The following is a 55,873-nucleotide window of genomic DNA, read 5'->3' as shown; positions in this document are numbered from 1 at the left end:
AGCCTCGCTGGAGGATAAGCCGCCGGCGTGGCTACGGGGTCAGGGACGCGGCTGGGTCACCGCCGAATACGCCATGCTGCCGCGCGCGACACATACGCGCACGCGCCGGGAATCGACCACCGGCAAGCAGTCGGGGCGGACGCAGGAGATCCAGCGCCTCATCGGCCGCAGCCTGCGCGCAGTGACCAATCTGCAGGCCCTCGGCGAACGCCAGATCACGCTCGACTGCGACGTGCTGCAGGCTGACGGCGGCACGCGGACGGCCTCGATCACGGGCGCCTGGGTCGCGCTGCATGATTGCCTGAAATGGATGCATGGACGCTCGATCATCAAGGAGTTTCCCTTGCGTGATCATGTCGCGGCGATTTCCTGCGGCGTCTCTAACGGCGAGGCTGTCCTGGACCTCGACTACGCCGAGGATTCCGCCGCCGAAACCGACGCCAATTTCGTCTTGACCGGCGCCGGCTCCCTTGTCGAGGTGCAGGCGACGGCCGAAGCAGCCGTATTCACCGAAACGCAGTTGAACTCCATGCTGACGCTGGCGCGCGGCGGCGTTTCGAAGCTCATCGAGCTGCAAAAGTGCGCAGTCGCCTGAATGCCGCGCAGCCTCAATGGAAGACTGGTCATCGCGACCCATAATGAAGGCAAGCTCGCGGAAATGCGCGAGTTGCTCGACCATTACGGCGTCAAGGCCGTCTCGGCCGGCGAACTTGGGTTGCCGGAGCCGGAAGAAACCGGATCGACATTCCTCGCCAATTCGCAGCTGAAGGCGATCGCCGCCGCCGCGGGCGCCGATTGCCCCTCTCTCGCCGACGATTCAGGGCTTTGCGTCGAGGCGCTGGGGGGCGAGCCGGGGATTTATTCCGCGCGCTGGGCGGGTCCGACGCGTGATTTCGGCGTCGCAAGGGCGAAGGTCGAGGAGGCGCTGCGATCGGCCGGCGCCGCGCCGCCGTTCAAGGCGCATTTCATCTGCGTGCTCACACTCGCCTTTCCAGACGGCGAAACCCGGAGTTTTGAGGGACGGGTCGACGGCGAACTGGTCTTTCCGGCGCGCGGCTCGCTGGTGTTTGGCTATGATCCGATCTTTCTGCCGGAAGATCTGACCAAGACCTTCGGCGAGATGACGCTGGAAGAAAAGCAGGCGATTCCGCCGGACGGGTCGCCGGCCTTGTCTCACCGGGCGCGCGCCTTCCAGGCTTTTGCACGGGGCTGCTTCGGCGCTTAGCGCTTAGCGCTTTCCGAGACCGGCTGGAAGATGCGTCAAAACGGCCAAATTCGCGAAAACCTCGGCCGGAGGACTTGATTTACCCCGCCTCGCGCAATATCATATTGCAGTGCAATATAATGGGTTGCATTTGCAGGGAAAGCGCGCGATGTCCGCCGTCTGGAATACCAAATATGGAACGCGCCGGGTCCGCCACGACCCGCCGACGCTGAAGGAGGCCATCCTCGCCGCGCAGGGATTGACCGACCAATTGCTGGAGCAGGTCGAGATCGCCGCCGCGCTGATGGACATGCCCGTCGCCGAGGTGCGCGCCGAATTGCTGAAGAGCGCGCCGCCGCGCAAAGCCGAACAGATCGTAACCTCGAGCGGCCGCACGCCGCGCACCGTGGTCGTCGAGCGCAAGCCCAGCCGGCGCATCCCCGCCGGAGCCGCGCCGCGCCTTTCCCGGTCCATTTAGAGAATCGCCGCCCGAAGAGCGCCACGCGCGAGATGATGCGGCGCACGCTCTGGCGGCGACGCAACGGCGCCAGAGCAGAATGCGTTCAGGCGGTCGCGCGGCTGACGTTTCTTCCGAGAAAACCAAGCGCTTCGCTCCAGACTCAAAAGCTTGAGCATATTCGTGTCGATCAGATCGAACCGATCTGATCGGAATATCCTCTAGCGAGCCAGTTCCGCGTAAGCGACAAAGCGCGCCGGTAGTATTTTCTGTGCGCCGCCAATAACCTTCGGCAAAGTCACGCGCGCCATCCCGTAAGCGTAAGTGATCTCCATCGCGCCCGCTCTTGACGGGGGCGGCGCGTCGCTCTCGACAGGCCGAGCCGCCGATCCGATCTCATCCGCGGCTTCGACGCCGGCTGCGTTTGGCGCGAGGCGCGCGCCAGCGGCCTCGCCTCTGTCCTCAGCTGGCGTGGCGATCCCGACAGGACGCGGCGGCGGTAGCGGCGCATCGGTTGAGAGCTGTTCAAAGGATGGCGGCTTGCCGGGCGTGACCCGCGCCATCTGGATGCGAGCCTGCTGCGGCTCGGACTTGCCGCCAAACGCGCCAAAGACAGATGCGACATTGCGCATCAGCCCGCCGAACATCGACGCCTGCGGGCCCGCTGGCGTCCGCGCATCGGCGACAAGCGCGGCAGGCGCGGCTTTGCGCTGCCCGTTCGAGGCGACCATGATCTGCGGCTCACCAGGGCGCGGCGCGTTACAATTGCGAACGCCGAGCGCGATCAGTTCGCTGCCGCGCAAAACCTTGTACTGCCGGGTCAGAGGGCCGAGCTTCTCGCGCACCGCCGGCGGATAGGAATTGAAGAGCTGCTGCGACACATCATAATTGCTCTCATGATTGCGCGGATCGTAAGCAAGATGAAATTTCAGCGTGCTATCAGGATAGACGCAGACGTTCGGAAGGCTGAGCGCCAGCGTGCAGGCCGAGCGGCACTCATGCAGCCGGACTTCGCGGTCCGTCGCCCGATAGAGTTCGGTCTGGCTCTGATATTGGTTTACGTAGCCGCCGACGTCTTTCATGACGACGACCGGCGCCGGCATAGGCGGGGGATCGAGATAACTCAATGTTCACCCATTTTCGCAAATTCGACGCTTACGCAAATCTCTTTGCATCCAAGGTAATTAAACGTAGTGAACGCACTCTTAATCGGCCGGCGGAAATCTGAAATGTGTAGCCAAACGCATGAAGTCTGCGCCAAAATGGACGGCTTCATGGCCCAAGACCTAGCGACGAGTGTGGCCGTAATTAAGGCGCGGCTTCGCGCACATCATGGCGCAACCAGCCGCCGAAAGAGCGTGACCCCGGATGAGCATGACTGATCTATCCCCGAAGGGCGAGGATCCCGGCTTCGGCGTCTATGTGCATTGGCCGTTCTGCCTGTCGAAATGCCCCTATTGCGATTTCAACAGCCATGTCCGGCAGCAGCCGATCGACGAGGCGCGCTTCGTCGCCGCCTTCGAGACCGAACTCGCCCACCGGGCCGCTCTGACGCCTGGCCGCGCGGTCTCCTCGATCTTCTTTGGTGGGGGCACGCCGTCGCTGATGAAGCCATCGACGGTCGCCGCGATTCTCGACGCCGTGGCCCGCCATTGGCTGATAGACACGAAGGCGGAAATCACCCTTGAGGCCAATCCGACAAGCGTCGAAGCCGAGCGCTTTCGCGGCTATCGCGCCGCCGGCGTCAATCGAGTCTCGCTAGGCGTTCAGGCGCTGAACGACGCGGATCTGAAAGCGCTCGGGCGCACGCACACCAGCGCGGACGCCATGACCGCGGTCGCGCTCGCCGCTTCGATCTTCGACCGCTTCTCCTTCGACCTGATTTACGCGAGGCCCGGCCAGAGCGTTGAGGACTGGCGCCGCGAACTTGAGGCCGCCCTGCCCTATGCGCGCGATCATCTTTCGCTCTACCAGTTGACGATCGAACCCGGCACCATGTTCGAGCGGCTGCGCGAGGCTGGCAAACTTGCGGTTCCCGACGCAGACCTTGGGCGCGATTTCTGGGACGCGACGCAGGACATCATGAACGAGGCCGGACTTCCCGCTTATGAGATTTCCAATCATGCGCGCCCTGGCGCGGAGAGCCGGCATAATCTCATCTACTGGCGCTACGGCGAATATGCCGGGGTTGGTCCGGGCGCTCATGGCCGCATCCTCGCCGCGACTGGGCGCCATGCGCAGGCCTGCGAGCGCGATCCCGAAAAATGGCTCGCCGCCGTCGAGGCCAATGGCAATGGGCTTTGCGAGGACGCGCCTCTATCGCCCGAGGAACAGGGCGATGAATTCCTGCTGATGGGCCTTCGCCTTGCGGAGGGGATCGAAATCCGGCGCTTCGAGGCGATGTCGGGCCACGGCCTCGACCCGCGACGGCTCGCTTCGCTGATCGCCGAGGGCATGGTGGAATATACGCATCAGGGTCGCGTAAGGGTCAGCGCGGAAGGTTTTCCAGTGCTCGACGCCGTCGTCGCAGACCTTGCCGCCTGAGTCTTTTATCTCCTTGAATTCACTGAGGAAAGGAAAGCGCCAAGACGATTCCCTGGGGGCGACACACGCTCGCCACATTCAAAGACTTAACCTACAGCCTTGGTTTGCCGCATAGATTCGTCAAGGTCGTTTTGCGGAGCGCCTGTCACAAGATGTTACGCAATGCTACGCGGCATTAACGGTTCAAGTTTAATGAATGCGAACATCATCTGAAGACGGGTTCGCCCCGTCCATCCGGCCATTGCGAGAGTCACAATTGCGTCTAGCCCGCCCCCGCATCACTCTCGGAAAACAGGCGCGCCGAGCCGCCGCGGTTTACGTCGCCACATTGCTGAGCAGCTTCTTCGTAAGCTCCTCGACCGAGACGGCGGTCGCCAACGGCGACACCCGCACGCTCAATCTTTATCATTCGCATACCGGCGAATCCATCCAGGCGACATTCCGAGTCAACGGATCTTATGATCCGGCCGTCCTCGCACAACTCAATCATTTCCTGCGCGACTGGCGCAACAATGACGAGACTCACATGGATCCGCGTCTGTTCGACGTGATCTGGGAGGTCTATCGGACCGCCGGCGCAACACAGCCGGTCGTCGTCTATTCCGCCTATCGCTCTCCCGAGACCAATGCGATGTTGCGCGCGAGGTCTCACGCAGTCGCCGAATATTCGCAGCATATCCTCGGCAAGGCGATGGACACCACCATGCCCGGCATGTCGATGGAGCAAATCCGCGAAATCGGCATGCGTCTGCAAAGGGGCGGCGTCGGCTATTATCCGAGAGAGAATTTCGTTCATCTCGACGTCGGCAATGTCCGCTACTGGCCGCGCATGAGCTATGAACAGCTCGCCCGCATCTTCCCGGACGGCAAGTCGGTCGATCTCGCGGCCGACGGCCGCGCGCTGCCGCGCTATGAAGAAGCCCGCGCCGAGATTACCGCGCGCGGCGGCGTCGCAAGCGATGTTCCACAGCCTCAAGGCGGCGGCGGCGGATTGTTCGCCTGGCTCTTCGGCAATCATGATCGCGAAGAAGAGGCCATCGCCCGCCGCGAGGCCGCGCCTGGCCGTGGCCCGACACAGGTCGCTTCGCTCGACGGAGCTGGCGCCGCCGCCAGTTCGCCACCCGCCCGGATGACCGCAGCCGAGCGCCGCGCCGCGCGCGCCGCCGCGAAGGATGCTCCCGCGTTGGCCGCGATCGCCGCTAGCAATCCGCCCGATGCGAAACCGGCGGCGCCCGCGAATGCAACGCAGGTCGCGGCTCTCGCACAGCCAGCCGCCCGCGCTCCGGAGCCTTCGCCAGCGCCGGTTCCGACGCCAGTCCCCCGGGAGAAGGACGCCGCCGCCGATCAGGACGCCGGCGCGCCGGCGAAGGATCTCAAGAAGGACAAGGCCGAAAAGACAATCGTCGCAGAGGCGCCGCTGCCGCCCTCTCGCCCGATGGACCTCGTCGCCTATGCCGACGTTCCGACGCCTCCGAGCCGGCCGGAGGCGCTGCTTCGCGTCGCTTCTCTCGCGCCTCAGACCAGCCAGGACGCGGGCGCGGCCGCGGCCGCCAAAACAGCCGCGAAGCCCGACGCGATCTCCCCGCTCGCGCGGGCGGCGAGCCTGCCCGTCGTCATCACACGCGGACCAAAAGACCAGCCGGGTCTTCCCTCGTCAGTGCTTGGCTACGCCGCCAGCCCCGACACCGCGCCAAGGCCGCGCAGGACGCTCTCGAGGGACGACAAAGCGCCTGAAATCATATCGGCGCGGCTCGACCGATCGAATTACAACGAGCTGACCAGCGAAGCGCCGACGGCGGAAACGCCGCCCCAGTCGGTGTTGGGCCAGGCCATAACGGGCCTGCGCCAGGCCGCCCGCATCATCCCGGACGCTCTCTCCGCGATGCCTTTGGCCGGCTACAAGATGGCGTTCAGCGCCGCGTCGAGCATGCTCGACTCCGCTCATTTCACCAAAGGACCCGCGACAAGCGAACAGGCGCAGGCTTTGAACCGCGTCAGCATTGTCGACGCGTCGAAGAACCCGCCGGCGCAATAGGACGTCGCGAAGAGCCGTGCGCCTCTGTCGAACGGCGCGCGGCGCCGGCGAGATTGAGACCCGGGCCTTGAACGGCGCGCCGGTCTGGCGCATGCTTCGGCCTCTATGCTATCGCGCGTCAAGGCGCCTCGTCAAAGCGCCCGACGCTTGACGCGGAGCCGACGTCCAAAATGCCACGGTTGATGCAGACTCTGACGCCACAAGATGGGCGGCAGTCCGAGACCGCGCTGTTCGTCGCGCGCGGAACGCGGCGTCTGTTGCGGCGCCTGAGATTCTCGACCGTCACCGAGCTTCCTTTATTGTCCGGAAGACGCGCCGACATCGTCGCGCTGGCGGCGGACGGCGGCGTCCATATCGTCGAGATCAAATCCTCGATCGCCGACTTTCGCGCGGACATGAAATGGCGCGAATATCGCGCCCATTGCGACCGGCTCTATTTCGCCATTCCTGAAAGCGTGCCTGTCGAGATCATGCCGCCCGACGCCGGGCTCATTGTCGCGGACGCGTATGGCGCGGAGATTTTGCGCGAGGCGCCGGAGCATCGCCTGGCGGCGGCGACGCGTCGCGCGGTGCTGATGCGCTTCGCTCACGCCGCCGCCCATCGGCTGCACGGATTAAGCGATCCCGAGGTGATGGCGATGGGCCCTATCGGCTAAAGCATATTCCGATCAGATCGGTTTGATCTGATCGACAAGAATGTGCTCAAGCTTTTGAATCTGGAGCGATTTCTGATCAATCGAATGATTCAATTCGATCGGAAAGCGCGAGATGCATGACGCCGAAAAGTTGCAGGCTTTCGGGCCAACCATCATGCATTAAAACAAAGGCTTAAAGAGCGGAATACGATTCCCCTTGAACGCATTCTGCTCTGGAGACGGAATGACTTCCAAAGGAATCACGCCGCACCGACAAGCGCGCTATTCGGCTCCTCGCGAAGTTCGATTCCGCGCGGATCCGCGGAAATGGGGCCTTCTGAATCAATATGCGCCTTGGCCTCGGCGACGCAGAAGGCCACGACCTCGGCGAGGCGCGTCGCGCAGAGGTCCGCCTTGGTCTGGCCACAGAGTTCACTCGCCTTCTCCGGATCGCATTGCCAAAAGGCGGCGATGATCCTGGCTTCCGGAAGGCGGCGGCGCAAGCGGCGGATGGCGTAGCGCACGCGCGCGGCGCTCACCTCCCCTCCGAGATACGAGAGACAGATGATCTGCGCGCCCGATCCTGTAAGATGCAGAATTCCGCCAATCGTCAGCATCTGATGCGGTTCGAGCTTGGCTTCCATTCCATGCTTTTCCAGCATTTGCGCCAGGAGAGCGGCCGCGGCCTCGTCGAGCGCATTGCGGCCCGCGATGCACAGCACCGCCTTGCGCGGTCCGGCCGGCCGGGGCGCATCCTCCGGCGGGATTTCGAGCGAAGGCGCCGCGGCGGGCCCATCCTCAAGATCGGCATAGGGTCTTTTTGCCGGCTCTGGAACCGCCGCGGGCGGCTCGTCGACGTGATCGGATAAATTCTCGATCACCTCCATGATGGTTTCCTTGATCTGCTCCTGCCGGCCCTCATGCAGAACGCCGCGCTTCAAATCGACCTCCGCCATCAAAAGGCCCTTCAGCGCCACATCGTCGTAATAGGCGATGAGCGAACTGGTCTTCAGAAATTGCTCGGCCTGATCGGCGACTTCCGACGCGTCGCCAACAAGCATGCGCTGGTAAAAGTGCTCTTCCGGGGTCAGAGCCGGGGCGTCGCCGAGGATGACGTCAAGGAAACTGAGCTGATCGACATGCCTGCCAAGGACGACGAGGCAGACGGTCAAAGGCGTCGAGAGGACAAGGCCGATCGGTCCCCACAGCCAGGTCCAGAACGTCGCCGAAACGACGACGGCGATCGGCGAGAGGCCGGTATTGCGGCCATACAGCAAAGGCTCGACAAAGTTGCCAACGAGGATTTCGAGAACCAGAAACAGGGCGAGCGTTTCCAGCGCCATGGCCCAGCCGGGATCAACAGCCGCGGCGAGCGCGAACGGAAAACTGGCGGAAATGATCGCGCCCACATAAGGCACGAAGCGCATCAGGAACGCGATGATTCCGAACAGAATAGGGCTCGGAACGCCGATCATATAGAGACCCGCGGTTACGACGACGCCGAACGCGGCGTTGACGAGCGTCTGGGTCAGGAAAAACCGGCTGAGCCGGCCGGCCGCATCATTCATGGCGACTGTCGTGCGCTGCAAGTCATCGCATCCGACGAGACGAATGAAGCGATTGCGCAGGTCTTCGCGCTGCAGCAGGATGAAAATCACGAAAATGACGACGATCGCCGCCGTCTCAAGAGGCGACAACGCCGTCCCGACAATGGTTTGCACCATAGCGAAGGGGCTCGGCGCCGGCTGGCGCACCTCGACCAGAACCGGAGCCTCGATGTTTTCCCCGCCACTTTGCAAGGGCGAAGGCGTGGCGTCCGGCGAGGGCCGCGCCGGATCAAGATGGCCGATGCTTTTCAGCGCGGTCGCGCCCTTCTCGAAAACGGCGTTCGTCGAGACGAGGTCGCGCAACCGGCTGATCTTGCCGTTGATCGTCGTCTGATATTTCGGCAGGTCGACGGCAAGCTCCGAAACCTGCCGGGTCAACGCGGCGCTGGCCGCGAAAGCGATGAAGAGGGCGCCGGCAACGACGATCATGACAGCCGGGACGCGGGGAAGGCCGAGGCGCCGCAGCACGAGGATCGGCTGCGACAGCACGAAGCTCAACAGTACGGCGATCGCAATGGGGACGAGAATATCGCGCGCGATGTACAGCACGCCGACCGAGAACACGAGGGCGACCAAGGTCGCCAGCATGTCGACCGTGCGTTGAAAATCACGCTTCCGGCGCGGACGAGCGGCGACAACATCGAACAATTCGCTCACCGGCATCCCCATGATCTACGCAGAGCTTTGCAACGTCTCCCTTTGTTCAAAGTTCCGGCCCTTCTATTTTTCTCGTTGCGCAGGAGATTGAAATATCGGATTTTTCTTAGTCCGGCATGCGCTCCGAACGTCCGCGACGCCGCTGGATTCTCTCCATTTGGATGTTGCGCGCAAGGTCAAGGCCGCCTTTAGTCTGTTTGCCGCGCGGGCTGGCTGGTCAAAGCTCTGGCCGGATCCCGCCAAATCTTGTTACAGTCCTCGTCAAAGGATCGGCCAATGAGTTTCGCGGACGCCTCGTTGCACGGTCTCTCTCGCGCTGCCGGTGATCGACATGGGCAGTAACGATCGCGGCCGCCTCTCGTTTCCCGTCATCTATCTCGTGCGGATGCTGGCGTTCCTCATCCTCGCGGGCTTTTGCGCGCTGATTTTGCATCGCCAGATCGCGACCGCCTTCATGGCCAATCCGGGCCTCAACGGCTTGATCATCGGCGTTTTGACATTCGGGATCATTCTCGGACTGCGACAGGTGATTCGCTTGTTCCGCGAAGTGAAATGGGCCAACGCTCTGCTGCGAGGCGAGGCCAGGCGGGTCAAGCCGCCGATTTTACTGGCGCCCGTGGCGCAGCTGTTCGGCGCCAAACCTTTCAATCCGTCAGCGCCTCTGCCGCTCCGCGTGGTCCTCGACACGATCGGCGCGCGGCTCGACGAATCGCGCGACACGGCGCGCTATCTGACCGGGCTCCTTGTGTTTCTCGGCCTGCTCGGCACGTTCTGGGGTCTGCTCGAAACGGTCGGCTCGATCAGCGGCGTGATCAAATCGATGCAGACCGGCTCGGACGCCGGCGTCATGTTCGACGACCTCAAGAACGGGCTTTCCGCGCCAATCGCGGGCATGAGCATATCCTTCACCTCATCCTTGTTCGGGCTCGCGGGCTCGCTCGTGCTCGGCTTCCTCGATCTTCAGGCGGGTCAGGCGCAAAACCGCTTCTTCGGCGAACTCGAAGACAGTCTGACGGCGCTTCCGATCGCAACTCCCGCTGAAATCGCCTCCGGCTACGAGGGGCTGCCGGCCGAACTGCGCATCGCGCTCGAAAAGCTCGCGGCCTCCGCGGATCAAAGCCAGGCCAAGGCGACGTCGATCGCAGTGGCCAATCTTGCCGACGGCGTTCAGGCGCTGGTTCAGCACATGCGCTCCGAGCAGCAGATCATTCGTGACTGGGTCGAAGCGCAGGCGGAGCAGGGACGCGAGGTCAAGGACGTTCTGCAGCGCCTCGCTGAAGAATTGAAGGAGCGCGGCTGATTGAAAAAGATCGCGTCGCAATTCGGTCCGAGGCCGTCCGGCTCTAACGAAACGGCGGCAAGCAAGGCCCCGATAAGTCAGGGGCGCCCTACCCTCAATCACCGCGCCCTCATGAGCGAGCAATTTTGATGGCTTCAACTCGTTCGCGGCAGCGGATGCGCCACATCGATTACTGGCCGGGTTTCGTCGACGCGCTTTCGACCATGCTTCTCGTCATCATCTTTCTTTTGTCGGTCTTTATGCTGGCGCAATTCTTTCTGGCGCGGGAGGTGACCGGCAAAGACACCGCCCTGACGAAGCTCAATCGCCAGATCGAGGAACTCAGCGCGCTTCTCGCGCTTGAGCGCAGCAACAAGGCGGAAGTGGAGAACACGGCCGCCACGCTGTCGGCCAATCTCGAAGCCGAGCAACACGACAAGGCCCGATTGCAGGGCATTATCGATTCAAAGGGCGCTGGGGCGCAAAGCGCCGAAGCGGCCGACGCGCGCGCCGCCAGCGCGCAGCAGCAGTTACAGTCACAGCAAGACGTATCGGCCAAGGCGCTGGCTCAGGTCGAGATCCTCAATCAGCAGATCGCGGCCCTGAGGCGCCAGCTCGCCGCTGTTGAAGAGGCTTTGGCCACCTCGGAAAAGGCCGGGGCCGAATCGCAGACGAAGATCGCCGACCTCGGATCGCGGCTCAATGTAGCTCTCGCCCAGAAGGTGCAGGAGCTCGCCCGCTACCGCTCCGATTTCTTCGGACGCCTGCGCCAGATTCTCGGCGACCGGCCGGGCGTCAGCGTCGTTGGCGACCGATTCATCTTCCAATCGGAACTTCTGTTTGAATCCAGTCAGGCGAGCCTCGACGCCGCAGGCCGCGCGGAACTCGACAAGCTGGCGAGCGCGCTGATCGAGCTTGAACATGAGATCCCGCCGGACATTCCCTGGATCGTTCGCGTCGATGGCCACACCGACAAAAAGCCGATTCAATCAGCGCAATATCCATCGAACTGGGCCCTGTCGGCCGCGCGGGCGATCGCGGTGGTGCAATATCTCGCCTCGAAGGGCGTATCGCCGCAGCGATTGGCCGCCGCCGGCTTCGGCGAGTTCCAACCGATCGACCCCGGCGACAGCGACGAGGCCAATCGGCGCAATCGCCGGATCGAACTGAAGATCACGGAAAAGTAGCGACGCTGTTCGATGCGGCCGGGCTCAAATATCATGGGATAATGGACAGAGCCTCTCGCCCCGCGTCCAGCCGAATGGCGTCGTTCTGCGGTGAATGGACCCGTCCGCACAGCACATCGCGATAATGGCGTTGCAGGGCATGATGGCGCGAAAGGCCGGGATTGCCCGAGACCTCCAGCGCCTTGGCGACGGCCTCGATGGCGTTCGTCGTGACGGCGAGCTTCATGAAGTGGCTCTCGCGCGCGGGAGGCGCCGCGCCGCTGTCGCAGCGGCTGGCAATGTCGGCGAGCAAAGCGCGGTTCGCGTAAAGTAAAGCGTCGATCGCGCCGACCGCCTCCTGCATTCGCGGCAAACTGGCAAGAGACGCGCCGAGGTTAGAGGGCCTCCGACTGTGCAAAAACGCTACGAGCCAGTCGCGCGCCGCGCGGGCGACCCCGTCATAAATCGTAGTGAAGAGGGTGGCGATCCACGCCGAGACAACATCGTCCGGCTTCTGCTGGGTCGCGGCGGGCCGCAGATCGACGACGCGGTCTTCCGCGACAAAAACATTGTCGAAGATCATGTCATGGCTGGCGCTGGCGCGCATGCCGAGATGGTCCCAGCTCTCCTCGATCCTGACGCCTTCTGAGCCGCCCGAAATAATCCAGGCGCCGACCAGCGGATCGGCGTCGTCGCTGCGCGCAAACACGCCAATCCAACTCAACGCCACGCTTCCGGTCGAATAGATTTTTCGCCCCGTGATGCGCCAGCCGCCCTCGACGCGGCGGGCGATCGTCGCCGGCAAGCCGCCACGGATCGGCGAGCCAAGCTCGGGCTCGACCAGCAGCATATTGCACAGCGCCCCCTCGGCGACGGCCGAGCGCGCGATCTCCTCGCTCAAGGCCTGCGGAAAATGGGGATTACGCAGCATCCGGAAGTGGAAAAGATATTGCTGCGCCAGCACCAGCGCGGTTGAAGGCTCGCCCGCCCCTATGCCGTTGACGACGCGATTGGCGGCGCGAAGGCCGCCGCCGAGGCCGCCGAGAGCAGGCGGGACTGTGAGCGCGAGAAGCCCGGCCTTGCGCAGGGCGTCAAAATTCTCGAACGGGAACGATCCAGCTTCGTCATGCTCCGCAGCGCGGCGCGCAAAATCATTAGCCAGCGCATCGACTTTGGACTCAAGGTCAGGCGTGGCCGGCATCAACATGGCTTCAATCCTCGTCGCCGGCGCGGCCGCAGGTAAGTTCATGGCGTCGCCAGATCAAGCGCGCCGGTGAGGTCCCCAAGCTGATGGCCGCCAGCCGCGATCGCGCCCGCGCGCCGCCGCAGGCCCGGCAGCGTCGGCAGACCGAATCGTTCGGTAATGAGCCGCAGCACTGAACTCGTATCGTAGAGCGTGTGATCGATGAAACCCTTCTTGGCGAAAGGCGACACGATAAAAGCCGGAATGCGCGTCCCCGGCCCCCAACGATCGCCCTTTGGCGGCGCGGCGTGGTCCCAGAAGCCGCCATTCTCGTCGTAGGTGATGACGACGACCATATGCGCCCACTGCGGGCTCTTTTCGAGATGGGCGACAAGATTGGCGAGATGCTCATCGCCCGCCATGACGTCGGAATAGCCGGGATGTTCGTTGAGATCGCCCTGCGGTTTGTAGAACGTCACCTGCGGCAGCGTTCCCGTATCGATCGCCGCGATGAATTTATCACCGCCAAGGCCGCCATCGCGCAAATGCTCCTCGCGCGCCGCCGTCCCGGGAGCGATCGAGGCAAAATAGTTGAACGGCTGGTGATGGAACTGGAACTTCGGATTGGGCTCGACTTTGGCGCCGTCGAGCGCCACTTGCCAGGCGCCGGCGTACCAGGCCCAACTGACTCCCTTGGCGCTCAAAAGATCGCCGATGGTCAATTCGGTCTGCGGCGGCAGCGTGCTTGGCTTATCGGGATCGGCATAGGCCGGATCGCCGCCAGGGGCGGGCTTGACGCCGCTCGGCTGATAGGGCGGCTGCATCGTGTTGACGGCGTAGAAATCCGGCGTCAGAGCGCCATCGCGGACAAATTTCGGAATACGTTCGAGCGCGGACTTTGGCGCGTTAGGGTCGAGCGTCAGCGAAACGCCGTCCGGATCGACAACCGAGATCAACCCCTTGGCTGGGCTCTTGTCCGCGCCCGGATAGCGCGGCGCGCAGGCGCAGGCGAGAAAGAAATGGTTGAGAAAAGAGCCGCCGAACGCGCCCATGAAGAAATTATCGGCCAGCACATAGCGCTGCGCGATCGGCCAGAGCGGCAGGTTCGGGCCTTCGTAATGGCCCATGACGAGAGCGCCGGAATCGCCATAGGCTACGAATTTGTCGTTCTTGCCGCCATTGATCTGCATCTGATTTTGATAGAAGCGATGGACGAGATCGGTCGTCGGAACGCTAAGCGGCGTGTTGAAACCCTTGGGATCGTCGATCGCAAAAGGCGCGTTGGGCAGATGGGCCGTTCGCTCCTGGTCAACCGCCGGCTCGACGCCTCTCGGCGTCAGGCCGCCCCAGATCGGCGGCAATTCGGGCAGCGGCGCCCCGTCGCGATCGAGCTGCGGCGCTTCGCTGGGTTTGAAATCGAGAAGGCCATTGGCGCCCGGAAAGCGGCTATAAAGGTTATCGAAGCTGCGATTTTCCGCATAGAGCACAACGATCGTTTCGATTTTTTCGAGCCCCTTGGGAGCGGGCGGCGCATCGCCTGCGTTCGCTGCGGCGGCGAGCGCGAAAATCAGACAGCCGCTCGTCAGGGCCAGACGTCCAAACTGCATGTTCATCATTGTCCTAAGCTGCGGCGGGCCAACCGGCGCAAATCGACTTGATTGTAAACGCTGCGCATTGTGTTGTTTTGACGCTCAAGAACAAGTCCGGAATTTTTATGCAAAATGACCACGCGGGATCGGCGGCCGGCAAAGGGGCTGGCAATGGACGATGAAAATCCGCCCGGCCTGCCCGATCTTCTGCGCGAAGGCCTTAAAGTGGTCTTCGTCGGCATCAATCCATCGATCTTCTCGGCTTCGCAGGGACATTATTTCGCGCGCAAAACGAACAGATTCTGGCCTGCCTTCTCGCGTTCAGTCTTGAGTCTGGCGGCGCGCGAGGCGATTGGCGCATCCTCGCTCGGCCCGACGCATGACCGCGCCTTGCTCGACCACGGATTCGGCTTCACCGACATGGTCGCGCGACCGACGGCGCGGGCCAGCGAACTCAATGTGACGGAGTTTGCCGCGGGCGCGCCGCTTCTCATAGAAAAGCTCGAACGCTACCGCCCCGGCGTCGCCTGTTTCCATGGCATGACGGCCTACCGGATATTTCATCGAATGCTGGGGGTGGACAGCGAGGCGGTCCTCGGAGCGCAACCTTTGCGCATCGCAGGCGCGCGCCTCTTCGTCGTGCCGAACCCCAGTCCGGCAAACGCGCATTCCTCGCCGGCCGATCAGACCCTCTGGTACGACCGTCTTTGGGCATTTGTCATGGAGGGGGCGGAGCGATGATGCGCCCTACCGCGCGCCTTTCACCAGAACCGGAGGGTTCTTGGCCTCTTTGAGCCTCGGCGCCCGCGCAAGATGCATGGCAATTCAGTGAATCGAGCTTGACTTCAACCCTTGGCGTTTCATAAAGGAACCGCTTCGTCTCGCGGCGGTCGATCCGACCCAGCCCTTTCGGGCGGCGAGCCGGACGGGCGCGTAGCTCAGCGGGAGAGCACTCCCTTCACACGGGAGGGGTCACAGGTTCAATCCCTGTCGCGCCCACCACTAAAATCAATAAGTTAGCTGGTAATATCTTTTTGCGACGGCCGTGTCAGGTAGCACGCAGGCAGCACGGGCGTACCTTGTAATTGGACGGTTGCGCTACGGCTCTGGCCAATCCGGGATCGCAATCCAAAGATCATTCAGCACCGCTCGGAATTGATGAGCCCCTTGTCGCATGGATACCACCGAAATGCCCCTCTCTGATAGCAACGCAGCCTCGAAAGGCTGCGGATGGGAAGCATGGCTGGCCCACGCTCCAATCCGCGCGATATTGTCAGGAGCGAAAAAGGCCACAAAATCATCCAATCGCTGGCGAAACTTCGCGTAAGCCTTGTTGGCTTCCGCCAATTCGACGTATGCCTTTCGCCTCTCTTCGGCATCCATCTTGACGATATAGTCGAGCGCCGCGGTCTCGGTTGAGACCTTGTCGTGGCGGCGTAGGGCGACGACGATGCGCTGCAGTTCAGACGTCGGCCTATACTCTCCACAAAGCGCAGTCGCACAGTCGAGAGGGCCAAACGTGATGTCATAACTCCGGCTTCTCGGTCTGCGCCTGCCGTTCGCCGATGGTCTGGCTGCCGCTCTGATCGACGACGACGGCGACGACGTCCTTCAGCCCCGCGCGGTCTTCGCGAACGAGGGAGCGATCGGCCAGCGCCAGCAGCAGGAGGCCAAGGCCGAGCGCGCGCAGCCATGCGCCGCGCCGGCGCGCATATATGCCGAGCGCGACCACGATCAGCGCCAGAACGCCGAAGCCGATCAGAATGGATGAGGGCAGAAGCGGCGAAAAGGACAGATTAAACTGATTCATCGGCGATTGGAGCCTCGGCGGTTAAGCCTTGCTGGTTTTGCCAGCCTTGCAAGAGTTCGCTTGTTCGAGGCCCCCGCCACGCTCCCGATCTTTCGCGCCCTATGCGCATCGCGCAGCTAAAGCGCGAATTGTGGTCAATTTCAAAGCGCGCCGGGGCGTGCGAAGCCGCATCATACAGGTTTCAGGCGAGCTTTGGCGCCTCTGGCGCGGCCGAAGGGCTGCCCGAATTCCGCTCGACATCGCCCCCCGCGCCCAAAATTCCCTGCCGCAGCGCCGCGAGAACGAGTTCAATGTCGGAGGAAACGCCAAGCTTGCTCTTGATGAGGTAGCGCGTATTCGCCACCGTCTTCGGGCTGACGTGAAGAATTCCGGCGATGTCCTCGGTCGAGTTTTCCGCAAGCAACATGCGTAAAATCTCGAACTCGCGCGGCGTCAGCACATCGGTGGCGACCGGCGCATCTGCGACGCGGCTCAGCGCGAGCTCATGGTCTATGTCGGCGCTGAGCGCAATTCTGCCTTGCAGCACATCGAAGGCGGCGCGCACCAGCGCTTCGGGCGGACTGCTTTTGGTGACATAGCCCTTCGCCCCGGCGCGGATCGCCTGCACGGCGTAAGCGGCGTTCTGATGCATGGTGAAGACCAGAATGCGGGCATTGGGATCCCATTGCCGGATGCGCCTGATAGCTTCGACGCCGCCGAAGCCCGGCATGGTTAGATCCATGATGACGAGATCCGGCTTCGCTTGCTTGAACAGACGATAGGCCTCGGCGCCATCGCTCGCTTCGGCGACGACCTTGAGGCGCGGTTGTTGCTGCAACAGCGCGCGATAGCCTTCGCGCACTATCGCATGATCGTCGACGAGCATTATTGCAACGTCCGTCACGCCGCGTCCCTCGTCTCGTCCGGGGGCGTTTCCGCTGGCGGGACGGGAATTCGCGCGCGAAGGCGAAGCCCGCTCGGGCGCGAGGTCTCGATGCTCAATGCGCCGCCGAGCGCGGCGATGCGCTCGCGCATGCCAAGCAGCCCCATGCCGGATTTGACCGAGACGTCGGCCCCGGCCTTGCCGTCGTCATCGACGGTAAGCTCGATGCGCGCGCGCTGATCCGCTTCGGCGGGCTCCCGCATGTCAAGCCTCAGCGTCACCTGCGAAGCCTCTGCATGTTTCGCCGCATTGGTGATCGCTTCCTGCGCGATCCTGTAAAGGCTCGCCGCGAAATCGCGCGGCAGCGCGTCGAATTCGCCGCCAAGCTCGATTGAAAAACGCGTGCCGCCAGCGCAGCGGCCGTTCCATCCAGAAACCAAGCCTTCAAGGCTCGCGGCGAGGCCAAGCTCATCGACATCGGGCGGACGCAGGCGCAAAAGCGCGCCGCGCAGCACCTCCATCATATGTGCGGCCGTGCGGGCGATGCTCTGGCACGCGGGCGCCAGCGCCGGATACTCCCGCCGCGCGGTCTGGGCGGCGGAGGCCGCGACCGCACCGATGGCGGCGAGGCACTGCCCGAATTCATCGTGCAGCTCGCGCGCAAGATGGCGCCGCTCCTCGTCCTGGACCGCGATCAGCCGCTGCGTCAGCGCGTTGCGCTCGGCGAGCGTCGTCTCAAGGCTGCCGGCGAGATGATTGAAGACGTTGCCGACCGCCGAAAGCTCGGCGAGGTCGAAGGGCGGCAGACGCGCCGAGAGATCGCCGGCGGCGAGGCGCTGAAGCCCGGCGCGGATCGCCCGGGTCGGCCGCAAGGCGTCGGCGAGCGCAGCGTAGACAAGGACGCACAACGCAAGCAACGCGACGGCGAGGACCCCGACGAGGCGGCTCGTCTCATGCCAGCTCTGTCCGATGAGGCTCTGGCGATCAATGGACGCCACAGCCTCCCCCTGCGCCTCGCCGTGGTAGATGACGCGACGCGCCGACTCCCGGTCCGCGCCAAACAGGCGCTGGTAGAGGTCGGCGAAAAGCTGTGGGGCGCCGGCGTCGCCGGGCGCGACGCCGCTGCACAGGCGCTGAATCATCTCGCCATCCCGCGCGCGATAGGCGACGCAGACGCCGGGCGCCATCAGCGCCGGCGCAATTCTCTGCAAATCGGGGAACTGGCTGGGCGCGCCCTTGATCCAGTGGAGCTGGCCCTGTTGCAGCGCGAGGTCTTTGGCGAGGACCTCGGCGATCCAGTTCGCCCGCGCCTGCGCGGCGTGGTCCGTCTCGAACAGAACGTAAGCCGCGGCGGCGGCGAAACAGAACGCCGCCAGAGCGGCGACGCGCAGGGCGAGCCGAAGCTTGAGGTCGATCCTTGACGCTCGCATTGGCGAATTCTTTCGCGAGGTTGGCGGCCGCAGCCGCAAAGCCGCGCTTAGTCTAGAGGCGGAACCCGCCCCATGGAAGGCGCGCGCGGACGATCGGGCAAATTGCCCGGCCATAGCCGGGACGCGCGCGCTTTCCGGCCGCCCGCCGTCCGCGCAAGGTGACGGCGAAACAACGGGGATTTGCGACATGCGTCATTTACTTCTTCCGATACTAGCTGCCGGCCTGTGGCTGGCGCCGTCCTGCGGCAAGGCCGAGGATGCCGGCGCGAAGGTGCAGGGCGGCGCGATCGCGGTGATCGACTTCGACTATCTCGACACGTCGGGCGAGGTGCGCGATCAGCGCAAAGAGCATGAGGCGCGGCTCACCGCCTTGGCGGGCGCCCTCAGGAGCGATCTCGCCAAAGGCTCGCAGTTCCAGGTCGTGACGCCGGTGTGCCGCCCCGAGCCATGCTCTCTCACGAGCACGACTGTTCCCAATCTCCTCGCCGCCGCGCGCGAAGCTGGCGCGGACGTCGTCATTATCGGCGGGATCCACAAGATGAGCACGCTGGTGCAATGGGCGAAGATCGAGGCGATCGACGCCAAGACGGGGCGCGTCCTGTTCGACAAGCTGTTCACCTTTCGCGGCGACACGGACGACGCCTGGCGTCGGGCCGAAGCCTTCATCTTCGAGGAGATCACCGCGCTGCCGCCTTCGTAAAAGCACACCTTGGGAGACTTGCCATGATTGAATCCGTGAACCCCATCAAAAGGATCGACGCGCCGCCCGACGCCGCCTTCGCCGTCGTCGCCTCCATCGGCGGCCTCGACCGCTTGCTTCCCCTCATCGAGAGCTGCCGCGTCGAAGGCGCGGGCGTGGGCGCGCGGCGCTTCCTGCGCCTCGCCGCCAGCGCGGGCGGCGGCGAAATCGAGGACCGCATCGACGAGATCGATCATCAGCGCCGGCGCTTGCGCTACACGCGCACGCGCTCGCCCTTTCCGGTCAAGAGCTATGTCGGGACGGTCGAGATCCGCCCCGCGCCGGAGGGCCGTTCCGAAGTCTCGTGGCGCGTCGAAATCGACGTCGCGCCGGAGGCGAAAGAGGAGCTGGTCCCTCTCCTTTTCGGCGCCCTCTCCGGGCTCATCGACGGCATCGAGCACGAGGCGAAGCAACGGGAAACCGCGTCGCGCTGACCCCTCTTCATGCGGTGGAGAGGCCTTCGCTTTACCCGATCATTGCAGCAGGAATTCCAGTGAAAACCAATATTTTCCAGCGCCGCCTGTTCGCCGCCTGCGCCATCGCCCTTTTCGCGACGCTTCCGGCCCGCGCCGATTCGGCTCCGGTCAAGCTTGCGCTGTTTGATTTCGAGCTCAAGGATTTCAGCGGCGGGGCCGGCATCGCGGGCGATCCCGCCGCCGACTTGAGGCATCTCGACGACGTCACCAGCATGGCGCGCCAGCTCATCGCGGCGTCCGGGCGCTATGCTCTGGTCGATGTCGCGGGCGCGCAGGGCGAGGGCGTCAAGGACCGCAGCTTGCGCGAATGCCACGGCTGCGAGGCGCCCATCGCGGAAAAGCTCGGCGCCGATCAGTCATTTCTCGGCATCGTGACGCGGATCACCCGCACCGATTATGTGGTGAGTTTCGTGATCCGCGACGCCCACACCGGCGCCATCATCCTGACGCGCACAAGCGATCTGCGCATCGGCGCGGATTATTCCTGGGATCGCGGCGCCCGCGCGCTGATCCGGGACCATTTGCTCGACGGGAGTTGAGGGGGCGGGCGATCGCGAAGCCTCCAACGAGTGGCTAGGAGTCGTTTAACGACCGGGAGGACTGCTCCTTTGCAGTCGGCGAGGATCCAAACAAAGGGCGATTATCCCGTACTTGACAAACACCTCGGCTCATGCCATCCTGTCCCTACATGAGGGGAACCAGCCATGGCGCGCGCCAAACAAGACAAGATCATCAAGCAATTGACCGTCTCCCAGCTTGAGGAGATGTTCCCCGACGAAACGGCTTGCAAAGCCTATCTGGTTGCGCACCGCTGGGCTGATGGCGTCGCCTGCCCACGCTGCGGGAATGTCGAACTTTACGACGCTTCGTCCTACCAAGAGTTCCACTGGCAATGCCGCGCTTGCGCGCCGGACGGCTATCGGTTCTCCGTCTTGGTCGATACCATCTTCGAGAACACGAATAAGCCGCTCAAGACGTGGTTCCGCGTCATCCATGCAATGCTCACCGCAAAAAAAGGCGTCAGCGCACTCCAGATCTACCGTACAATGGAGATCGGTTCCTATAAGACGGCTTGGTATATGTGCCACCGCATCCGCGCGGGACTTGCCGACGCAGAATTCCAAAAGCTGATGGGCATCGTCGAAGTTGATGAAACTTTCGTCGGCGGCAAAGCCAAAAATCGGCATAAGGACAAGCGCGGGGACGGTTCCGGTGGCACAGGCGGTTGCGGCAAGGAAACTGTCGTGGGCGCGGTCCAGCGCAAAGGCAACGTGGTTGCTCGCGTCATCGCTAATGTACAGGCGGCTACCCTCACAGAGTTTGTGCGTGAGGCCATATCGACGAAAGTCAGCTTGCTCTGCACCGACCAATTCACAGGCTACAGGCCCCTCGATAAGAAATATCCCCACGCTACAGTTGATCATGCTCGCGGCCAATATGTTATCGGTGCTGTGCATACTCAGACCATCGAGGGGTTCTGGTCGATCCTGAAGCGCGGCATGGTCGGAACTTTCCACAAGGTCAGTAAGAAATACCTTCCCCTCTACGTTGCTGAGTTCCAATTTCGATATAATAATCGCCTCAATGCAGATATTTTTGGGACGGCGATCAAGGGATGCTAGCGGAGCTTTCTCTTCATGCCAATTGATGACGGTGATCGTCACAAAGAAAGCGCAAATACCGGCAACGGAAATGCAGACGAACGCTATTATCAATGCCGCAATTCCTGGCCATCCCGCATAGCGCTGAAAATAGCCGAGAAATTCCATGCCTATCTCGAGAAAGGCAAGAGCGCTGATTATCGCAAGGAATGCCGAGAACGACTGACGATTCTTGGATCGTTCCTCACTGCTCTCTTCACCTTTATAACTGCCATTATTTTCTATTGCCAACTGGGCGAAATGAGAAAGGTTTATGGGCCTGTCAAAGACTCGGCCGACGCAGCCACTAACGCTGTCCAGGCCACGCGTGATCAACTCACGCTCGCCCATCCCCCGCAACTTAAAGTATCTCACTTCCATATTTGGGAAAAGGGACATGGAAAGGCGTTTGCCCTCACAAATGTCCCGCCCCCATTTATCCATGGAACCATTATTTCTGGGGCTCTTTTGGGCGTCAATAACGGTAGCGAGGATGCGGTCGTTGATAGCGGGGGATGCCTCGCTCATTGGCAGAAAGAACCATGGCTGCCGATGAATTCGCCATTGAGAAGAGACAACCCTGATATTAAGCCATTGAAATATATGGACCTTACCGACATCTATAAATTCGGAGATACGATCGGCCCCGGTGATAAGGTGCCTCCTGGGCGCTTTTTCGGGTGTGAATTCGAAAACAGCGTGCAAGATGGAAAGAACCTTTATGTACTCGGCTACATCCACTTTCGTGATCGGCTTAAAACACTCCGAACACGTTATTTTGCTCGAAAGTACGACCCCGCCAAAGGCAGGTTTTCCGCAGTCGAGAATGAGCCCGACTACGAAGGCGAGGATTAATGGGATAGCAAAGGAAAATGTGGCCTGTCGCAGCCATCTATGCCGTCGCCGGGGAGATTTGTCAAGTACGGGATAATCGCCGTAAAAAACGCGCGTGCGCGCGATCGGAAGTCTTCAGCGGCGCCTTCTTTGCCGACCTTTTGCAGCGCTTCGATAATTGCCCACAGATCGGCGCCGGACACGGTCTTAATATCGCGCGCTTTAAAGGGCGCCAGGCGCGCCTCAAGGCCATTGATGACTGTCACGCGGTTGACGTAGCCTCGGCGTGCGAGGTCGTCGCCGTAGCGGTCCAGGAGCGCGCCGACGCTGGATGTTTCCTTCCGCTTGAGCTCAGTCCGGTTGACCGCCGGGTCTTCGCCGGCCGCGATGCGTCCAGCGATTTCGCGCGCCAACCTGCGCGCCTCGACGGTCTTGACGCTCGGGAAAGTCGAGAGCCTGAGCTTTTTAGTGTTCGCGCTCCGGCCCGCGCCAGCAGGGCGATAAGCCATAATCCAGGTTTTCGAGGATGGCCGTACACGAAGCCCGAAGCCGACAACGTCCGTATCCCAATAGATTTGCTCTTGCTGGCCTTCGCTGGGCTCGGCGGCGGCTGCGACAATGTCGGTGATCTTTCTCTTAGGCATAGATAGCATCCGGCTCCGCGCCCCTCAAGGGAGCCAATTTTATGGAAGCGGTGCTACCCAACGGAGCTTTGGGTAGCACATAGGCAGCACGATCGAACTAAACGCGCAAATCCTAACATATCCCGTGCAATGCGGAAAAACACATAAAATCAATGGTTAACGGGAGAACAAAATATACTCCTTATGCCGCAATAAGCCTCCTGTAACCGGCGTTTATCTCCCTTCACACGGGAGGGGTCACAGGTTCAATCCCTGTCGCGCCCACCATTAAGTCAAGCACTTAGCCGATATAATGTCGGCCCAACTTGGCAGAAATCAGCGAACAACCGCAGAACATAGCGACGGCACTCGTGGAGAATCCGTGGAGTTTGATCTCGGATTGTTCACGCCTAGAATGCCGCCGGGCCGAAACTACCCCTTCCAGCTCATCCCCGACGATCATCGTCCAAGCCGCGAATCGCCGCAGAACCGATGCGCGATCCAAGATCCGTCGCCTTGCGCCACGCGGAAGCCTACCGCGCCGCGAGCGTCGTGAATGGACGACCAGAGGCGGCTGCCCTCGTCGACATCGGCGTTAAGGTCTTTGAAAAGACCCTCGATCTTGTGCGGAATCTCGGGCTCGGTTTGACCGTCGATATGGCCAATGAACTCCATCCGAAACGCCGAAGGCTGCGCGACCCGCTCAAACCAGTCCATCGCTCTTTATCTCCCTCGGCCGCGATCTGCCATTCGTAATCCGGCAGAGGCCGTTGCGGTGCCTTCGCCTCATGGGCGCTGCGAAGAAGCGAGGACGCGCGGGCTGCTTGTGATGCGCCGTCAATGCCGTGACGGCGCATCACTATTGAGTTTTCGATGCTTGAAAGTGTGACAATAGGCTATCAACTAAGGCTCGCGACAGTTCGAACCTCTATGCGTATAGGCGATTGACGATCGTGAGTTTCACACTCATAACCATTACGAGACCGCAGTGCAAATCGTTCTGACGCCTATCCTACGAGCTAGAATGAAAGGGGACCAGCATGTCCCATTATAGGCAAACTGTAACACAGAAATATACGGGATTGCAGCGGCATAAGTTCAAACAACAGCGTATTTCGTCCGCCGGCACGGAGAAGATATACGAAATCGGCGGGTCTGATCTTATGGGCGAAGTGTTTACTGTAGAGATCCGCGGGACAAATCCTATTTGTGAAGGGATTGTCGACGTCCTTTCGTTAAGAGGGTTCGTGCGAGCTATTCGGGATACTTATCGCAAGTCAGACATGCTCGAAAGGACACTTACTAGAACGATCAATTCAAACGGGTCTATTGCAAGAGCTTTCTTGGATGCGGAAGAACAGAATAAAAGTATTGCGAAAGCTACGGTAGACGCTGGAAAACAAGAAAATGAGCGCTGCGAATAGCGAGGTACCTAAGACGGGGGAGATATCATCCCCCGTACAGGCGCATTTCCCACCTAACGTTTTGTCTGTGTCAGTAAACGCTGAGACATTGAATGTGCATCCATCCGCTCTTGCGGCGCTTGAGAAGCTTGCGCAGCATAATCCAGAGCTAGCAAATAAAATTATGGATGCGACGACACACGCCATTAGCAAAGAAACTTCAGCAAGAAATATCGCTGTTATTTCTACGTCCGCCGTCCTTGCTGTGACTATTGGTGTGACCGCCCTTATCATAATTTTCAATGGGCTGGCTTCTGGAATAGTATTTTTTCTATGTCTCGTCGCGATTGCGGCCATTTGCGGTGCCATATTTGCTAAAAAGGCGGTCGATCTCAGCTGGACCGCGTCAATACTTGGGGGTTCGGCGAAGCCCGATACCCCAGAGCGAGAATAGACCCACCTTGAGAAAAAGCTGAAATTGCCGCGACTGTCGCAGGGCGCAGCGTCCTTCATCAGGACTCAGATTGTTTGGCAGTCGCCGATAGGCGCGCCTCCTTAGCAATCCCCAGGAATGAAGCTGTATCGGCTCACTAGAATCCGGATCATATCCTGCAGCGGCGAAGAAGTTTGCGCAATCTTGCGGCGTGAAGAGATCGAGGACGTTTCCGATCCTGCTCCAAAGACCATCAACGGTTCGCTCGGCCGCCACTCACAGATGCGCTTTGAGCTTGGAAAAGGCGTTCTCGATTGGATTGAAGTCCGGACTGTAGGGTGGCAGGAAGAGCAGGCGCGCGCCGGCCGCCCCGATCGCGGCGCGTATGGCTGGCCCTTGTGGCTGCCAAGATCGTCCATGATCACGACGTCGCCCAGGTTGAGTTCTGGAACGAGGATCTGATCGACATAGGCCTGGAAGGCATCGCGGTTGATCGGCTCGTCGAGGACCATCGGCGAAGCCATACCGGAAAGCCGCAACCCCGCCACGAAGGTCGTGGTTTTCCAGTGGCCATGCGGGATGGCGGCGCGCAGGCGCTCGCCCTTCAAAGCCCCTCCGCGCAGGCGCGCCATGTTTGTCGACGCCCAAGTTTCGTCGAAAAATACGAGGCGCTCCGGTTCGAGATCAAGCTGACATTTGAAAATTGAGCGACACTGGAACTTGGGATGAGCAATCCGGGTTGCGCTGCTCGCCGCAGTGGTTCCAGCGGTTGAAGGCCTTGCGGCCATCAACCGCTTTCGTGCATGGATGACGCTTCCATGTTAGGGCGTGGTGGACTTGTACACCAGCAGTTTGTCCCAGAAATCACAGTGATGTTCAGCGCTGAATTGATCGGCCGTAAATGTCGACAACCCAGCCGGCTTGATGTCTTCAGCCAGGAAAAGACCATTGGGCGCTTTATAACGCGGCCAGGGTTTATTCCCTTGCCCATTCGGATTGCCTGTCCATGCGAAATTCGTCCAAGCGGTCACGAGCTGATCCGAGAGCTCCTCCTGCTTGCTGTTGAGCGGGCGTGGCGTTCCTTGTCCGCCGTGATAGAGCGGCCAATAATATTGGATGTCGCTCGTGTGATACGCCAAGGATGCGAACCCGGGCATGGGAGGGTAGTAGAAGGGCGCAGTTTGATCTCGGAATTCGTAGGTATAGAGAGGCACTTGGTTAGCCAGGATTTGATCCATGTGGCGAGAGATGCAAGAGTAATTAGCATCCGTTTCCAACGCGCCCCATTGCAATTGCGGACTCGGATAGGCGCTGAGTGGATACTGGGCCAAAACCGCCGCGACAGTCCCCGGCGGATATGCCGGCGGCGACCCGCCAGGCCCAGCGTTGCCGCTGTACACACTGTTCACATACGCCACAAATTGAGCTTCCGTGAGCGGCGCGCGCGGCGACTCGAAATACTCCGTCAGGGCGATGAAGAAATTGCCCTCGTTTTCCGCATTCCCGTTGATGATGGGAACATGATTGAAGTTGCCGCTCAGGTACTGGTCGATCGCCGGGAGCGGCAGGATTTGGCCGTCCGTGATCAAACCCGCCAGATAAGCGCCGTTGGAGCTTGTCGTTGTTCCCGCAAAGGACTCGACCCGCGCCGCGCTCAGACTGCGCAGACATTTGGCGGTAGCCGCATCCGATAAAGAGCCACATCCCGCGGCGACAGCAAAAGCTGTCCCCTTCGCTTCAGCAATGCTTAAGGGCGTTTCAATGGGTATAGCGCCGCTTTCGAAGATCGCGCGGTTGAACAAACCCTTGGCGAGCGGCGACAATACCTCGGAACCTGTGTTTCTCGCCCCGGCAGATTGACCAAAGACCGTGACATTATTCGGATCGCCGCCAAACTTTTCGATGTTTCGCTTCACCCACTTAAGAGCAAACTGGTTGTCGAGGATGCCATAATTGGCGAACAAATGACCCTCGTGATCCAGGGCGGGATGCGCCAGGAAGCCGAAGAGGTTCTGGCGATAGTTGAAGGTAACGACGACCGTATGGCCGTCACGGGCGAGCTTGCTCCCATCATAATCATTGCTCTCGCCATCGACGGCTGCGCCGCCATAACTCCAGAACATGACGGGCAGCCTTTCTTTGCCAGCGGGATCAACGTCGGGTGTGAATACATTGATATAGAGACAGTCTTCGTTGTTGTTCGCGGGGCCCGCAAAGAGGCCGAGTTCATAGATCTGCGCGCAGCTTGGGCCATAGGCGGTCGCATGCAGCACGTTTGTCCAGCGCTCATGCTTCTGCGGCGGTCTCCAGCGCAGATTGCCGATCGGCGGAGCCGCGTAGGGAATGCCAAGGAATTCAGCGACGCCGTTGTTGAGGAAACCCTTGACAGGGCCTTCCTTCGTTTCGACGCGAAATTTGCCGGCAGCGTCCGCCTGAAGCGGCGTCAAGGCGGCGCTGGTCGCGAAAAGCAGGCTCAGTGCGAAACCTGCTCCTGAGGCGCGTGACGTATCTGCGCGTGAGCGCAGGCGCCGCCACAGCTTTGAAAGCTTAGACATTTTCCTACCCCGATTGCTCTTATTTGGTCCGCCACACCGATGTGACGGCATCGAGAGTAGTCGCGCCGCTTGGCTCAATCTTCCACGAAATTCAGGCGTCTATCAGAATATGGCTATGCCGTTGCGGAGCCCATAATGCGAGGGGGGCCAACGCGACAGTCCCGCCAGAAGCTCCGCCATGCCCTCGATGGCGCGGTTGACGCCATGGGCCATTCAGTAAACGGATAGTCCCGAGCCGCCCCGGGGCCATCCTCGCGCCAAATATCGAAAATAATTTTCTCGGTTTGTGCTGACGCCAGGCGCATTTTTGACGCGGCGCAAGCTTTTGCGGCCGAAAGCCCATTGCCGCTCATTTCCCCTGGCGAGCGTGTCACCAAGGGTGGCTGACCTGCTGCCGGTTTCGTGGACACCCCGTTTAGGTGTTTCATGAAGCCGGAGGCGATCCATGCAAAGGCGACAGTTCAGCCAGGAGTTCAAGATCGAAGCCATGCGGCCCGTTCGGGATCGGGGCGTCAGCGTTGCGCAGGCGCGCCGGGACCTCGATTTCCATGAGAATGTTTTGCGGCGATGGATAAAGGAGTTCATGTCGGACCCGGCGCAGGCTTTTCCTGGCCACGGGCAAATGGGAGGCCGACGAGATCCCCTGGGAATGGCCGGAGGGAAGCCGTCAGTTATTCCAGGTTGGGCAGCCTGCTCTGATGACCGTCGAACTGCACAAGCAATGCCCACGACGCCGCTCCAAAGAAACTCTATCTCTGCAGCAATATTATCTCGTTCTGAGGATATTCTGCCTTAACCCGAAGCATAGAGTATTCAACGATATCTATTTTGTAATAAAAAACGGAACTTCATGATAGATTCCTCTATGTTCGTAGCGCTACGATTCTCTCCGCCGCAATAGCTAGCGGCAGAAAGCACCGCGAAGGTGGCAGGAGGGAATATGTCGACACTTTCCAAACTGCGGCGCGCTGTGAGCGCGCATTTAAGCCGAGCGAAATTTTCTTCAAAAATCGCACGGGCGCTTATCTTGGCGGCCGCCGCTGCCGCGTTGGCGGCGCCGATAGAAGTTCAGGCGGCAGGCAAGCTGCGCGTCGAAACGAAGGAGGGCCCGGTCAATGGCTTCCTCGTCAATGGCGTCACCGAGTACCTTGGCATTCCCTACGCCGAACCGCCAGTCGGTAATCTGCGCTGGATGCCGCCGAAGAAGCATGGGCATTGGACCAACGTTCTGCAGGCCAAGGCTTACGCGCCGATCTGCGCCCAGATTACAACCCTCGGCGCGTTCGCCGGTCCTCCAAACAACAACGAGGATTGTCTTTATCTCAACGTGTTCACGCCCAACCTCGATCCGTCGGCCAAGCTGCCGGTGATCGTCTGGATCCACGGCGGCGCTAACGTCGACGGCGGGACCCCCGGCTACGACGGAAGCAAAATGGCCTCGGATGGCAAGACCGTCGTCGTAACCTTGGCGTACCGCCTGAACCTGATGGGCTGGTTCGCCCATCCGGCATTGGATAATGAAGGGCATTACTTCGGCAATTATGGCATCCTCGACCAGCAGGCCGCGCTGAAATGGGTGCGGCGCAACATTGCAAAATTCGGCGGCGACAAGAACAACGTGACCCTGGGCGGCCAATCCGCGGGCGCGGCGGACACCTCGTACAACATGGTGTCGCCACTGGCAAAGGGCTTGTTCCAGCGAGCGATTTGCGAAAGCTGGTGCTCGCCCCGAACGCTGTCCACGACGGCGGCCGCCGAGGCGAAGGGAATCGCCTTCTCTGTTGCGGCAGGCTGCGGATCGGGCACGGACGCGGCGACAGCTAAATGCCTCCGCAGCCTGACGGCGGCGCAGGTCGAGGCTTTGGCGGGCACCGAGAGCGCACAGAGCCAATACATAGCCGGTGTAATGCTGGATCCCAACGTCATACCGATACAACAAGCAACCGCTTTCGCCACCGGCCAATACATGCACATCCCGGTAATGAACGGAAACACCGAGGACGAGTGGACCTTTTTCCTCGGCATCACCGAGTATTTCTCCGGTCCGCCGCGCGTGCCGCCGACTGCTGCGCAATACCTCAACTACGTCAACACGACCTATGCTACGCCGCACTATCCCGCCGGAACGGCGGCGAAGGTTTTGGCCAACTACCCGCTCAGCGCCTTTGCAAGCCCGCTGCTGGCCTGGAATCGGCTGGTGACAGACACGACTATCTGCTCCCAAAGGGCACTCGACAAGATTCTCGCTCCCAATGTCCCACTGTATACATATGAGTTCGACGACCAGACCGCGCCGCTCTACTTCCCGAAGATGCCGGACTTCGTCTCGCTCGCCTACCACACGAGCGACATTCAATATCTGTTCCCATTGTGGCATGGCGGGCCGGCTCCGCCGAGCAAAATACATCCGCTGAACAAGAAACAGACGGCTCTCTCCGATCAACTCGTCACCGCCTGGACGAACTTCGCCTGGACCGGTAACCCAAACGGCGTCGGCAACTACCCCTGGCCGCGCTACACGAACAGCCCGACTAAGCCGCAGTGGCTGATCCAGGATATTCCGGCTATGTCTACGGTGACGGACCCGCAATACGCTGCGCTTCGCAAATGCGATTTCTGGGATGCGGTTACAGCCTCGCTAAATCCGTGATTAGCTTGAGTTTCGGCGCGTGTCCTGCGTCAGCGCCTGTGAGACAGATTTGGCGGGTTGAGGAAGAGAGGGTTTCTGGCTCATCGGAGCCGTACAAGGAGCGAAGATGAGACAGAAATCCGAGCCGATGAAGGAACCGGCGGACCAGGTCGCGAAAGAGATCCGTCGCGCGCCCCGGCGGCAATACTCGGCCGAGGAGAAAATCGGCATCGTGTTGGACGGCCTGCGTGGCGGGCACCATCGCGGAACTCTGCCGCCGCGAGGTTCGGGGGCGGCGGGAAGCCCCCAGCGCATCATGGTCAGCGCACGCTCGCCATCGGGGCTCGGCGGACGACCGGGGCCATCGTGTCGGGAAGACGCCGGACAACGGAGCCAGGTTGCCCGAGAGGTCGCGCCTAACCCGGAAAAGCTGGCGGATGGCGTCTTGGCTGCGGGTGATCGAGTCGAGACTGCACATGGGGGAGTAGACCGGATTAGAGCGTCGACATCAACAGGTCGGCTTTGGCTCCGGCCATTGCGAAGGGATCTCACCGCGCTCCATTACATGCCTATTGGCACGATGCAGTCCGCAAAAAAGCGACGGCCACTGGGCCGTCACTCTAGCGTATCGTTTAGCCTCACGCGTTCTTGCCTCAATTGCTCAATAGGTCGAGATCGAATCCCAGAAGTCGCACTTATGCGCAGCATTGTATTGCGCATCTGTGAACGTCGACAGAACCGGAATGTTTTCCGACAGGATGCCAGGCGCGTCGGGCTTATTCTTGTAGCGCGGCCACGGGCTGTTGCCGATTCCGTTCGGATTGCCGGTCCACGCGAAGTTAGTCCAGGCTGTCACTAACTCATCGGAGAGATCCGTTTGCTTTTTGTTGAGCTCGTGTTGAATCCCTAAGTTTCCGCCGTGCCAGAGTGGGAACAGATACTGGATGTCGGCAGTGTGCATCGCAAGGGCCTGGAAGCCGGGCATCTTGGGGAAGTAGGTCGGCGCCGTCCTGTCGTCGAATTCATACATGTAGACCGGCACCTGGCTGGAAAGCAGCTGGTTGGTGTGCCGTTGCGTGCACGCCGTCGAGTCCGTTCCGATCGCGTCCAGCGCCAGCTGTGGCGAAGAATAGGCAAAGAGCGGATAGAGAGATTTCGCCTTGGCTTCGGTTCCAGGTGGGAAGTTGGGATTGCCGAACGCCGCGATCCTGTTGTTGTAGTCCGCCTCCGACGCCGGAACGCGCGGGTCTTTAAAGTATTCCGTAATGCCAAGGCCGAAGTTCTGCTCGTCCACGGTGGTCCCGGTCATGACGGGCACGTGGTTGAACTGGCCTGCCTGGATCGCCGGCACAAACCTCGACGGCAGGATCTGTCCGTCCTGAATAATATTGCTCGTATAAGGGGCCGCGGTGCTGGCTGTTCCCGACAGAGTAAAGATCTGCTGAGCGGTCAGGCTGCGCAGACATTTGGCGGTTGCCGCATCCGTGCCCGAACCGCAGCCTGCGGCGACGGAAAAGGCTGTGCCCTTGGCTTCCGCGGTGGGCAATGCCGCCGGCTCCAGAACGACGCTTTGCAGGATCGCCCGATGGAACAGGCCAGCTGAAAGCGGCGACATCATATTGGATTCCGTGTCGACGCAGCCGGCGGACTGGCCGCCGAGCGTCACATTGTTCTTGTCGCCGCCGAATTGGCCGATGTTGCGCTTCACCCATCTGAGCACAGCCTGCTGATCCAGGATGCCGTAGTTGGCGAAAAGATGTCCTTCGGCGTCCAATGCGGGATGCGCGAGAAAGCCGAGAAGCCCGAGGCGATAATTGATGGTGACGACGACCGTGTGGCCGTCCGCGGCCATTTTGGTTCCATCGTAACCGTCGCTTGCTCCGTCAAGATTACCGCCGCCGTGAATCCACACGATGACCGGAAGGCTTTCCTTCGCAGCCGGATCGATGTTCGGGGTGTAGACGTTTAGGTAGAGACAATCTTCATTGGCGTTCGCAGGGCCCGCAAACGGGCCAAGGGTCGTGACTTGCAAACACTGCGGGCCGAAGGTCTTCGCCTGCAGCACGTTGGTCCAGCGCTCATGCTTCTGCGGCGGCCTCCAGCGCAGATTGCCGATCGGCGGAGCCGCGTAGGGAATGCCGAGGAATTCAGCGACGCCGTTGTTGAGGAAACCCTTGACAGGGCCTTCCTTCGTTTCGACGCGAAGTTTGCCGGCAGCGTCCGCCTGAAGCGGCGTCAAGGCGGCGCTGGTCGCGAAAAGCAGGCTCAGTGCGAAACCTGCTCCTGAGGCGCGTGACGTATCTGCGCGTGAGCGCGGGCGCCGCCACAGCTTTGAAAGCTTAGACATTTTCCTACCCCGATTGCTCTTATTTGATCCGCCACACCGATGTGACGGCATCGAGAGTAGTCGCGCCGCTTGGCCCAATCTTCCACGAAATTCAGACGTCTATCAGAATATGGCTATGCCGTTGCGGAGCCCATAATGCGACGGGGGCCAACGCGACAGTCCCGCCAGAAGCTCCGCCATGCCCTCGATGGCGCAGTTGACGCCACGGGCCATTCAGTAAACGGATAGTCCCGAGCCGCCCCGGAGCCATCCTCGCGCCAAATATCGAAAATAATTTTCTCGGTTTGTGCTGACGCCAGGCGCATTTTTGACGCGGCGCAAGCTTTTGCGGCCGAAAGCCCCTTGCCGCTCATTTCCCCTGGCGAGCGTGTCACCAAGGGGTCACCGCGCTTAAGCACACCCCCAAACTACGGTTGAAGACGGATCATGAAATCGATTTCGGAGGTATGCCGACCAGCCTGAGCTTTCATCGCCGTGTCTCGGCCACCGAAGATATCCATTTTTTATAGAGAGCGGAATTTCGTGGAAGATTGAACCTTGCTCCGCCTCTATGATCGCCAAATCACGGACTCGTGATGTCAATAAACGCCGCAAAAGGCAGTTTCGGGGGGAAACAGATGACTCCAAATGTTTGGTTACGAACAAGGACCACAGCCGCGGTCCTGACTGCAGGTGTCACGCTCTTGAGCGCCGCCGCAGCGGTCGGATACAACTTCTACTGGCGATCGAGCTTAAGGAGCAGGGCAGTTTTTTTGTGGGTGGCCGGACCGAGACCGTATCACCCGACAACGACATTACCGTCGACCAAATGTATGTGCAGTACCAAATACCGCAGGACGCTAAAAGGCATTTCCCGGTTGTCATGATCCATGGCTGCTGCCTGAGCGGTAAATCATGGGAGGAGACGCCGGACGGCCGCATGGGATGGAATACGTACTTCGTTCAAAGGAACCGGCCGACCTATGTGGTCGATCAGGTGTCGCGCGCGCGGTCGGGCTTCGACGCCACCGTATTCAACCAGGTCAAGGCCGGCACGCTGCCGCCTAGTAGCCTGCCGTCGATTACGCAGGTCAGCCACCAATCGTCCTGGAACATCTTCCGCTTTGGACTGACGTTTGGACAGCCGTTTACAAACCTTCAGTTTCCCATCGCCCAGGTAGAAGGGCTCTACCAGCAGGAGATACCGGACCTGAATTCTTTGCTGCCAGCCGATAACCCCACCTACACCAATCTGTCTACGTTGGCGAAAAGCCTCGACGGCGCAGTCTTGATGGGTCATTCGGAATCGGGCTTCTTTCCGCAGTTCTCGGCCTTGGTGGACACCACTAAAATAAAGGGGCTAATCACACTTGAGCATAACTGCAATGTCTTCACAGACGTTCAGATCAAAACTCTGGCCAAGATACCGCAATTGATTGTCTTCGGTGACTTTATCGAACTTTTCCCACAGTGGGTCACTGCAAACCAGAGCTGCACTAACTACGTCGCCAGGATAAAGGCGGCGGGTGGCGACATTACCTTCATCCACCTGCCCGATATTGGCATCCACGGCAACAGCCACATGATGATGCTGGACAAAAACAACCTTCAGGTTGCGGATGTGGTGCTGGACTGGATCGATAAACACGTCGGAAAAAGGGGCGGCGGAAAGCAGTGATGAACTGATGTTGGGGCGGACCGGGCGCGCTTAAGTTCGCGCCCGGCATCTCCATCGGCGGCAATGCAATCGGCGGTCCGGCCGGTGTAGCCGCGTGCAAAGACTGACCTGCTGCGGGTTTGTCCCAAACATTTCCTGAACCGCTCATCGAGCATTCGACGCCATTATCGGCCATCAGCCGCCGGAGCGGTTCGCTCGTGTATTGGCTTCCGCGATCTGAATGATGCAGCGGATGGCGGCGGGACAACGTTGAGCCGCACCGCAATGGTCACGCTATCTGACATAGATACTATCGAATTTTTGGTCGGCCGGAAGTTTCCGCCTCGCACTCTCGCTGTCCTGCCATCAGCTGGAAAGACCGACCAGAAGGTCTCCTCGCGTTTGAGCATGACGGAACGGGCGCTGATACCGATGCAAGTGGCGGATCATCGCGCCGTTCTCAGGGCGATCCCTTCAGATGAACTCGAAGCTCTTTTCAATCGGCGCTTCTTTCATCATCCCAACGCAGATGCGGACTTCGACCACTGGAGCAAGGCAGCGCATTGGACACTCGATGAAGCGGTCGCTTTGTCATTTGGCAAGGAACGAAAGGTCGTAAATTCTACTGCGCTTCAAACTCTTCAAGACGTCTCGCCTTAGACCAAATGCGCTGGCGTTACGCACAAAGTTCCGGGACCGCGAGCACGATTCCGCCGCGCCGCAACTCTTCGCAGCGATCCGTCCGCCACGCCATCATGCGGACGCGTTCATCCCAATAGTCTGCGCGATGGTAGGCGCGGCGGACCGAGTCGTTATCGACATGCGCGAGTTGGCGCTCGATGGCGTCGGCGTTCCACAGACCGCTTTCGTTCAGCATCGATGACGCCGCCGAGCGGAAGCCGTGGCCGGTCATTTCGTCTTTCCCGAATCCGAGACGGCGAAGCGCCGCGCTGATCGTGTTTTCGCTCATACACCGCGCCGCCGAGCGGACGGACGGAAAAAGGAATTTCCCGTTTCCGGTTATCGTTTGAAGTTTTCGCACAATGACGACGCGGGGCGCAAGCGGGACCCGATGCGGACGCTTCATCTTCATTTTGTCGCCCGGTATCGACCAGACGGCCGCATCCGGATCAATTTCCGTCCATTCCGCCGCGCTAAGCTCGCCGGGGCGGACGAAGGTCAGCGCGAGCAATTCGAGCCCCGCCCGCGTTTCCGGCGCGCCTTCATAGGTTTGCAATGGCTCGGAGCACGCCGCCGAACGCCTTGGGCTCAATAATGGCTGCTCGATGCTGGACTGTCGGAGGGGTCAGGGCTCCTTTTAGGGAGCCGGTCGGATTGGCCTCAGCGCGCCCAGTCGCGATTGCAAATCGGAAGACCTCCCCGATGGTTGCGCGGAGTCGCCGGGCCGTTTCATGCCTTCCGCGCGATTCGACGCCGCGCAGGACGGCCAAAACTTCCGGCGCTGTGATCTCGGCGATTGGACGCGAACCTATTGCGGCCGCGCGAGACTGAGCAGCCATTCAAGCTTACCCAAGGTCCGATCAACCTTCGACTCTCGCCTTTTCTTCTCCAGAAGCTCGGCAGCTATGGCATCGAATGTATTGGCGGATGCGGTGGCCTTCGTGGCCTTTGCGACCTGTTTCGCGAACGACGGGGTCCGTTCCAGCGGCCAAGAGCCGTTTCGCCTCCTCCCGCGCGTCTCGCGCCTCGCGGAAGCCCGTTGCGGGGTAGACGCCGATCGCGAGCGTTTTTTGCCCGCCGCCGAACCGATAAGCGAGTCGCCACCGCTTCGCGCCATCCGGCATGATCCATAATTGCAGGCCGCCTCCGTCCGATAGCTTGACAAAGCGCTCGCTGGGCTTGGCCTTGCGGATTTCAATGTCGGTAAGGGGCATGTTGGTATCCATTCTGTTGGTATCGACGTTGTACCAACGAATGTACCAACTTTTTGATCGGATACCAACGCGCCGCAAAGGACGCCATTGGACGAGTAGACAGCCTTAACACATTGATTTTAGTTGATTTTATGACTATTCCGGACGCCGCCGGACAGTGATTTGGTGCGCAAGAGGGATTCGAACCCCCGACCCCCTCATTACGAATGAGATAATTGCACAAGACAGCGCTTGACATATGAGGACATCGTATCGCCAAATTATCGTCAATGTTACCTTGTAATCGCGAAAATGTCTGGTATTGTCTTAGACGCTGGGTAACACGGTAAGACGGCCTTGTTTTGTTACCCCGCGTTACCCCCGTGCGATTACCTCATTCGGCGGTAATTCGACTCCTCTGTTAGGCGCGGGTTCGGTTCCCGTGTTGCAGGACGCGGAAAAATGGCGAAGTCTCTGACGGTTAAGGCGCTCGAAAATCTGAAGCCGGGCGACGCTAGAAAAGAAGTGCCTGACGGCCTCATCCGAGGCCTCTTCTTCGTGTTGCAGCCAACCGGCAAAGCCAGTTGGGCTGTCCGCTACCGGTCGTCAGGCCAAACTCGGAAGCTTACGCTCGGCACTTATCCCGCGATCGATCTGAAGTCCGCCCGAGAGCTCGCCAGCCGAGCTTTGGTTAAGGTCGCTGGCGGCGACGACCCGGCCGCCGAAAAGCAGGCGGCCAAAAAGGCCGACAAGGCGCCGGTTGACCGAGATCTTGTCGAGAAGGTCGTCGAAACGTTCATTGAGCGCTACGCAAAAGCGAATACCAGGTCCTGGGGCGAAACCGAGCGGATGCTTAACAAGGAAGTCGTCGGAGCTTGGAGGGGTCGTCATTTTTCCGAGATCGGCAAGGCAGACGTTCATGAACTCCTCGATAAGATTGTCGATAGGGGCTCGCCGATCGCCGCCAACCGGATTCTTGCCGCCCTGCGGCGCATGTGCGCATGGGCCGTGGAGCGTGATATCGTCAAGTCCTCGCCTTGCGAAGGAGTAAAGTCGCCATCTGTTGCCCGAAGCCGTGACCGAGTCCTGAACGACGAAGAACTTAGCGCTATCTGGAAGGCTGCAGTTTCTATCGGCTGGCCTTTCGGGCCTCTGGTCCAATTACTCATTCTGACCGGCCAAAGGCGCGATGAGGTCGCTGAGATGCGTTGGAACGAGATTGATCTTGACGCCAAGACCTGGACCCTTCCACGGGCGCGGGCGAAGAACGACGTCGAGCATGTGGTTCCGCTATCCAATGCCGCCCTCGGCGTCTTGAAGGCTTTGCCGCGAGTTTCATCGAAGGCGGGCTATGTGTTTACGACGAACGGAACGACGCCTGTTTCAGGCTTCGCCAGAGCCAAGCTAAGGCTCGATCAGGAACTGGCGCGGACGATGCCCGGCATGCCGGCCTGGGTCATCCACGACCTGCGGCGGACCTTCGCGAGCGGCGCAGCGCGGCTCGGGATCAATCTTCCGGTGATCGAGAAGGTGCTAAACCACGTCTCCGGCAGCTTCCGGGGCATCGTCGGCGTCTATCAGCGGCACAGTTTTGCGGATGAGAAGCGCGCGGCGCTGGAGACTTGGGGGCGGTTCGTCGCGACACTTGTGAGCGGCGAGGTTGCTGGGAACGTGTTGCCGCTAAAGGCGTGGAGCTGACGATGAAATCTCAGGGAGGCGCTGCCGCTTTCGCAACATACCTAATCGAAGTGCTCGATTCCGCGATTGCGTCTGGGAAGCTCGCCGAAGAAGCAGTCGTAGTCAAAGTGCCCGACTTGATTGCGGACGCGGGGAAGTGCGAAGGGTGGGAGTGCTCTAACCGCCAGTATTCTGAGCGCCAGTATGCCGAGAATGGTCGCGAAGATATCAATCACGCATATAGCGAACTCTCAAGGATTATTCTGACCGAAATCGATGCACGGGGAAAAGCCAGCGTAGCCGAGCACGCTCATTATTGCTTATGGATTCTGATGAGTGGCGCCTACTCCGCTGGTCACTACGGCAATGCTCCATCTGCCAGCGGGAAAATATTTCTCATGTCGAGCGGCGTGGCGGCCGCACGGGAAGCCCTTGCGGAACAGCGCGCGTTGCAACATGAGTACGAACTATCGATCCTCAGCGACGAAATCGCCAAGATTCCCGGCAAGAAAACTCCCTTGAAGGCTATCGCTTCGGCAATGGCCGACCGCCTCGGGAAGCGTGTCAGCGAAAAAACGCTAGGCAAGTGGCGGAGGGAATTGTCGGAGAGATAATTATTTTGGGAAGCTCTGAAAGAGGTTCCCAAAAGCGTTCGTGACAGCAGCCCGTCCTCGGCGCTCAATCCAAATGTCTTCCAAAGGCAAGACAGAGGATTACCATGAACGCTCTACCGGAATCATTAAGCAGTGCACCCTCCGCAATTTTGGCGAGGGAGAATTCTGAAAAGCTCATCCCCGCGATGGTTATCGCGGCTGAGTTAGGCGTCGTCAGGCGCACGCTGGCGCGCTGGCTTGAATATCCGAACCTGAATTTTCCAAAGCCGCACGTGATCAATGGGCGGTGGTATTTCCGGCGCGCGGAGGTTGAGGCATGGAAGCTTGGTCGCGCTCGTCTCTCCTGCGGGGAGACGGCTTGATCGATGGCCTTAAACAGAGAAGACCCGGCGCGCCATGCGGCGGCGGCCGGGTCCGAAATGTTCTTGCTTGGCGGCTGGAACAGCTTCGAAAATAAACTCTCCGCACTCGAATTGCAACAACGCTTTCTGGCCTCGCGCTACGACGTCCGGCCTGATCATGCTCGCCTGATCGCGGAGCTCGCCTTCCCCGAAAGGAGGGCGTCATGAACGCTGTTGCTAATCCAAAACTATCTAATCCAGACGGGGTTAAGCAGGCCAGACTCGAACTTCTGCGCGACGCCATTTTCGAGCAATTGGGCTTTATGATCCATCGTGCTGAACTGGCTCGCACTTTCGCGGATCTCAGCGATGACGCCGGGCTCACCTACTCGTTGAAGTGCATGGTCGCGCATGTACGCGCCGCCGCACAGTGTGCAAATGATCTGACGGCGCTGAAGAACGGGGGCGCCGAATGAGCGCTCCCCGCGCCGGCGACGGTGTTCTCATCGGTTATGTCGAGAAAAGCAAAGCGGAGCTGATCGGCGTCTTTCTGAAAGACTTCGAGGGCTTCCGCTATGTCGATATCCGCGTCTATGACCGCGCCATCAGCGGACGGCCGACGCCGACGACGAAAGGTGTCGCGATCCGCCCGACACGGCTTCCCGAACTCGTCAAGCTGCTTGAGGCGGCATTAGCAACGCTTGATGAAGGCGGCGGCCTTCTTGAGCCTCGCGTCCCCTCGCGGAAAGGCGGCCGGCGTTGAGCCAACATTCGCTCGCTCCTCCGCCGATTGACGATGGTTATCTCGATTCGCTGATGGACTTCGGCGCGACTACGGTTGAGGCGCCACACCCGGAGCTGAAGATTGTTGGCGCCGATTCGCTAGCTCGCGCTCCAGCGCCGGAACGACGCTGGCTTGTGCCGGGTATGATCCCACTCGAAAAGACGACGCTGCTTTATGGGAACGGAGGCGACGGCAAGAGCCTACTCGCTCTGCAGCTCGGCATTGCGGTCGCTACAGCGACGGATTGGATCGGCCGCACGCCGGAACCGGGCGGCGTTCTCATGATCTCCGCCGAGGATGACATCCCGGAAATCCATCGCCGTCTCGCCGATATTATCGAGGGGCGCGACTATATCGACCGGAACGCCCTGGCGAATCTGAAGATTGTCGATCTCGCAGGGCGCGAGGCCGTTCTCGCCTTCCCCGACGCGCGAGGCGGTGTTCTCAGGCACTCTCCGCTGTTTGGCGCTATTGAGCGTCTTGTTGAAGAGCAACGGCCAAGCCTGGTCATCATCGATACGCTCGCCGACACTTTCGGCGGTGACGAAATTGTGCGCACTCAGGCCCGACAGTTCCTCGGCCTGTTGACACGGCTCGCCATGCGCTTCGAACTGGCGGTCCTCGTCCTGGCTCACCCAAGCCTTTCGGGCATGACCAGCGGCTCGGGAACATCCGGCTCAACCGGATGGAGCAACAGCGTTCGCAGCCGCCTGTATCTCGCTCCACCCAAAGCCGCCGAAGGCGACAGGCCAAACCCTGCGCTGAAACAGCTCTCGGTCATGAAGGCGAACTACGGGCCGACCGGCGAGACGATCTCTCTCTTGTGGGATCGCGGGCGGTTCGTCCCTGCCGAAGGAAACCGCAGATCCGTACTTTCAGCGGCCGAGATCGACGTGCTCTTCCTTGAACTACTCGGACGGTTCACCAGGGAAGGCCGGAACGTCACTGCCAAGAAAGGGACGTCCTATGCACCTTCGGAATTTGCCAACCATGCGGATGGGCGGAGCGTCGGCAAGGATGCCTTCAAGCAGGCGATGGACCGACTGTTAAGCGCTCGAAAGATCGCCAGCGTTGAGGAAGGTTCCCCGTCGAGACGTCGATCGAGGCTCGTCATCGTCGACGGTGAAGGGCTTTGAGAGATGTTTCCACCATTTCTTCCACCTAGCTTCCACCACAGCAAAAGTGCCTTCCACCTAGCTTCCACCATTTGTGTGCTTCCACCCCCTATATACCCCCATGGCGGTGGAAGCACCGCCGCTGGTGGAAGCGGCGGCCTTCCCCGCAAGTAGCGGACAGGCATGTCGCGGTGTGGGAGCCGTTCGCGTGGCCTACATCGTGAAAGGAACAGGTGGGCGGAACACGCCGGCACATTGTTCCTCTTGTTCCCTTAGCTGCGCCAATACTTTGGAGTTTTCGGAAGCCTTTTTGACCAATGTTCGAACAACCCTCCCGCCTAAAAATCTGTACGGCCGTGCTGTAGCTCAGATCGTCGCCTGATGTTGGCTTTCGATTAGCGATTGGACAGGCCGAGAAATCGAATCGCGCACAACCGGCAGCGATCGGCTGGCTTCTTCAGCGATTGTCCGAATGACCGAAAATCTGTGTTTCCTGATACTCCATCATGTGCTCTGTCCGAGAATGTCTAGTAATGTCAATCTTGTAGAATGGTTCATATTCGGAGTATTATGCGGGGGTAACGCAAGGGTTTCGAATGGACGAAGATTTAGCAACAGCGGCACGCTCGCCGACCACACGAAGCGCCGTCACTAATGGATCGCAGCTCTTTGTTGACGCGGTCGACGGCCGATCAAAGGAAGCGCGCCGGTTTCGCGATGTCTTGGCCGAGATAATCTCCGATCTTGGCGGCGCGGAAGGCTTGAGCGAAGGCCAGCGCCAACTTGCGCGTCGCTGCGCGTTGATGTCCGTCGAGTGCGAAAAGCTCGAAGCGAAGTCGGTTGCTGGCGAGCCGATCGATCTTGACGTCTTCGGGCAGCTCTCCGATCGCATTGGCCGCGCCTTTCAGCGGCTGGGGTTGAGACGCGCCAAGCGCGACGTGACCCCTGACTTCAAGACCTACGTCGCCTCTAAGTCGAAGGGCGACCATACATGAGCCTAATCACTCGCATCGAGCGCACCCTCTTTGATCCAGGCGCCGACGACCACGGGACTGTGATCTCATCGCATAGAATACCCTGCTCGCCTCCAAACGCTCGGTCCGGGATGGCGGAGAGCGCAACCAAGCCTCCGGTTGGTCCGGCGCAAAAAGAGACTGGGCGCGCCCTGTTCTCGGCGGGGTTGGCCACACACCCGACTGGGGGAAGCTGTCGCGGCGTCGGGCGGGGCGAAAGCTCTGTCCGGCCCGGACGGCAGTGAGGTTCAGCGCACGGTGAATATCCTTGAGGCCATCGACGACCCGCATCTGCTCGGCTCCGCCATTCGCGATCATGAGTCGTGGAAGGCTTGGCGAGCGCTGCTGGCGGCTCTCTTCGGCTTGCCCCTCGACGACTACGGCGCTCGGCTGTTTCGCGACTGTACGGGCCGCGCTGAGGCTCCTGTCGCGGCTTTTGGATTTCTCTGGCTCGTTTGCGGGCGCAGAGGCGGCAAAACCTTCGTCATGGCGCTTTTGGCGTGCTACTTCGGCCTGTTCCGAGACTGGAGCGCCAACCTCGCTCCTGGCGAGCGTGCAGTCATTCTGCTGGTCGCGGCCGATCGGGAACAAGCCAAGATCCTGCGGCGCTACATATCAGGTATCGTTGCCGCTCCTATGCTGTCGCAGCTTGTCGAGTCCGAAACCGCCGACAGCATTGAGCTCAAGGGCCGCGTCGTCATCGAGGTTGCGACCTGTTCGTATCGGACGGTGCGTGGCCGTTCGGTTTGCGTCGCATTGCTGGATGAAGTCGCCTTTTGGAGGCGAGAAGACAGCGCGAACCCCGACGTCGAAGTCTTTAACGCCATTCGCGCCTCTATGGCGACCTTCGGCGATGACGCTATGACAATCATCGCGTCATCGCCTTACTCCCGGCGCGGCTTGCTTTGGGATGCCTACCGGAAGTGGCATGGAAAGGCTGACGCCCAGAATCTGGTATGGCAAGCGGCGACGCGTGTCATGAATCCGGCCGTGCCTCAATCATTTGTTGACGGCGAATTCGAGCGCGATCCGGCTGCTGCCGCGGCTGAGTATGGGGCGCAGTTCCGAACCGACCTTGAGGCGTTTGTTTCGGTTGATGTCGTCGAAAGTCTGATCGAGCCCGGATGCTTTGAGCTTCCGCCGTCTCACGCCCATCTCGCATTCGTCGACGCGGCGGGTGGCGGTGGGCAGGACGCGATGACGATGGCGATCGCGCACGCCGAGGGCGATGTTGCCGTCCTGGATTGTCTGCGCGGCGTTAAGCCGCCGTTCTCGCCCGAAAGCGTGGTCGCGGAATTCGCCGAGACATTGAAGCGCTACGGTATTCGGCGCGTGACGGCTGACCGCTGGGGCAGCGAGTTTGTGGCCGAAGCCTTCATGCGGCAGGGAATTATCTGCGAACAATCGGCTAAGCCTAAAAGTGATCTCTATCGCGAGAGTTTGCCGCTGCTCAATTCCGGCAAGGTGCGGTTTCTTGACCACCCAAAGCTGGTTGCCGAACTCTGTAGCCTGGAGCGTCGGACAGCGCGCGGCGGCAGGGACAGCATCGACCATCCTCCGGGCGGCCATGACGACCTTGCCAACGCAGTATGCGGCGTCATTACGCTGGCTGTTGGCGGCGCCCGCTCATTTCGCAAGGCATCCGTCGAGGCGGCCTTAACCCATGACGTCAAGCCGATCTTTGTCGGAGGCATCTTTGGGTGACAGTTGGACATCCCGCGTCGGTTACGTCATCGGCGTTCAGTTCGGCGGCGTCGGCATGCCAACGAGCATCGCCGTCATTGAGCGCATGCGACATGTTGTGGACGATCAGCCTCAACCTACAACATACGGCGTCGTGCATCTTCATCAAGCGCAAGGACCATACACCGATCAGATCGATGTGCTTCATCGGCTGAGGTCGGCATTGCTGCCGGCGAAACACTCGCCTTCGCTCATCGCTGACCTGACCGCGGTTGGCCGGCCAGTGGCGAAGGAACTGCGCAAGGCTGGCATACATTCATGTAACGTTTCCGTCAGCGAAGGCGCGAATGAAACCGGTGACGGCGATTTCAATTTCAGCATTCCTCGAAACAACCTTGGATCTGCGCTGGCCGTCGTCCTCGACGCCGGCAGGCTGAGGATAGCCAAAGACATGCCGGCAGCGTCGGCCTTGGCGGCGGAACTTGAAAGCGCCCGTGACGGCGCCATTGGCGGGCTGAGCCTACCTGTCGCCCTGGTCACATGGTGGTGCGAGCGCAAGGCGAGCGTGCCGCTTCATATCATCAACAATTTATTTGGAAGTATTTCATGACCGAAGACACCCAAAAGCATGCGCGGGAGATGTCCGACGAGCAGTGGCAGCGCGCCTTGACTGAAATGGACCGGGCGGGCGTCAAGCGCACCGAGCGACAGAGGGCTGCCGCGTCGAGGGCCGAGATCGAACGCCTTTGCGGCGAGCCGAAAAAGAACGGTGGAGAACCAAAATGACCTTGCTAAATCCAGAGAATTTGCGCCAGCCGATGGCGGGGCCGGCTCCGACCGAACAAATCGCGGTTCTCAAAGAACTTCAGGACCGCCTCACCCGCGCCTTCGAGGGAGCGTGGCGCTGTGATCCGGCGAACGAACCCTTGGGCAATCCTCGGCTCTGGCGGCTATACAAAAGCACGCTCGAAAATGCCCCGACGCTTCATCTTCCGGTAGCCATCCAAAAGATGAAAGAAGCGATCTGGATCTTTGATCGATATGCCTCGGCGACGCCGATTGAGCGGATGCATGCGCACGATGACGGCACGCTGGAGATCGGCCGCAACTCTGAGCAGGAGAAACTTCAGCGCGATCTCGGTGTATTCGACGCTGTGCGCGCGGCGCAGTCGAGGGCGTTCGATGTTGTCGCATTCCTGTCGAGTTTGCGCGGTCGCGGCATCGAGTTGACGCTTGCTGATGGCAGTATATGCGCGCCAAAGGCGGCGCCACTGACGCCTGCCGATGTCGGCGCCATCAAGGAGCATAAAGCAGCCATCGTTGATGAGCTTGGACGTCAGTCGGCGGCGGCTGCTCCAGCCATCATTGCGTGAGGGAGAGCCGTGAGAGGCGTCGCACTTACAAACGATAGGAAACAAGCATGCATAGGGTAATTACGTACGCGGGGGCGGTCCCTTCGTCCAAGGACGTCCTCAATCTCGGCCAGTTCACGATGACGGCGCTCGCTAAATTCGTCGCTGGCGTTCTCGGCACGAACACGATCGTCAATGGCTTTACCTGCTCCCCGACGACCGTGGCGTCTCTCGCCGTTGTTCTTGGCGCGGGCGAAATCTATCAGCTCGAAAACCTTGAACAGACGGCATTGTCCGCGCTCCCGGCCGATACCGCGCATACGATCATGAAGCAGGGCATCCTGCTCGATCCCGTCACGCTGACCATCACCCCTCCGGCGACGACAGGATACAGCCAGGCGTTTTTGGTCGAAGTCCAATATCAGGATTCCGATACATCGACGATGGTCCTGAATTATTACAACTCGACCGCTCCGAGCTCGCCCTATTATGGCCCTCCAGTCGGTGGAACGGGGTCAGGCGCAGCCCAAAGCACGGTGCGCGCCGGAGCCGTCGCCTATCAGATCAAAGCTGGCATAGCCGCATCAACGGGCACGCAGGTTACGCCAACCGCCGATGCGGGCTGGACAGGGCTTTTTGTCGTCACCGTAGCCAATGGCGCGACCGCTATCTCGTCCGGCAATATCAGTCCGATTTCCAATGCGCCGTTTATTCCCGCGACGCTCCCCGCTATCCCCTATGACGTCCAGTCGAACGCATGGACATTCGCCATCGCAGGCGGCACAGCGAATGCGCTGACGGCAAGCATCTCACCGGCTCCGGCTTCTCTTTCCAATCTCAGCGTACGGATTCTCGCCACGGCGACGAATACTGGCAACGTCACGCTCAATCTGAATGGCATCTCTGGCGCGGTTCCGATCCTTGACGGATACGGAAATCAGCTTGCGCCGGGGGCTATTAAAATCGGGATGGTTCTCGATCTCGATTTCAACGGCACGAATTGGCAATTGACGGGTCCCGGCCTCCAGAGCTTTGGAACCTATTACGGCGTCGATACGGGGTTGGCGAACGCGATTGTCGCAACAGTCTCGCCAGCCATCACGTCCTACATTGCCGGGGCGCTTTACGAAATTACAATCGCTAATCCGAATACAACGGCGTCCACCGCTAATTTTAATGGTCTAGGCGCGAAAAACATTGTCCTGAACACCAGCGGCGCGACGCTATCGGGCGGCGAAATGAGTAACGTTGGCGGTTATGCAGCGCAGTTCCTCTATGACGGGACGAATTTGCGGCTTTTGAACCCGCTGCCGAAAGGCGTTTCGCGCATTGTTCCTTTTACAGCAAGCGGGACGTTTACGCCAGTCGGCTCCCTCGTTCTTGTGCAGCAATGGGCTGGGGGCGCCGCTGGCCGCAATGTCGGCGGCAGCAGCTATACGGCCGGTCAGGGGGGCGGCGCGGGCGAATACCGCTATGGCTATTTCCCTGTGACGCCGGGTGTTGGCATTGCCGTCACCGTTGGAGCCGGAGCTGCAGCCGGATCGAACGGCAATGGGGGCATGTCGTCTTTCGGATCGTTAATGACGGCGATTGGCGCGATCGGGACGGCGGGCGGAACTGGCGGCGCAGGTGGGTATGGGTTCTCGGGCGGCGCGGGAAGCCCCGGCTTTTCGAACGGCAATGTGGCGGGAGCGATCGTTGTCATCGGCTCCGGCGGCGTGCCTTATCTCTCTGGTCTCTTTGGCAGTGGCGGCGCAGGCGGCGACGGTGGTCCGACCGGCAATCCGTATGGCCGCGCGGGGCAACCCGGTTTCGTGCTCGTATCCGAGGTGGGTTAACCAATGTTTGCATTGATCCAGAACGGCGTGGTTGATCGCGCGTGGTTCAAGAAGAATCCCGGCCGCAACTTTCGCATCAGGCCGCCGCATCATCATCGTTGAAAGAGGAATAGAGATGGCAATTCCCTATGAAGTTGCGGTTAAGTTATCCGCCGTCAACGGATTGTCGCCAGTTATCGCGACGCTCTCCAACGAATTAGCCAATCTCAACGCTCGCGTCAAAGACGTTGAAGGCGGCTGGACTCGTATCAAGACCGTAATGGCCGGGGCTGCGGCCATCTGGGGTTCGGTCGAGCTTGTGAAGGGCCTCGCGCATGTCGCGAGCGCCGGCAAGGAATTGCTCAACCAGCAAGACCAGATGGAGCGCATGGGCGTTTCTCATCTTGATACACTGAAGCTTACGGCCGAGTATTATGAGAAAATTGCAAAGGCGATCCCGACTTCCTCCGCTGACGAATACCTAAAAACCGTTCGCGAGTTGCGTGGCGTTACCGGGACCACCGACGAGGCGGCGCTCCTCGCGGGCAAAGCGCTCAAGATGGACGCGCTGATCGCCAGCACTACAGGAAAAGGCGAAAGCGGCAGAGGAACTGAATTTTACAAAATAATGCGTTCTGCGGAAATGAAAGGCATCGCCACAAACCCTGAAAAGCTAGACGCATTTACGGACACCGCCTATAAATTCATTACGGCATTTGGCGGCAAGTTGACGCCGCAGGACTTCCAGACTTTCGCGCGGCGAGGTGGTACGGCGTGGATTAACGCCGACGAAAAAGCCATGGGTCCGATGGCGGTCATGATGGCCGATCTAGGAGCCTCGACGGCCGGCACGGTTGCGATGACGCTTCAGCAGTTGCAGACGGGAGCGACGACGCTTTCGAAGCAGCAGGCGGAAGTCTTGGCGCAGGCCGGCCTCATTGACATGAGCAAGACGACAAAGACCGGGTTCGGCGGCGGCAGACTGCAATTGCAGCCCGGCGCGATGGTCGGCGCACGCGAGCATGCGGGCGATCTTCCCGGCTGGATCGATGATGTTGTTTATCCAGCCCTCATGAAAATGGCTCATGGCGACGAGTCTGAGTTTCTGCAGTTGCTTTCCAAAATCGCGCCTAACCGAAATGCGTCCAAGGCCGTTGAGATGTGGGGCGCTCCTGGATTTCGCCAGCAAATTGACAAGGATATGCGCCTTGCTGGGGAGGTCAAGGATCAGAACGCGGCTTACGCTGGATTTACAAACAACAATCCTGTCGGTGTCGAACAGGCGTATAATGCGCAGTATAAATCCATGATGGAGGCGATCGGCGCACCTTTGATGCAGGCGGCGATCCCGGTCATGAAGAACGTCACCGATATGTTTTCCAGCATCGGAAACTTAGCGAACAAGAACCCGGAAACGATAAAACAGATCGGTGAGGGTTTGGTGGTGGTAGCTGCTGGTTTCGCAGCATTTGGCGGCGCAGCGGTGATCCTTGGCCTTGCGTCGTTCGCAGGCGCGGGAGCTGCAGCAGCAGGCGTCGCCGGCATAGCGACGGCCATCACCGCGCTTGCCGCGCTAAATTGGGAGGGTGCGAACCGCGTTCTCCATGCCGTCGGGGATGGGCTTTCTTGGTTCGTCGAGAAGATAAATAATCTTCCTGCCGACTTTATGAAATTCCTGCATGACCAGACGCCCAGTGGGTTTAAGCGTGGCATGTACGGGTCCAATGCAGGGACAGACCCCCAGTCACCTCTGTATCACAAAAATAGCTACACGCCCGGCCCTCCCGGCAAAGGCGAGCAGCCCATTCACGTGCATTTTCATGTGGACGGGCAGGAAGTCGAGCAGGCTGTCACCAAGATCCAGATGCAAAGCGCGATGTATCCGACACGGGCGCCATATTACGACAGCTATGCGTCTTGGTCGCCGCCTGACATCAACCTTGTTGCGGTTTAATGGCGCGTTAGGGAGCCGGCGGCGCAGCGATGCGACGACAGTATGCCCTCGTCGCCGGCGCGCATCGACTGGCGGCGGCTAAGAAACTTGGATGGTCCGAGATACCTTGTCTTACCCTTTATGATGAGCCTGACGAACAAGCGCGCCTGTGGGAGATCGCGGAGAACCTACACCGCGCCGAGCTGACGGCGTTGGAGCGTAGCGAGCTTATCTCAGAGTGGATCGGGCTGACTGATAAGGTGGGGCAACTTGCCCCACCTTTAGGAGGAATACAGCCTAATGATAAAGGCGTCCGAAGGGCTGTCCGCGAACTCGGCATCGAGCGGACCGAAGCGAGGCGCTCCGACAAGATCGCCGGACTCTCGCCTGAGGCCAAAGCAGCGGCTCGCGAGGTTGGTCTCGACGACAACCAGAGCGCGTTGCTAACCGCTGCGCATGTTGACTAAAAGGGCGGTGTCTTCGATTGGACCGCGATACGGTTAGGCGCTGGGTTGCTTTCGCATTCAGCGCCTCGGCTCATGGAACGGCCTGATCTGACGTGCCAAAAGAAAAAATGGCAGAGTGCTCGACGGACTCTCTATAAGAATTCTCAAGCCAAATCGACCAGCCCGTCAAGGTGACGCGATGGACGCCCGCCTGGCTCTTCAAGATCCCATCTTGAAAGTCATAGAATCGAACAATGCTATCAACCACGCCAGTAACGTCGGCGCGCAGATATGCCCGCGATTCGCCGTTCGACTGAGCCATAAGAACTAAGCCAGATTTGCGGGATTCGGCCTTTTGACCAAGAAAGAATTCAGAATGCTGATCAACTCTAATGCCGTAGCGATCACCATAACGTAATACTATTACCTGCCCATAGTCCGCTGCATTCATGATGAACGGACTGTCCGGGCGGTTCAGAATGACAATTGGACGATAGTCTGATGGCGTGCGTTCAAATTCGGTGACAATCGCCAAATAAATTTGCTCTCCTAGTTTAAGCTTGATCAGTTCGCCAGGCTTGCAGTTGGAAAGAATACCAGCTTCGAGTGAATCAAGATTCATTTTAGCCATCCCTTCTTAGCCTGACGCTCCACAGGTAGATTAGCCCTGTCTGGTACGCAGTTATCGTCAAAGCCAGATAGTATATGATCTGCGCAGCCCTGTCCTCGTTTGGCGACAAGCCGGTCACAGCATAGAGAGCGGCGCGACGAGAGCATGCTGAATGGCCCGCAAAAATTCATTTTTTTCGTCCCATCGCAGATCGTACGAAAACATGCCTGTTCTATGTACAATATAAGCTCATTTCTCGATGCCGCCGAGGTGCGCCTCAACCTCATCGAGGGTCCAACTGCATGTCCATCGGTCCGCAAGAGCGGGATTTACAGCGCCTCCGGTTTGAGCATCGACTAGGGCATAGCGGCCGAAGTCCACAGCGCGCGGATCTCGGCTTCGGCTTTTGACGAGTCTGTACCCTTGCCGGTCAGCCGCCCGGCGCAAACGATTCTCGCGCACTTTGTCCTGCTCCATAAAAATCACTATTCCCCAAACGATGCTTGACGTGATGCTGGAAGTCAATCTACAAGTGATGCTCGAAGCCATATTAACAGCTTCTATGGAGCAACCACAATGCCGAACAGCACCGTTCCGGCAGCCGATGCCGGCTTGCCAAATCTCAACCGCAGATCAGCCCTCGCGAAACTTGGCATGGGCATTGCCGGGGGCGCGTCGTTGGCGACGATCGCCGCTGCCGCTCCCGTGGAGGCTGCGGTCTCGTCAGAACTCCTACGATTGATCGAAGCTCATCGGTCCGCACACGACGCCCTTACGCGGGCAGTCACCCGCTGCGACGAGGCCGAAGTTTCCTACAATGGCATACGCCCGAGCATCCCGTTCAAGGATATGTGGGCTGGCAAAGAGTACGGCGCCGACTATAAGCCGCTCGACATTTCTCTTGGCGTGGACGAGTGCAAGAGTCGCGTCATAAGAAGCTTGGATTGGTCCGATAGAATAGGGGGAGGCATTGACGAATTTGCGTCGCCGAAGCGGCTAAAACAGCTCCAGGCGGCGCGCAAAGCGATAAAGAACGATGCCTTCGCTGTCATCGACGCCGCTTTCGCTGAGGATGAGGCGGCTCGGCAGTCGTCTGGATTCGCCGCCGCGAAACGCGATGTAGATCAAGCTTCCGATGCGGAGGATGAGGCACTGACGGCTCTATGCGCCTATCGATGCGCGACGCTCAAAGAGGTGCAAATCAAGGCCGACTATCTGTCTGCCGATCATATCGAGGTCGAATGGTTTGAGGAACGTCATTTCAAGGCGCTGCTTCAGGCTTCTCGCAAGATGGAGGCCTGAGCTATGGCTGACAATCCATCCCGCCGCGCCGCGGTCGAAGCAGACCCTGTCTTCGCACTAATCGAAGGACATGCAGCAGCGTATGCAGATTGGGAGAGGCTCGACAGAGAGATGGCAAGTAAGCCGGGGGAGAATATCTCTGAAGCAGATAACAGCCACTACGACGCCCTCTATAAGCTAGAATGTGAAGCGCAGCGGCGTCTTTTCTCGACGAAGGCGACCACCGTGGCTGGAGCGGAGGCTTTTGCTTCTCACGTTTTGAGATATCCTCGCATCGCAACTTTCGACGGCGCTGACTTCAGCCTGACCAAGGCGATCTCGACAATTGCCGAGTCACTGCGAGACATCTCCGCGAGTGGGATTATGGCTCCGTTATCACCCCTCAAGTTTCAGGCGAAAGTCTGGCTCGCGCGGCAGATGATCGCCCTTGCTGATCGGATCGTGGCGAGCGCCGAGAGATCTGGCTGACTGATAAACTGGCCCAACTTGCGACAGTTTCTAAAGGCGGCCGAGTGCGACGTTTTAGTATTGTCGTCTCAACTTGAGACAAAAACACCGAACTCGGTCCGCCTAGCCCGATTTGGATGCAGATGGTTCGCGAACGGACACCGAAATGACGGATGATGACCGGGCGACCATTGCAACGGTCGATCTCTCGGCGAACCCCTTGTCGTCGAACGATTTCGACCCGGATGGATAGTGCCCGCAATGCTCGCAATATCTTCCACTGGCGCACTCGCATGGTGCGTTACAGGAGCACGTTGGATGCCCTTCGCAGTTGCCGCACATCATTTCTTCCCCACCGTTCGAGCATTCTTGCGACGCCCGTTATCGTTTTTCGGCGATCCGTGCTGGAACTGCCGCAAATCATGATGAGCGTCGGGGCTACACATTGCAAGACGGCACTGACTGAGAGCAGCCTCGACGCCTGGTTCTAAGCTGATGGCTTAGCCGTGACGGCGTAGATAGCAAGAATCACGAGAGAACAGAGGAGGAGCTCGAAAATCAGTGCGCTGCCTTACCAAATACACGCCGTCTTCACCAAGGCTAGCGTTTGGCGACTAAACGCGTCGCCAAGGGATGGCAGCCGTTACCCGAAACGTTACCCGACAGGAAGTGCAGATTTTAATCGTGGTTGAAATTTCGGTCTAACTATTTGATTTCATTGGTGCCGCAAGAGGGATTCGAACCCCCGACCCCCTCATTACGAATGAGGTGCTCTACCAGCTGAGCTATTGCGGCAATTCCGTCTTGATCAAAAGCTGCGATCTTCGGCGTCACCTCTTAGCGATAAGCGCGGCGCTTCGCAACCGTCCTCTGCAAATCCAGTTCAGCACGCTCAGATTGACGCCGGCTGATTCATTTCCGCTTGACGTCGAAGAGCTGCGCGAACTCCTTGGGCTGTTCCTTTTCCTCGTCCGGCTGCTGGCCCAAAGCGGCCAGCTCCTCGGGGCGCGATTGCTCAGGCGCCGGCGGCTCCTCGTCTGTGACGACCGCCGCGCCCGCCTCAGGCTTCGCGACGGGCGGCTCGGCTTGCGGCGTCACTGGCGCTGAGGAAAGCGATTTGCTCTGCGCCTCACCGAGCAGCAAGGGCGGAACCGGTGGAAGAATCTGAGCGAAAACCGCTTCCTCCACTTCATCGCCAGAACTCAGACGTTCGACCGGCTTTTGCCAGACGAAGGCGTCGAGCTGGCCCGTCACCGGCGAAATCGGACGCCATTGGTCGGACGTTACCCCATCCGCGACCCAGGTAGGATCGCGCGGCGCGTGCGAGGCTCGCGTCAACCATTCGCGAAAATAGCCGGCGCCGCCATGCTGCTTCTCTTCGATCTCCGCCATGAGGCGGCACATGCGGGCGGTCGGTCGCTCCGGCCCTTCGATCAACGGCTGCATCGCTTCGCGGGCGGCCTTGTAATCGCCGGCCGCGATCGCCGCCTGCGCGATCATGATTTTGCTCTCGGCCTCGCGCGGAGCGAGCCGCGCGAGCGTCAGCGCCCGCGCCAGCCGGCCGGCGCTGGAGTCTCCTGGATGCAACCCCAGATAAATCTTGGCGAGATCTGGATGCGGCGTCGCGGCCCAGGAGGTTTCGATCAGTTTCGTCGCTTTGCGCACATCGCCGGCATCGCCAGCGAGCCTTGCGGCAAGCATAATGGCGGGGACGAGGGTCGGCGCGCGTTTCAGAGCGGCGCGCGCGAGCGTCAAGGCTTCGGCCGGTTGCGCGTCCGCTTTTTCGAGCGCAATCGCGGTCTCGAGAACCGCCCGCTGGCGCTCGCGAATCGTCTTGTCGAACAGTTTCGCGCCCGACGCGCCCTCGAGCAACGCCAATGCGCCTCGCCAGTCGCCGGCTGCCACCTTATGATCGAAATTCGCCTTCGCCGCCCAGGGCAACGGCGCGATCTGATGCGCGGCATCCACATATTGCTGCGCCTTCTCGACGTCGCCCTGGCGCTGCGCCTCGACGTGAAGGCCACGCAGCCCGAGAAGACGCATATCGTTGCGTTTGCTCATTTCCTCAAACGCCGCCGCGGCCTGGCTCGCCTCCCCCGAAAGCTGGGCCGCCTGCGCTTTCAAAAGCAGCGCTAAAGGCTCGTCGCGGAGAAGCTTCTGCGCCTCGGCGGACGCCTTGCGCGCAACCAGCGCATCGCCAGCGCCAACCGCGATCATCCCGCGCGAGAGAGCGGCATAGCCTCTCTCCCGCCGTTGTCCCCGCGTCGCGAGCGCCATCAGGGAGGGAAACTTGAAGATGAAGCGGATGACGCTCCATAAGGCGACCAGAGCCGCCGCCGCGACGAAAATGGCGCCGATGCCGACAAGGACAGAGGTTTCAATGCGATACCCCTGCCAATTGAGCACGAGTTCGCCGGGCCGATCGACGAGCCAGGCCTCGCCAAATGCCAGAGCGATGAGGACGGCGAAGAACAGGAGGACGCGGATCATGTGTTTCCTGTCAAAAGCGCGATTTGGGATGTTTGCGAGGCGCAGATCCTCGCGACGATCAAGACTTCGGCTTGCCTAACGCCGTCACCGCGTCCGCTTCGATCGCGCTCGCCGCGGCCACGGCGTCAAGACGCGCTTTCGCCGCCTCGCCCCATGCCGCCGACTTGACCTTAACTTCGGCCGGGAGCTGCGACCAAATGGCATAGGCTTTGGCGACGTCAAGGCGCGCCAGAGCCTTCTCGATCGCAGCGACGCGGCCGGGAAGGTCGGGATCATTGGGATCGCCTTGCCGATGAATGTGGACGAGATTTGCGGCGTCATGCGCGAGCCGATCGAGAATGCCGCTATCGTGCTTTTGCGCCGGCGCATCGAGCGTCGGCGCGAGAGCTGCGAACCGGTCCGCGAGGTCGCCGACGCTCGCGACCCCGGTCTTCGCGGCCGCGCGCAAGGGCGCAAGTTTTGCCGGATCTTCGCCAAGCGAGTCCAGCACGGCGAGTTCGCCCGCGAAAGGCTCGCCGCGCGTCACGAGCTGCAGCAAGCTGATCGCGGCGACGCCTTTCGCAGGAACAGCCGCCAAAGCCCGCGCGCTTTGAACGGCGGCCTCGCGATCCTGCTGCTGCGCCCTGATGTCGACCTTCGGCGCCGCGAGCTTTGTCTCGAGCGCGCTGACCTTTTGTTCGAATGCGGCGATTTTCGCTTCGATCGGCGCAATGTCCGGCGCTTCGGCGCCAGGCGATTCGCCGGCCGCCTTCGGCTGCGCAGCGAGCTCCGCGTGCAGTTCATTCAAGGCCGAGTCAGCCGAGGCCGCTGCCTTGCCGGCGCTGTTCTCAGCGGCCGTCAAACGGCTTCCGATCGCGGCTAACGCGGCTGCGGAAGCCTCGCTCTTATGCTCGAGTTCCACAATATGCGCGTTCAATTCGGCAACATGGTCTCCGTCGTCCGGAGCCTGCTGCTGGTCCAGCATGCGCAATGCGAAAGCGCCGCCAAACCCGGCCAGCGCTCCTAGGATCAGCGCCGCGGCCAAAACAGGCGCACGCGAAGGCTGTTTCACCTTTTCGATCCGAGGCGCAACTTTTGGCTGGCCAGGGGCGATGGTCTCTGGCTCCGGCCTCGCCTCGCCAAGCGAATCACCGCTCGACGCCGCCTCAGGCTGGGGGATTGGGGTTGTCGCGGTTTCGCCTGACGCCGTCAGAGAAGAAGTGTCCCCCGCATCGCCATCTGGCGCGGGGCCAGCTTGGGTCGCCTTTTGAAAAAGCTCGTCCTTGTCGTCAGCCATCCAGCGCCCTCGCCTTTTCGCCCTTTGTAAAGCAACCCATGGCCGATCGCAACGATGAAGCCCGGTGTCCTGTGCTGTCGAGGCAGCCGCGGATATGACGCTGACGGAACGTCAGATGAGGCGACGGCTAGCGATCGCCCCGCCGCAACGTCGACTGATTCGCCATGCTCCGCCCAGGCAGACGCCTGCTTGGCACAGCCGCCTGCGATCCTGCCGCCAAAGCTTCTGAAAAAGAACAAAGAAACCGAATGCAAGAAATCTATTCGAGAATTTCAGGCGCGATTCTCGTTTTATAAAATCTACCCGCCCGAGACACATGTATTCAGCACCAAATACGGTCAGGTAGTCAAACATACCCGAAATATATGCACTAAATTTACAATTGACTATTTCCACAAATGAAACGATACCAACACATGAATGAATTATTCGTAATTATATTTTATCAGCTCACCCGATCGAGTTTAGCACAAGCCCAAATATGATAAATGATATGCCACAACATTTACATGTTGTTGACATAATTTGCAATTACCCGAAAGCTTACGGCTCCGGTCAAGGCTCTGCTTCGGCGGCGCGGTTGGAGCAGATGCTACAAGGAGTGGTGGCCATGCCGGGAACAATAATTCGATTTTTCAATAGATTGCGCCATTTATCTTTAATCGGGCGAGCATCTCTCGCCGGTTGCATTGCCCTTTTATGCGCCGCGCCTTGCACGGCCTGGGCTAAAGCGACCATCATCAATGCGCCTTTTACCGCCAATCCGGGCGATTTCATATCCCTCGAGGGCTCGGGCTTTGGCGCAGCGCCGCAGGTATTCATCACGCCCGGCAATACGAAAGTCAGAACCCAGGTGCCGGTCACGAAAGGCCAGGACAATGTCGTCGTCCTGCGCATTCCCCAAAACTGGGCGTTCAGCCTCTACACGGTTCAGGTCTACGATAATGCGTCGTCGACCAGCAACTCGGTCGCCATCAATGCGCCGCAGGCTTTTCAGTTCTGGCGGGCGGACATCGCCCCGGGCCGACCCACCCGCCTCTATGGCCGCAATCTGCTCGTCGCCGGCGGATCGCCAAGCATCACTTTGCTCGATACGCAGACCAACGCTCAACTGGCGGCCAGCGTCGCCCCCAGCAACAGCACTTTCTTTTTTCTCACTTTCATACCGCCGGCCGGCATTGTCGCGGGTCACACTTACAAGGCCATTGTGTCGAATGGGCTAGCCTCGACCACCACAGAAGCGACAGTGCTCGGGCATGCGGCCGGAGGCGACTATTTCGGCGTTGACGCGCCCTGGGCCTATGACTTCGTCACCCGGGACGGACC

Annotated in this window: 54 protein-coding genes, 3 tRNA genes and 4 pseudogenes (2 of these 61 cut by a window edge); 38 read left to right on the top strand and 23 right to left on the bottom strand. The window is 60.2% G+C overall.

Annotation, left to right across the window (positions count from 1 at the left end; all coding sequences use genetic code 11):
- From rph to MPC4_RS18710, 3 genes are all read left to right on the top strand, one after another.
- On the top strand, positions 1–595 hold the 3' portion of the coding sequence (gene rph / locus MPC4_RS18720; protein WP_174513866.1) for a ribonuclease PH. Its footprint begins 119 nt before the window's first position; the window shows 595 of its 714 coding nt (coding positions 120–714); its start codon lies beyond the left edge, outside the window; its stop codon occupies positions 593–595.
- Positions 596–1,225 carry an RdgB/HAM1 family non-canonical purine NTP pyrophosphatase gene (gene rdgB / locus MPC4_RS18715; RefSeq protein ID WP_174513865.1) on the top strand — a complete coding sequence of 210 codons (630 nt, stop codon included), beginning with the start codon at positions 596–598 and terminating at the stop codon, positions 1,223–1,225.
- Positions 1,226–1,373: 148 nt separating this feature from the next.
- Complete coding sequence (locus MPC4_RS18710) at positions 1,374–1,682, top strand: hypothetical protein (protein ID WP_134491334.1); 309 nt, start codon at positions 1,374–1,376, stop codon at positions 1,680–1,682.
- A 200-nt stretch (positions 1,683–1,882) separates the two neighbouring features.
- Here MPC4_RS18710 and MPC4_RS18705 read toward each other — a convergent pair whose 3' ends face one another.
- The gene (locus MPC4_RS18705) at positions 1,883–2,788 is read right to left on the bottom strand and encodes a hypothetical protein (protein WP_174513864.1); all 906 of its coding nucleotides are present in this window, start codon (positions 2,786–2,788) and stop codon (positions 1,883–1,885) included.
- Between the two features lie 247 nt (positions 2,789–3,035).
- Between MPC4_RS18705 and hemW the strand changes: the two genes are divergently transcribed.
- The 3 genes from hemW (at position 3,036) to MPC4_RS18690 (ending at position 6,896) form a co-directional block, all read left to right on the top strand.
- The gene (hemW, locus tag MPC4_RS18700; RefSeq protein ID WP_174513863.1) at positions 3,036–4,205 is read left to right on the top strand and encodes a radical SAM family heme chaperone HemW; all 1,170 of its coding nucleotides are present in this window, start codon (positions 3,036–3,038) and stop codon (positions 4,203–4,205) included.
- A 256-nt stretch (positions 4,206–4,461) separates the two neighbouring features.
- The gene (locus tag MPC4_RS18695) at positions 4,462–6,240 is read left to right on the top strand and encodes a peptidoglycan L,D-endopeptidase MepK (RefSeq protein WP_174513862.1); all 1,779 of its coding nucleotides are present in this window, start codon (positions 4,462–4,464) and stop codon (positions 6,238–6,240) included.
- 170 nt (positions 6,241–6,410) lie between these two features.
- The gene (locus MPC4_RS18690; protein ID WP_174513861.1) at positions 6,411–6,896 is read left to right on the top strand and encodes an MmcB family DNA repair protein; all 486 of its coding nucleotides are present in this window, start codon (positions 6,411–6,413) and stop codon (positions 6,894–6,896) included.
- A gap of 239 nt (positions 6,897–7,135) precedes the next feature.
- Here MPC4_RS18690 and MPC4_RS18685 read toward each other — a convergent pair whose 3' ends face one another.
- Entirely contained in the window at positions 7,136–9,139 is a 2,004-nt protein-coding gene (locus MPC4_RS18685) for an AI-2E family transporter (protein WP_174513860.1), read from the bottom strand.
- A gap of 331 nt (positions 9,140–9,470) precedes the next feature.
- Between MPC4_RS18685 and MPC4_RS18680 the strand changes: the two genes are divergently transcribed.
- Together MPC4_RS18680 and MPC4_RS18675 are read left to right on the top strand one after the other, a co-directional pair.
- A complete protein-coding gene (locus MPC4_RS18680) occupies positions 9,471–10,439 on the top strand; it encodes a DUF485 domain-containing protein (protein ID WP_174513859.1) in 969 nt (322 codons plus the stop codon).
- Positions 10,440–10,567: 128 nt separating this feature from the next.
- Positions 10,568–11,605, top strand: a complete 1,038-nt coding sequence (locus tag MPC4_RS18675) for a peptidoglycan -binding protein (RefSeq protein WP_174513858.1) — start codon at positions 10,568–10,570, stop codon at positions 11,603–11,605.
- 31 nt (positions 11,606–11,636) lie between these two features.
- Here the strand turns inward: MPC4_RS18675 and MPC4_RS18670 are convergent, their stop codons facing one another.
- Together MPC4_RS18670 and MPC4_RS18665 are read right to left on the bottom strand one after the other, a co-directional pair.
- Positions 11,637–12,791, bottom strand: a complete 1,155-nt coding sequence (locus MPC4_RS18670) for an acyl-CoA dehydrogenase family protein (protein ID WP_174513857.1) — start codon at positions 12,789–12,791, stop codon at positions 11,637–11,639.
- A 38-nt stretch (positions 12,792–12,829) separates the two neighbouring features.
- A complete protein-coding gene (locus tag MPC4_RS18665) occupies positions 12,830–14,380 on the bottom strand; it encodes an acid phosphatase (RefSeq protein WP_425312503.1) in 1,551 nt (516 codons plus the stop codon).
- Positions 14,381–14,527: 147 nt separating this feature from the next.
- Here MPC4_RS18665 and MPC4_RS18660 point away from each other — a divergent pair, with 147 nt between their 5' ends.
- Positions 14,528–15,097 carry a mismatch-specific DNA-glycosylase gene (locus MPC4_RS18660; protein ID WP_174513855.1) on the top strand — a complete coding sequence of 190 codons (570 nt, stop codon included), beginning with the start codon at positions 14,528–14,530 and terminating at the stop codon, positions 15,095–15,097.
- Between the two features lie 186 nt (positions 15,098–15,283).
- Positions 15,284–15,358 (top strand) — tRNA-Val (locus MPC4_RS18655).
- A 96-nt stretch (positions 15,359–15,454) separates the two neighbouring features.
- Here MPC4_RS18655 and MPC4_RS18650 read toward each other — a convergent pair.
- The 4 genes from MPC4_RS18650 to MPC4_RS18635 all read right to left on the bottom strand — a co-directional run bounded on the left by MPC4_RS18650 (position 15,455) and on the right by MPC4_RS18635 (position 18,458).
- On the bottom strand, positions 15,455–15,703 hold the full coding sequence (locus MPC4_RS18650; protein WP_174513854.1) for a hypothetical protein: 249 nt from the start codon (positions 15,701–15,703) through the stop codon (positions 15,455–15,457).
- A 178-nt stretch (positions 15,704–15,881) separates the two neighbouring features.
- The gene (locus tag MPC4_RS18645; RefSeq protein ID WP_244629111.1) at positions 15,882–16,166 is read right to left on the bottom strand and encodes a hypothetical protein; all 285 of its coding nucleotides are present in this window, start codon (positions 16,164–16,166) and stop codon (positions 15,882–15,884) included.
- Between the two features lie 181 nt (positions 16,167–16,347).
- Positions 16,348–17,031: a response regulator gene (locus MPC4_RS18640; RefSeq protein ID WP_174513924.1), complete on the bottom strand. Its 684-nt coding sequence runs from the start codon at positions 17,029–17,031 to the stop codon at positions 16,348–16,350.
- A 14-nt stretch (positions 17,032–17,045) separates the two neighbouring features.
- Positions 17,046–18,458, bottom strand: coding sequence for a sensor histidine kinase (locus MPC4_RS18635; protein WP_174513853.1), 1,413 nt, complete (start codon positions 18,456–18,458; stop codon positions 17,046–17,048).
- A gap of 187 nt (positions 18,459–18,645) precedes the next feature.
- Here MPC4_RS18635 and MPC4_RS18630 point away from each other — a divergent pair, with 187 nt between their 5' ends.
- The 5 genes from MPC4_RS18630 (at position 18,646) to MPC4_RS18610 (ending at position 22,168) form a co-directional block, all read left to right on the top strand.
- Positions 18,646–19,158, top strand: a complete 513-nt coding sequence (locus MPC4_RS18630) for a DUF2380 domain-containing protein (protein WP_174513852.1) — start codon at positions 18,646–18,648, stop codon at positions 19,156–19,158.
- 23 nt (positions 19,159–19,181) lie between these two features.
- Positions 19,182–19,631 (top strand): SRPBCC family protein, encoded by a 450-nt coding sequence (locus MPC4_RS18625; protein ID WP_174513851.1) that lies wholly within the window; start codon positions 19,182–19,184, stop codon positions 19,629–19,631.
- 59 nt (positions 19,632–19,690) lie between these two features.
- Entirely contained in the window at positions 19,691–20,212 is a 522-nt protein-coding gene (locus tag MPC4_RS18620; protein WP_174513850.1) for a DUF3280 domain-containing protein, read from the top strand.
- A gap of 165 nt (positions 20,213–20,377) precedes the next feature.
- The gene (locus MPC4_RS18615) at positions 20,378–21,295 is read left to right on the top strand and encodes an IS1595 family transposase (RefSeq protein WP_174513849.1); all 918 of its coding nucleotides are present in this window, start codon (positions 20,378–20,380) and stop codon (positions 21,293–21,295) included.
- A gap of 15 nt (positions 21,296–21,310) precedes the next feature.
- Entirely contained in the window at positions 21,311–22,168 is an 858-nt protein-coding gene (locus MPC4_RS18610) for a hypothetical protein (protein ID WP_174513848.1), read from the top strand.
- On the opposite strand, the gene MPC4_RS21550 is transcribed toward MPC4_RS18610, so the two are convergent.
- Positions 22,165–22,791, bottom strand: a complete 627-nt coding sequence (locus MPC4_RS21550; RefSeq protein ID WP_174513847.1) for an Arm DNA-binding domain-containing protein — start codon at positions 22,789–22,791, stop codon at positions 22,165–22,167. The genes MPC4_RS18610 and MPC4_RS21550 overlap by 4 nt on opposite strands.
- Before the next feature lie 438 nt (positions 22,792–23,229).
- Positions 23,230–23,487 carry a hypothetical protein gene (locus tag MPC4_RS18600; protein ID WP_174513846.1) on the bottom strand — a complete coding sequence of 86 codons (258 nt, stop codon included), beginning with the start codon at positions 23,485–23,487 and terminating at the stop codon, positions 23,230–23,232.
- 323 nt (positions 23,488–23,810) lie between these two features.
- On the opposite strand from MPC4_RS18600, the gene MPC4_RS18595 reads away from it, so the two are divergent.
- Both MPC4_RS18595 and MPC4_RS18590 read left to right on the top strand, forming a co-directional pair.
- Positions 23,811–24,194, top strand: coding sequence for a hypothetical protein (locus tag MPC4_RS18595; protein WP_174513845.1), 384 nt, complete (start codon positions 23,811–23,813; stop codon positions 24,192–24,194).
- On the top strand, positions 24,178–24,627 hold the full coding sequence (locus tag MPC4_RS18590) for a hypothetical protein (RefSeq protein ID WP_174513844.1): 450 nt from the start codon (positions 24,178–24,180) through the stop codon (positions 24,625–24,627). The genes MPC4_RS18595 and MPC4_RS18590 overlap by 17 nt, the downstream gene beginning before the upstream one ends.
- 141 nt (positions 24,628–24,768) lie before the next feature.
- Here MPC4_RS18590 and MPC4_RS18585 read toward each other — a convergent pair.
- A pseudogene (locus tag MPC4_RS18585) lies at positions 24,769–25,307 on the bottom strand (IS630 family transposase); the annotation flags it as partial.
- A 120-nt stretch (positions 25,308–25,427) separates the two neighbouring features.
- Positions 25,428–27,161, bottom strand: a complete 1,734-nt coding sequence (locus tag MPC4_RS18580; RefSeq protein ID WP_174513843.1) for a carboxylesterase/lipase family protein — start codon at positions 27,159–27,161, stop codon at positions 25,428–25,430.
- A 445-nt stretch (positions 27,162–27,606) separates the two neighbouring features.
- Between MPC4_RS18580 and MPC4_RS18575 the strand changes: the two are divergent.
- From MPC4_RS18575 to MPC4_RS18565, 3 genes and pseudogenes are all read left to right on the top strand, one after another.
- Positions 27,607–27,786, top strand: a pseudogene (locus MPC4_RS18575) (transposase); the annotation flags it as partial.
- A 315-nt stretch (positions 27,787–28,101) separates the two neighbouring features.
- A complete protein-coding gene (locus MPC4_RS18570; protein WP_174513842.1) occupies positions 28,102–29,811 on the top strand; it encodes a carboxylesterase/lipase family protein in 1,710 nt (569 codons plus the stop codon).
- A gap of 106 nt (positions 29,812–29,917) precedes the next feature.
- A pseudogene (locus MPC4_RS18565) lies at positions 29,918–30,074 on the top strand (IS3 family transposase); the annotation flags it as partial.
- A gap of 377 nt (positions 30,075–30,451) precedes the next feature.
- Here MPC4_RS18565 and MPC4_RS18560 read toward each other — a convergent pair.
- Entirely contained in the window at positions 30,452–32,137 is a 1,686-nt protein-coding gene (locus MPC4_RS18560; protein ID WP_174513841.1) for a carboxylesterase/lipase family protein, read from the bottom strand.
- A gap of 550 nt (positions 32,138–32,687) precedes the next feature.
- Here MPC4_RS18560 and MPC4_RS18555 point away from each other — a divergent pair.
- Positions 32,688–33,794 (top strand): alpha/beta hydrolase family protein, encoded by a 1,107-nt coding sequence (locus tag MPC4_RS18555; RefSeq protein WP_244629109.1) that lies wholly within the window; start codon positions 32,688–32,690, stop codon positions 33,792–33,794.
- A 112-nt stretch (positions 33,795–33,906) separates the two neighbouring features.
- Here the strand turns inward: MPC4_RS18555 and MPC4_RS21830 are convergent.
- A pseudogene (locus tag MPC4_RS21830) lies at positions 33,907–34,023 on the bottom strand (IS3 family transposase); the annotation flags it as partial.
- Between the two features lie 20 nt (positions 34,024–34,043).
- Between MPC4_RS21830 and MPC4_RS18550 the strand changes: the two are divergent.
- Positions 34,044–34,433, top strand: a complete 390-nt coding sequence (locus tag MPC4_RS18550) for a hypothetical protein (RefSeq protein WP_174513840.1) — start codon at positions 34,044–34,046, stop codon at positions 34,431–34,433.
- A gap of 16 nt (positions 34,434–34,449) precedes the next feature.
- Here the strand turns inward: MPC4_RS18550 and MPC4_RS21640 are convergent, their stop codons facing one another.
- The 4 genes from MPC4_RS21640 to MPC4_RS18540 all read right to left on the bottom strand — a co-directional run bounded on the left by MPC4_RS21640 (position 34,450) and on the right by MPC4_RS18540 (position 35,899).
- Entirely contained in the window at positions 34,450–35,046 is a 597-nt protein-coding gene (locus tag MPC4_RS21640) for a tyrosine-type recombinase/integrase (protein WP_342343643.1), read from the bottom strand.
- A complete protein-coding gene (locus tag MPC4_RS21825) occupies positions 34,997–35,293 on the bottom strand; it encodes a tyrosine-type recombinase/integrase (protein WP_425312502.1) in 297 nt (98 codons plus the stop codon). The genes MPC4_RS21640 and MPC4_RS21825 overlap by 50 nt, the downstream gene beginning before the upstream one ends.
- Before the next feature lie 21 nt (positions 35,294–35,314).
- On the bottom strand, positions 35,315–35,746 hold the full coding sequence (locus tag MPC4_RS21635) for an Arm DNA-binding domain-containing protein (protein ID WP_342343642.1): 432 nt from the start codon (positions 35,744–35,746) through the stop codon (positions 35,315–35,317).
- An 85-nt stretch (positions 35,747–35,831) separates the two neighbouring features.
- Positions 35,832–35,899, bottom strand: a tRNA-Ser gene (locus MPC4_RS18540).
- A gap of 210 nt (positions 35,900–36,109) precedes the next feature.
- On the opposite strand from MPC4_RS18540, the gene MPC4_RS18535 reads away from it, so the two are divergent.
- From MPC4_RS18535 to MPC4_RS21820, 13 genes are all read left to right on the top strand, one after another.
- On the top strand, positions 36,110–37,345 hold the full coding sequence (locus tag MPC4_RS18535) for a tyrosine-type recombinase/integrase (RefSeq protein ID WP_174513839.1): 1,236 nt from the start codon (positions 36,110–36,112) through the stop codon (positions 37,343–37,345).
- Between the two features lie 2 nt (positions 37,346–37,347).
- Positions 37,348–37,938, top strand: coding sequence for a hypothetical protein (locus MPC4_RS18530; RefSeq protein WP_174513838.1), 591 nt, complete (start codon positions 37,348–37,350; stop codon positions 37,936–37,938).
- Between the two features lie 565 nt (positions 37,939–38,503).
- Positions 38,504–38,755 carry a hypothetical protein gene (locus MPC4_RS18525; protein ID WP_174513837.1) on the top strand — a complete coding sequence of 84 codons (252 nt, stop codon included), beginning with the start codon at positions 38,504–38,506 and terminating at the stop codon, positions 38,753–38,755.
- Positions 38,752–39,042 (top strand): PC4/YdbC family ssDNA-binding protein, encoded by a 291-nt coding sequence (locus tag MPC4_RS18520; RefSeq protein ID WP_174513836.1) that lies wholly within the window; start codon positions 38,752–38,754, stop codon positions 39,040–39,042. Before MPC4_RS18525 ends, MPC4_RS18520 begins: the two co-directional genes overlap by 4 nt.
- Positions 39,039–40,199 carry an AAA family ATPase gene (locus MPC4_RS18515; RefSeq protein WP_174513835.1) on the top strand — a complete coding sequence of 387 codons (1,161 nt, stop codon included), beginning with the start codon at positions 39,039–39,041 and terminating at the stop codon, positions 40,197–40,199. The genes MPC4_RS18520 and MPC4_RS18515 overlap by 4 nt, the downstream gene beginning before the upstream one ends.
- Positions 40,200–40,900: 701 nt before the next feature.
- Positions 40,901–41,173, top strand: a complete 273-nt coding sequence (locus MPC4_RS18510; protein ID WP_174513834.1) for a hypothetical protein — start codon at positions 40,901–40,903, stop codon at positions 41,171–41,173.
- 855 nt (positions 41,174–42,028) lie between these two features.
- A complete protein-coding gene (locus tag MPC4_RS21425) occupies positions 42,029–42,895 on the top strand; it encodes a hypothetical protein (RefSeq protein WP_244629108.1) in 867 nt (288 codons plus the stop codon).
- A 262-nt stretch (positions 42,896–43,157) separates the two neighbouring features.
- Entirely contained in the window at positions 43,158–43,484 is a 327-nt protein-coding gene (locus MPC4_RS18500; protein WP_174513832.1) for a hypothetical protein, read from the top strand.
- Complete coding sequence (locus MPC4_RS18495; protein WP_174513831.1) at positions 43,481–43,660, top strand: hypothetical protein; 180 nt, start codon at positions 43,481–43,483, stop codon at positions 43,658–43,660. The genes MPC4_RS18500 and MPC4_RS18495 overlap by 4 nt, the downstream gene beginning before the upstream one ends.
- A complete protein-coding gene (locus MPC4_RS18490; protein WP_174513830.1) occupies positions 43,657–44,247 on the top strand; it encodes a hypothetical protein in 591 nt (196 codons plus the stop codon). Before MPC4_RS18495 ends, MPC4_RS18490 begins: the two co-directional genes overlap by 4 nt.
- Before the next feature lie 47 nt (positions 44,248–44,294).
- A complete protein-coding gene (locus tag MPC4_RS18485) occupies positions 44,295–46,064 on the top strand; it encodes a hypothetical protein (protein ID WP_174513829.1) in 1,770 nt (589 codons plus the stop codon).
- Between the two features lie 115 nt (positions 46,065–46,179).
- The gene (locus MPC4_RS18480; protein ID WP_174513828.1) at positions 46,180–47,997 is read left to right on the top strand and encodes a phage tail tape measure protein; all 1,818 of its coding nucleotides are present in this window, start codon (positions 46,180–46,182) and stop codon (positions 47,995–47,997) included.
- A gap of 29 nt (positions 47,998–48,026) precedes the next feature.
- Positions 48,027–48,443 (top strand): ParB/RepB/Spo0J family partition protein, encoded by a 417-nt coding sequence (locus MPC4_RS21820; RefSeq protein ID WP_174513827.1) that lies wholly within the window; start codon positions 48,027–48,029, stop codon positions 48,441–48,443.
- 70 nt (positions 48,444–48,513) lie between these two features.
- Here the strand turns inward: MPC4_RS21820 and MPC4_RS18470 are convergent, their stop codons facing one another.
- Positions 48,514–49,044 carry a hypothetical protein gene (locus tag MPC4_RS18470; protein WP_174513826.1) on the bottom strand — a complete coding sequence of 177 codons (531 nt, stop codon included), beginning with the start codon at positions 49,042–49,044 and terminating at the stop codon, positions 48,514–48,516.
- Between the two features lie 564 nt (positions 49,045–49,608).
- On the opposite strand from MPC4_RS18470, the gene MPC4_RS18465 reads away from it, so the two are divergent.
- Positions 49,609–50,334: a hypothetical protein gene (locus tag MPC4_RS18465; protein WP_174513825.1), complete on the top strand. Its 726-nt coding sequence runs from the start codon at positions 49,609–49,611 to the stop codon at positions 50,332–50,334.
- Between the two features lie 3 nt (positions 50,335–50,337).
- The gene (locus MPC4_RS18460) at positions 50,338–50,802 is read left to right on the top strand and encodes a hypothetical protein (RefSeq protein WP_174513824.1); all 465 of its coding nucleotides are present in this window, start codon (positions 50,338–50,340) and stop codon (positions 50,800–50,802) included.
- A gap of 698 nt (positions 50,803–51,500) precedes the next feature.
- Here MPC4_RS18460 and MPC4_RS18455 read toward each other — a convergent pair.
- The 4 genes from MPC4_RS18455 to MPC4_RS18440 form a co-directional block, all read right to left on the bottom strand.
- Positions 51,501–51,576: transfer RNA gene (locus MPC4_RS18455), tRNA-Thr, on the bottom strand.
- Between the two features lie 117 nt (positions 51,577–51,693).
- The gene (locus tag MPC4_RS18450; protein ID WP_174513823.1) at positions 51,694–53,271 is read right to left on the bottom strand and encodes a heme biosynthesis protein HemY; all 1,578 of its coding nucleotides are present in this window, start codon (positions 53,269–53,271) and stop codon (positions 51,694–51,696) included.
- A gap of 58 nt (positions 53,272–53,329) precedes the next feature.
- Positions 53,330–54,547 carry a COG4223 family protein gene (locus MPC4_RS18445; protein ID WP_174513822.1) on the bottom strand — a complete coding sequence of 406 codons (1,218 nt, stop codon included), beginning with the start codon at positions 54,545–54,547 and terminating at the stop codon, positions 53,330–53,332.
- A gap of 555 nt (positions 54,548–55,102) precedes the next feature.
- Positions 55,103–55,426 carry a hypothetical protein gene (locus tag MPC4_RS18440; RefSeq protein WP_174513821.1) on the bottom strand — a complete coding sequence of 108 codons (324 nt, stop codon included), beginning with the start codon at positions 55,424–55,426 and terminating at the stop codon, positions 55,103–55,105.
- Between MPC4_RS18440 and MPC4_RS18435 the strand changes: the two genes are divergently transcribed.
- Positions 55,401–55,873, top strand: partial view of a glycosyl hydrolase family 28-related protein gene (locus tag MPC4_RS18435; protein WP_174513820.1) — the 5' end (the start) only. It continues 1,774 nt past the right edge of the window; 473 of the gene's 2,247 nt are visible here — the first part of the coding sequence; the start codon lies at positions 55,401–55,403; its stop codon lies off the right edge, out of view. The genes MPC4_RS18440 and MPC4_RS18435 overlap by 26 nt on opposite strands.

It is taken from the genome of Methylocella tundrae (assembly GCF_901905185.1).
GTDB lineage: Bacteria > Pseudomonadota > Alphaproteobacteria > Rhizobiales > Beijerinckiaceae > Methylocapsa > Methylocapsa tundrae.
This window is presented reverse-complemented; position numbering and strand designations above follow the sequence as displayed.

Coding starts and splice junctions, on each gene's coding strand:
- MPC4_RS18465 (WP_174513825.1), top strand. CDS start 49,609: ATGCCGAACAGCACCGTTCCGGCAGCCGATGCCGGCTTGCCAAATCTC.
- MPC4_RS18670 (WP_174513857.1), bottom strand. CDS start 12,791: ATGTTGATGCCGGCCACGCCTGACCTTGAGTCCAAAGTCGATGCGCTG.
- MPC4_RS18610 (WP_174513848.1), top strand. CDS start 21,311: ATGCCAATTGATGACGGTGATCGTCACAAAGAAAGCGCAAATACCGGC.
- MPC4_RS21425 (WP_244629108.1), top strand. CDS start 42,029: ATGGCGACCTTCGGCGATGACGCTATGACAATCATCGCGTCATCGCCT.
- MPC4_RS18660 (WP_174513855.1), top strand. CDS start 14,528: ATGGACGATGAAAATCCGCCCGGCCTGCCCGATCTTCTGCGCGAAGGC.
- MPC4_RS18450 (WP_174513823.1), bottom strand. CDS start 53,271: ATGATCCGCGTCCTCCTGTTCTTCGCCGTCCTCATCGCTCTGGCATTT.
- MPC4_RS18470 (WP_174513826.1), bottom strand. CDS start 49,044: ATGAATCTTGATTCACTCGAAGCTGGTATTCTTTCCAACTGCAAGCCT.
- MPC4_RS18690 (WP_174513861.1), top strand. CDS start 6,411: ATGCCACGGTTGATGCAGACTCTGACGCCACAAGATGGGCGGCAGTCC.
- MPC4_RS18645 (WP_244629111.1), bottom strand. CDS start 16,166: ATGAATCAGTTTAATCTGTCCTTTTCGCCGCTTCTGCCCTCATCCATT.
- MPC4_RS18590 (WP_174513844.1), top strand. CDS start 24,178: ATGAGCGCTGCGAATAGCGAGGTACCTAAGACGGGGGAGATATCATCC.
- MPC4_RS18570 (WP_174513842.1), top strand. CDS start 28,102: ATGTCGACACTTTCCAAACTGCGGCGCGCTGTGAGCGCGCATTTAAGC.
- MPC4_RS18480 (WP_174513828.1), top strand. CDS start 46,180: ATGGCAATTCCCTATGAAGTTGCGGTTAAGTTATCCGCCGTCAACGGA.
- MPC4_RS18555 (WP_244629109.1), top strand. CDS start 32,688: ATGATCGCCAAATCACGGACTCGTGATGTCAATAAACGCCGCAAAAGG.
- MPC4_RS18580 (WP_174513843.1), bottom strand. CDS start 27,161: ATGTCTAAGCTTTCAAAGCTGTGGCGGCGCCTGCGCTCACGCGCAGAT.
- MPC4_RS18680 (WP_174513859.1), top strand. CDS start 9,471: ATGGGCAGTAACGATCGCGGCCGCCTCTCGTTTCCCGTCATCTATCTC.
- MPC4_RS18615 (WP_174513849.1), top strand. CDS start 20,378: ATGGCGCGCGCCAAACAAGACAAGATCATCAAGCAATTGACCGTCTCC.
- MPC4_RS18710 (WP_134491334.1), top strand. CDS start 1,374: ATGTCCGCCGTCTGGAATACCAAATATGGAACGCGCCGGGTCCGCCAC.
- MPC4_RS18560 (WP_174513841.1), bottom strand. CDS start 32,137: ATGTCTAAGCTTTCAAAGCTGTGGCGGCGCCCGCGCTCACGCGCAGAT.
- MPC4_RS18535 (WP_174513839.1), top strand. CDS start 36,110: ATGGCGAAGTCTCTGACGGTTAAGGCGCTCGAAAATCTGAAGCCGGGC.
- MPC4_RS18600 (WP_174513846.1), bottom strand. CDS start 23,487: ATGGACTGGTTTGAGCGGGTCGCGCAGCCTTCGGCGTTTCGGATGGAG.
- MPC4_RS18595 (WP_174513845.1), top strand. CDS start 23,811: ATGTCCCATTATAGGCAAACTGTAACACAGAAATATACGGGATTGCAG.
- MPC4_RS18485 (WP_174513829.1), top strand. CDS start 44,295: ATGCATAGGGTAATTACGTACGCGGGGGCGGTCCCTTCGTCCAAGGAC.
- MPC4_RS18520 (WP_174513836.1), top strand. CDS start 38,752: ATGAGCGCTCCCCGCGCCGGCGACGGTGTTCTCATCGGTTATGTCGAG.
- hemW (WP_174513863.1), top strand. CDS start 3,036: ATGACTGATCTATCCCCGAAGGGCGAGGATCCCGGCTTCGGCGTCTAT.
- MPC4_RS18530 (WP_174513838.1), top strand. CDS start 37,348: ATGAAATCTCAGGGAGGCGCTGCCGCTTTCGCAACATACCTAATCGAA.
- MPC4_RS21825 (WP_425312502.1), bottom strand. CDS start 35,293: ATGGCTGCTCAGTCTCGCGCGGCCGCAATAGGTTCGCGTCCAATCGCC.
- MPC4_RS18635 (WP_174513853.1), bottom strand. CDS start 18,458: ATGCGAGCGTCAAGGATCGACCTCAAGCTTCGGCTCGCCCTGCGCGTC.
- MPC4_RS18640 (WP_174513924.1), bottom strand. CDS start 17,031: ATGCTCGTCGACGATCATGCGATAGTGCGCGAAGGCTATCGCGCGCTG.
- MPC4_RS18460 (WP_174513824.1), top strand. CDS start 50,338: ATGGCTGACAATCCATCCCGCCGCGCCGCGGTCGAAGCAGACCCTGTC.
- MPC4_RS18490 (WP_174513830.1), top strand. CDS start 43,657: ATGACCTTGCTAAATCCAGAGAATTTGCGCCAGCCGATGGCGGGGCCG.
- rdgB (WP_174513865.1), top strand. CDS start 596: ATGCCGCGCAGCCTCAATGGAAGACTGGTCATCGCGACCCATAATGAA.
- MPC4_RS18665 (WP_425312503.1), bottom strand. CDS start 14,380: ATGAACATGCAGTTTGGACGTCTGGCCCTGACGAGCGGCTGTCTGATT.
- MPC4_RS21550 (WP_174513847.1), bottom strand. CDS start 22,791: ATGCCTAAGAGAAAGATCACCGACATTGTCGCAGCCGCCGCCGAGCCC.
- MPC4_RS18630 (WP_174513852.1), top strand. CDS start 18,646: ATGCGTCATTTACTTCTTCCGATACTAGCTGCCGGCCTGTGGCTGGCG.
- MPC4_RS18625 (WP_174513851.1), top strand. CDS start 19,182: ATGATTGAATCCGTGAACCCCATCAAAAGGATCGACGCGCCGCCCGAC.
- MPC4_RS18445 (WP_174513822.1), bottom strand. CDS start 54,547: ATGGCTGACGACAAGGACGAGCTTTTTCAAAAGGCGACCCAAGCTGGC.
- MPC4_RS21820 (WP_174513827.1), top strand. CDS start 48,027: ATGCGACGACAGTATGCCCTCGTCGCCGGCGCGCATCGACTGGCGGCG.
- MPC4_RS18675 (WP_174513858.1), top strand. CDS start 10,568: ATGGCTTCAACTCGTTCGCGGCAGCGGATGCGCCACATCGATTACTGG.
- MPC4_RS18495 (WP_174513831.1), top strand. CDS start 43,481: ATGACCGAAGACACCCAAAAGCATGCGCGGGAGATGTCCGACGAGCAG.
- MPC4_RS18525 (WP_174513837.1), top strand. CDS start 38,504: ATGAACGCTGTTGCTAATCCAAAACTATCTAATCCAGACGGGGTTAAG.